A 57671-nucleotide genomic window follows, 5' to 3' on the forward strand; every position below is an offset into this window, starting at 1 on the left:
GCGAGGAACTCGCAGGATTTTTTGACACCGGGTTTGATCTGGGCTAAGCAGGCGAAAACATTGCTCGTCGCCGACAAATAGCATCCCGTCAAAAAATGACGCGAACACGATCCATGACAGTCGGATAATACTCAACAGACTCTTTCCACTCACTCGTGAATTCCCATACACCTCGTACCGAATGGAACGGCATCTATTATGATGGCGTCTCGGCCACACCTCACCGCGTGACAATCCAGATTCGACCGACCGGCCTGCAGATCATCGCACGCTCTGGCAGTCAGTTATCGTGGCACTATCAAGACATCCGGCAAACGCAAGGGAAATATTCAGGGGAAGAAGTCCGATTGGAGCGTGGTAACGGGATTTGTGAAACACTCGTGATCTCAGACACGGCAATCCTCGACAGTCTTCATCAGATTGCCCATACCCACGTGACACACTTTCATAATCCGGCGCGTCGCCGACAACGCGTCCTGCTCACGATATTCGCCGGTCTGGCCAGCATCCCTCTGTTTTGGCTTGCGTTCTCCTGGGGCATCCCATGGCTTTCCGGTCCAATCACCACGCTCATTCCGGTTTCCTGGGAAGAAGAGCTCGGGAAATTCATGACGACGAAACTCGCTCCACCCGGGAAACGATGTACGGATGCGCAAGTCATCGACTCACTGCAAAGTATCGTTAACACGCTCAGCCGGTCACTAGAGGACAATCCATATGCTTTCACTCTTACTGTCGTCGACGACACGACCAAAAGAAAACCATCTTCTGTGAATGCGTTGGCTGCGCCAGGAGGTCAAATCCTCGTCTTTCGTGGACTGCTTGAGAAGACTCAGACTGCGGAAGAGATGGCGGGCGTGTTGGCGCATGAAATGCAGCATATCTTCCTCCGCCATAGTATGCGACTCTTGGTGCAACAAGCCTCCATCGGAATCGTGGTGGGAGCCTTAAGCGGCGACGTCAGCGGCCTTACGACATTCGGACTTCAGGCTACACAATTGTTGCAAACCTTATCGTACAATCGTGAAGTGGAGGAAGAAGCAGACAGGGGGGGAATGCGGTTGTTACTTCGCGCCGGAATCGATCCCCAAGGCATGCTGAATTTCTTTGATACAATCGATGGCGTACTCAGAGAAAAAGAACATTCTCGAAACATCCCAGAATATCTGTCGACGCACCCTTCATCGCAAGAACGTCTTACGCGATTGAAGGCTCACATTCCGTCGATCTTTCAACCAACAATCTCTTTTCCGTCTCAAATGAAATGGAAAGACATTCGAGAACGTTGCAATCCTCAGAAAACACAGCAACAGGGTACCTAGCCGCTGAACCTCTTACATCTTCACAAAAGTAATATGCGACCGATATTCCTCGATAGCGGCGCCAAGCGCCTTACTCCCCAATGGGATATTGGCGTCTAGGGTGTCTTCGATGTCCTCATCATCGATGATCACTTCATAGCGTTCATGCTGATTCGTCAGGATGACGCCTTGTCCTGGAGTCACTTGTCGCGGCATATAAATTTCTTTCCATACTTCCTTCTCTACTAAACAGACATCCCTAAATCGCTCGTACAATAGTGCAAGCTGTTCGGGATCGGTGATTTTTTTCTTCTCTTCAGCCATTCAACATTCTCCTTCTTCATTTCTTTCCGCTTTTTCCGTTGAGCTAGATCTTGTTGACTTTCCTGCTCTCGGGTTCCAATCTTGCGGCTCACGTCTTCTCCCCATACCCTCCGCCTCCTGGGGTTTCAATCGTGAGACTATCACCGACTTCCACGTCGAGGCGACATTTGCCTGGCAATTCCCGCGTCACGCCATGATGACGCAGTTGATTCCGTCCGGACTTCCCTGGTTTGCCACCTGCAAGACCGTAGGGTTGCCTTTGACGCCGCTCGGAAAGAATCGTGACATGCGCATCTTGCAAAAACTCATACTCACGACACAAGCCATCGCCACCCTGATGGACTCCGAGCCCGCCTGACTCTTTTCGCACTTCATACCGGTTCACCCGGAACGGATAGGCATACTCCAATGCTTCCACCGGAGTATTCAAGGTATTGGTCATGTGAGAATGGATCGCGCTGGCACCGTCACTCGATACGCTCGCACCCATGCCACCTCCAATCGTCTCATAATAGGCAAAGGGTTGGCGCCGTTCAGCATGCCATCCTCCGATCGCGATATTATTCATGGTACCTTGGCTGGCGGCTGGAATACGTGCCGGAATTGCTTGCGCCAATGCCCCGAGCACCACATCGACGATTCGTTGCGATGTTTCGACATTCCCCCCAGCCACTGCGGCTGGCGGGCGGGCATTCACGACGGTGCCTTCCGGCGCCACGACGTGAACGGGTTTCATACATCCACTGTTTGCGGGAATATCCAGTCCTAACAGACAGCGAAAGACATACATGGTCGCCGAAAGCGTAATAGGATACACAGCGTTCACGCCGCCTTTTCGTTGAGAATCCGATCCCGTAAAATCGACGGTCACTTCGTCGCCTACAATCGTGACTGCGGCCCTAATGGCAACGGGGTCAGTAGTCAGACCATCATCATCCAAGTGATCCTCGAATTGATAGTGACCGTCTGGAAGGTCGGCGATGAGTTGCCGGGTCATGCGCTCTCCGTATTCGATCAACCCCTCCATGTCCTGTCCAATGGACTCTGCTCCATAACGTTCTATGAACATTCCAAGTCGCTGAATCCCGATACGATTGGCGGCAAGTTGCGCATGAAGATCTCCGGCTCGCTCAACCGGCGTACGGACATTGGCCAAGAACAAATCCCATACGTCCTGATTGATCACGCCCGCGTGAAGCAGTTTGATCGGAGGAATGATCACGCCTTCCTGGTAGAGTTCTTCAGACAATGGCATTGACCCGGCCGACATCCCTCCTACATCGGCGTGATGGGCACGGTTGGCGACGAATCCCACGAGTGTTTCACGCCCATCGGTCTGAGCATAAACGGGCGAGACCATCGTGATGTCCGGAAGATGCGTCCCCCCCTGGTAGGGATCATTGACGATGGCCACATCGCCGGGAGCCAGCTTGAGCTTTTGCGTACATGCCTGAACGGAAAGGGGCATGGCGCCCAGATGGACAGGAATGTGTGCAGCCTGGGCCACCAATTGCCCCTTCGCATCGAAGACCGCACACGAGAAATCACGGCGCTCTTTGATATTAGGAGAATACGCCGCACGTTGGAGGCAAACGCCCATCTCTTCCGCGACCGACACGAACAGGTGTTTCATGATTTCTATTCGAATCGGATCATGCACCTTTACGTCCCCACATGAATAATCAGATTTCGGTAGCCGTCCACGGTCGCCACATCCGTCGACCCAAGGTAGATGGTGGTGTCTTCCTGCACAATGAGGGCCGGACCCTGAATCTGACAACCTGTGTTCAACAACACACCATGATAATGCGGAATCATTTCAACCGTTCCTTGCAAGACCACAGGCCGCTCACACCACAGCGCATCATCAGCCTTTGAAGAGCCCACAGGAAATGACGGTAGGACCGGGGGTTGGACAAGACTGAAGGCACGCACTCGAATATTCACGAGTTCAATTCGGTCATCCGGATGGGAAACGCCATATCGTGCATGATGAAGCCGATCGAACTGCGTTCTGAAATCCCTGGTCAACGGAACCGACAACTCAAACGACTGCCCCAGGTATCGGATATCGAGTTCCCGGATTATCTCAATCTGACGACCCTCGAGATCCTGACTCGACAGATCCTCCATCCCCTGCTCCACAAGGGGTCGGGAACAGTCTTCCAGTAGATCGTACGCTATATCTTCAGACAACATGATTGTTTGCACATAATCTCTTTGAACGTCAGCCGTCAGCATGCCTAAGGCCGACAACGTCGACGCCTGAGGAGCCACCAGGATTCGCGGTATGGCTAATTGTCTCGCCAAATCACAGGCGTGCAATCCTCCCGCACCGCCGAATGAAACGAGCGTGTAATCACGCGGATCATACCCTCGCTCGACAGATATCACCCGTATGGCCCTTTCCATATGGGCATTGACGACTTGTACGATCCCGAGAGCAAGCGCTTGCCGTGGGGAGAGGCCCATAGGGAGAGGCAATACCAACTCATTCGCGAGTTTATCCATACATTTGACCGAGGCATCGCATGCCAACTTCATGGTTCCGTTCAGGAGGCCGCCATCGGGAAGACGGCCAAGCATCACATTGGCATCGGTCACGGTAACCGCTCGCCCGCCCCGCCCGTAACACACCGGACCCGGGTCGGCCCCGGCACTACGCGGGCCGACTCGGAGTCCTCCACCCGCGTCTCGATGGGCGATCGACCCGCCGCCTGAACCGACTGAGTGAATATCCAGGACGGGGATCCGAATCGGGAGCCCGTCCACTTTCGCTTCGTGCGTCACTTGAGGATGCCCATTGACCAACGAGACATCCGTCGATGTTCCTCCCATGTCGAACGTAATAAGATTCTCATAGCCAGCCAGTCGAGCCACGTATCGGGCTCCGACGACTCCGCCGGCCGGACCAGATAGGATTGAACGGACTCCCTGTCCGCGTGCCTGTAGAACCGACAGTCTTCCGCCATTGGACTGAAGAATATGAAAAGCCGGCAATCCCGCGTCCCGTTCCAGCTTGGCCAGATACCGATCGAGAACGGGAGAAACATAGGAATTCAGCGTCGTCGTGCTTGTCCGCTCATATTCACGGAATTCCGGGACGAGCTCATGAGATGCCGTGACAAAAAACCCCGAATCCCTGAGACACGCGGCCACTTTTTGTTCGTGTTCGGGAAGGAGGAATGAGAAGAGAAAACTCACGGCGACCGACTCAATCTGATTTTCACGTAAAAGTGGGATGAGGTCCCGCACTTCATCCATGTTCAACGGAATCAGGACCTTCCCGCGATGATCCACTCGTTCCGTGACTTCAAAACAGCGTTCCGGAGGAACAAGAGGCACGGGAGGCTGAGGGGAAAGATCATACAATCGCTCTCGTGATTGCCGTCCGATCTGTAATAGATCGCGAAATCCCTTGGTCGTGAGCAAAGCCGTCGTCGCTCCGTTTCGTTCCAACAAGGCATTGGTTGCCACCGTTGAGCCATGTACGACAAGAGAAGATTCAAGGTCGTGAATGGTCCTCAAGCCTTCAAGGACCGTGCGTTCAGGAGCTGATGGACTCGACAATCGCTTAAAGCTGGTAACAGATCCATCGAGATCGTCCGCGACGACAAAATCCGTAAACGTCCCCCCGATATCAATACCGATTCTTTTCACGCTAGGGTACCTAAGAATAAGACATTGGGCGTCGTGTGGGACTCTTCAGTGAAGGACAAGTAGCCTATGCAGACCTAACAATCACCGGCCATGCTCTAGGCCATTTTCACCGAACGAGCATAGGATTTCGCGTTCAAGTGTAAAGGATACGGCTGGAAATTTGAAAGGCAGGGAAAAGCGAGAAAAGACTGACAAAGAAGGAGGGGACAGGCATCTATACTGTTCGGGATACCATCAACCCTTGAACGTGCCTTTTAGCATCACAACTCTAGGGCTCCCACTGCTATTGTCCAAGACACGTATCATCGCCGTATGAATACCGATTTCTTTCGGAGTAAACAGGATGTGCATCGCGCAAGAATTCCCGGTCTTGAGCGTCGCTTTCGTACACTGATTCTTCGTCAACGAAAAGGCTTCTGGGTTTTTTCCGACGACCTCGACATTCAAGACTTCAAGCGGACCAAGTCCGATGTTGGAGAGAAGAACCGACCGCTCAGGTGAATCAGTATGTTCCCGGTTTACTTCAAATTCGACCAACTCCGCGCTGACGCTCGCGAGGGGAATATCTCCCTCTCCACTTAACAAAACAGAAACCGCATCCGAATCACTGTCAGCCGTGGCCAAGTCCGGCAATTCGTCAAGATCGAAATCTTCTACGACCAACGCCGATGGCGTCGTTCCCACACTAAAATGGCCCGCCTTCTGGTACGTGGCTTCTCCCCGGTTGAGAAGAACCGAGACACTATTCGAATCACGATTGGTAACGATGAGATCCAATTGTCCGTCTCCGTCAAGGTCACGAACGGCGACGGAGACCGGGCTGAACCCGACCTTCATCGGCCCCCTATTCACGAATTCTCCCTCCTCATCCTGCAGGAGGACAGTCACGCTATCAGTGAAGAGACTCGTCGTCACGAGATCCCCTCTCCCATCCCCATTCAAATCCATTCCCGTAATCGCACTCAATGTCAATCCTGCATCGATTTCCTTTTCGAGTGAGAGTTTTCCCTTTCCCTGGTTGACCAACAATGAAATCAACCCGTTTGGCGTGCGCCAACTCGGCTGACTCCAAGTCACGGCGACATCGGGAAGCCCGTCACCCGTCAGATCCCCGGCGTATACACCCGTCGGAAACATACCGTCGCGTCCCTCGGTCTCGTAGAAGGTCGGCTCACTAAAAATTCCCTTGCCCTTGTTTAACAGGACCGAGACATTGAACGGAGGATAATAGCCAAACCGCCCGCTATTAGCCGTAATGACATCGACACTCCCGTTTTCATCAATATCGTGTAACAGGACAAACGTGGTGCCCTTACCAGAGGGATAGCGCTTCAACGAACCAAACGACCCGTCACCCAGCCCTTTGAGGACCACGATTTGATCCGTTCCACTCGTCGCCACGACCAAATCCAAAATATCATCCTGATCGATGTCCTTGGTTGCCACGGCCATCGGAATTTTTCCGACGCCAAATGACACGGCAGACCGAAACGTTCCGTTTCCATTACTCAGCAAAATCGAGACATCATCCGATGTGCTATTAACCGTCGCAAGATCGAGAAACCCGTCACGATTAAAATCCCCTGCCGTCATCGCTTGTGGTGTTCGCCCTACAGGCGAACTGGCGATCGGCGTGTATACGAGGTTTTGCGCAAAAACTGGCAGACACCATCCGAATATCCCAAACCCCAAGACTCCTAATCTCATGAAAAATCTGACACCAGAACCCATGCGGACATCAATCCTTATGCAAATCGGTAAAGTCCTTTAACAGGGCAATTTCAATGGCTTCAGTCGGAGCCATACCTCGATTTCGTACATGTGCGGACCAGGAAGGATATTTTCTCAAGGTCGAAAAAATCGACTTCACGACATCAGGCAATACGCGAGCATCCCAATCATGGAGCCAGGCTTGTTCGTCATCATCTCCCTCGTAGTCATCTGGAAATTGCGCTTCCAGGGAAAATGAAATGGTGAACGTCTTTTCTTCATGGTACATAACGGAACCCTCTCTCAGCGAATTCTGCCTGACTCACGCGTCCAATAATGTCATTGCCAGATGAGAAAATGCTTTTCTATAATATCATGATCGGTTGGATTAAGGAGAATAGCGCATGCCAATTTTTTCGTACATCTGCCAGGAATGTTCCCATCATTTTGATCAGATTGTCCAGGGATCAACGATCCCTCAATGCCCTCAGTGCCAGGCTACAACCCTGGAGAAACAATTGTCAGCCTTTGCGGTTGGCGGGAATGACGAAGGAACCGTCATGGGGGGCGGACCCGGCGCCTGTGGTTCTTGCGGTGACCCGCGAGGTCCCGGAGCTTGCTCGCTGAACTAAGAAGCCCTCGTTTGTCGCGCTTCTATTCACTCTTGTCCGGGAATCATATGCCCGAGTCCATGGAGGAGAAGGAACGCCATCTTATTCGAAAGGAGCCGCCTCGATCGTCCTCTTTAAATTGGGCGTCACGCCCAGTCACATAGGCCAATGAAGTGGCGAAGGGGAAAGCGGGCTTCTACTCCTTGAGGACGGAAGAATCGTCAGAGAAGAGTTTTGTATTGAACTGGCGACAGCTCTGGATTCCTCAGCCTTCATCCAGACATTGCCGCCAAGTGTTCGTTCCCGTTTAGCCCGTCTTCATTGGGATCTATCCAGGATTTCTTCGGAAATCCTAACGAGTCCGCCCCCTCTCCATAGTAGAGCGCATGCGCCTTAAGAAGATACGTGATCGGGCCGATCGTTCCGTCGGTTTCCAGCACTTTTATCTGTGGATCGCGTAACTCCGGCAAGGACGGATGACGACCAGGCAAGATGCTCAGCACTCGATGGATGGTGATATGCGTACGCTGTTCGCCGGTTAGGTCACGATACATGACCACCATCATCCCATTCGGCAACAGCTTGCTCTCCTCCGGAAGATCGACTTCAAATTCCTTGGGATCAGGAAAATCCAGGCAGGCCAGAGAGACAAGCGGGACGATCGTCAGGAGGGAAACTATGCCCAAACATATAACGGACCTTTTGGAAATAGGAAGGAAGCCTTTCACGAGGCACCTCCTCTGCTAAAGGGTGGTCCTATCTTTTACGCCTACTCTTCTTTTCGGTTCATGAGCGAAGAAACTTTAGAGACGTGTACTATCAATGGGGAATTTCAAGAAACGGATAAGGGCAAAGCTCAGGATTGGAGGATTCGATACGGACGCTCAAGGTGTACCCCTGAGCCTGGAAACCATGAATAAGGGCGATATTGTGAGGAGGAAAGACCAGAAGAAAGAAGAAGGGCTATTCGGAACTGCCAAGCATGTCGTCGACTAACGGACGATTGATATCTTCGCACCCTGGACAAATCGTATCGAAGAGCGCTTCATGGTCTTCGACGTAGTTTTTCCCATCAACCAAATTCTCTTCATGAACTGAATCAAAGCAGGTCGGACACAACATCATGAGCCCACGCATGACTCTCACGGTTTTTCGTCCAACGCTACCAGCCATTTCAACCGGCCTTTCGTATCTTCTTCTTGCTCGCAGCCTGAATTTCGCGGGAGGCTTCTTCGGCGTGTCCGCTATTTCCCTGTTCCCGAATAACGTTTCAATCGGTACATACGGAGAATTCAGGACCACCCACGCCGTTGAGCTAACAAAAAATCTTCTTGTTCGAGGTCAATTCCGCAATCCGGACATTCGTAGGGCTCGTCAGGAGGTGGAACGAACAACTCCTTTTCCTGGACCCTTCCCTGACAGACATGGTAAAAATGTCCACCAGATTTTTCTTCATCCAAGATGTCGTTTTCGTATTTCAGGATCATGGGCTTCTGGTCCTAATGGTCTTTGACAGTAATGCCTACTTTTTATAACAAGGAAAACTTTCGGTACGCAATCCTGGGATTTTCCACATGAAACGCCTTGGTCTACACACTCCAAAACCTCTGAAAATCCTGGTTTTCCTGCTGCTTGCTCAACCATTCTTGGGAACACAAGCGTTCGGACTTTCCGTGCCACCCAACGTCTCGAATGCGTTTCTTGAGCTCACGCCGGTGACCAAGGGCATTTTACAGAAGCCAATTTTCTTGACCTTTGCTGATGCGAGCGGACAATTATACGTGGTCGAGCAGAAGGGAACCATCCGCATCCTGAAAGATGGAAGACTCTTATCGGAACCTTTTCTGAATATTTCTTCGATGGTGGCCACTGGTGGAGAACAAGGCTTGCTGGGATTAGCCTTTCACCCGAAATATGAACAAAATGGGAGATTGTTCATCAACTACAGCCGCAAACAGGATGGGGCCACCATCATCGCCGAGTATCAACGCTCAACGAACCCACTTCTCGCGAAGCCGGAAGGAAGAATTTTACTGGTAATCCCTCAACCCTACAGCAATCATAACGGTGGCATGTTGGCCTTCGGCCCCGATGGTTTTCTGTATACCGGCATGGGTGATGGCGGCGCCGGCGGTGATCCTGAGAATCGAGGGCAGAACACCGAAGAGTTACTCGGGAAGTTTCTTCGAATAGATGTTGACCATGGGGATCCGTACGGAATTCCCTCAGACAATCCATTCGTGAAAAAGGGAGGAAAACCTGAAATCTTCGCATCAGGCTTTCGTAACCCCTGGCGATTCTCCTTCGATCGAGAAACCGGAGAACTCTGGGCCGGAGACGTCGGGCAAAAATCGTGGGAAGAGATTACCATCGTCAAACGAGGGCAGAATCACGGCTGGCGACTGATGGAAGGAACGCATTGCTTTATGCCTAAAAAAAATTGCCAAAACAATTCCCGTCTCACCCTCCCTGTTTTGGAATACAAAAATGGGAATGGACGCTGCGCAGTCACGGGGGGCTATGTATACCGAGGTCAGCAGATGCCTCAATTGCGGGGAACCTACGTGTTCGCGGATTTTTGCAGTGGTGAAATTTTTGGTTACCTGAAGGGGTCATACCGGGTGCTACTTGACACCGATCTACAAATTTCATCGTTTGGCGAAGATCGTTCCGGCGAGCTGTATGTGCTCGATCATGGCGGGTCAGTACACAAACTGACATCTCTCACGACATCAGGTAGGCTTCAGCAGTGAGACTTTTTTGAAGAGGTCTCCTTCATCTAAGACTTTTCCGACACCGAGGACCACAGAAGTCAATGGATCTTCCACCGTGATGATCGGAAGGTTCGTTTCCTCCTGAAAACGCGTCGCCAAACCCGGCAGCATCGACCCGCCTCCGGTGATCACCACACCGCGATCAATGATATCCCCTGCCAATTCCGGCGGCGTATTCTCTAACGAGGTTCGAAGCGCATTGACGATCGCATGAATCGGCTCTTCTAACGCCTCACGAATTTCCGCATCGTTAACCACCACGGTACGAGGGATTCCTGAAATCATGTCCCGCCCCTTGACCATCATCGTTTTTTGTTGTTCGAGGGGATACGCAGACCCCACTTCCATCTTGATTTTTTCCGCCATATGCTCCCCGATGAGCAAATTATACCGACGCTTGATATAGCTCATGATCGCATCATCCATCTGATCGCCAGCCACTTTCACGGATTCGCTACAGACGATGCCACCCAACGAGATGACGGCGATATCAGTCGTCCCCCCGCCAATATCGACGACCATATTGCCTGATGGCTCCGTAATCGGAAGTCCAGCTCCGATCGCAGCGGCGACAGGCTCTTCGATCAAGTAGACTTCCCGGGCTCCGGCATGAGTGGCCGATTCACGCACCGCTCGTTGTTCCACTTCCGTAATGCGCGAGGGAACTCCAATGATACATCGAGGGCGGACGAACGAATTTCGGTTATGCGCTTTCGTGATAAAATAGTGAAGCATTCGCTCTGTCATCGCAAAGTCAGCAATAACCCCCTCTTTAATGGGACGGATCGCAACGATATTGCCTGGCGTCCGACCCACCATTTTCTTGGCTTCGGCTCCAACAGCCAACACGGAGTTGCTCTGTTTCTCGATGGCCACGACAGACGGCTCACTGAGCATGATGCCCTTCCCCCGTACATAGACCAAGGAAGTCGCGGTCCCTAAATCAATGGCCAGATCGCTCGAAAACCAACCGAGAAAGTCTCCTGCTAGTCCCACGGCATCTCCTTCCTGAGAATGTCAAACGACTGCGTACGATACTCGCAGTTGCTTCTTTAATCTGAATGTCTCTCACCTGAGGCAATATACATCCTTCACTATTCATCATCGGTAGGAAATAAAAAATAATGAAGAAGAATAGAGATAAAAGCACGCGTACGACGAGAAATAGAGCAGATCAGCTCATCCACCTGTGTCTAGTAACGGTCACTCGTCCATGAAGTTGGCGAGACAATGACTTGGATTGATGCTCTCTATTCTATGATGGTCTCGTCGGTGAGTCCAGTTCGAACATGACTATGAGCGGGCACAGGCTATGCGATCACTTCTCGAGTGTCAAGAGGACAATAGACAAAATCGCGTTGAAGCCCACAGCATCTGTCATACTCAGGAGAATTTCTCATGAGCAACTTGCTCTCTTCCCTTCATATGGTATAAGTGTAAGGAAAGACGATACGTGCCGTTCCACTCAATTTCCAACGTTTTGGGATCTGCCCCGGCGCATGGTATTCTTAGATAAGACATGGCAATGGCCCTTAGTTTCGCGATAGATCTTCACGTCCTCCTTCCAACATATTCATAACAACACAGGAATTACTGGTTTCGCGTGTCGAAAAAAATTCTCGTTATCCTCGCCGCCCTCGTCCTTATGACGACCTACGTGGTCGTTGTCGGCCTGACACGTTGGGGGGATGTGACCCCGCCCGAAATCGTCATCACGACACCGTTCGACGAGGTCGGCCCCACAACGCCCCTTTCCCTGCGCATCACGGACCCCGGCACGGGATTGCGCTCGATTTCGGTTCAGATCGTCCATAATCTCAAAACGTACGTCATTACCGAACAGGCCTTCGCATCCCAAGGTCTTCTATCAGCCGAAGGGGGCACCCGCCACGAGTTTGAGTTAACGGTCACTCCTTATGAAGAAGAGACAATCCCGCGGAAACCAGGGGAAGCCAAACTGATCATCACGGCCCGCGATCATTCGTGGCGGAATCTACTCGAAGGCAACAGAAAACGTGTCACCCATGAATTTACCCCCAAATTCACTCCCCCGCGTCTGGAACTCCTTTCTTCGCCCGCCTCGATCACTCAAGGTGGTTCTGGCATCGTTCTCTATCGCGTCTCTCCGGATGCCGTGATCCATGGGGTCAAAATCAATTCGGCCTTTTTCCCCGGCTATCTCATGCCTGAAGATGACGGCATGTTTGCGTTGATCGCCGTCCCGTATAATGCGCGCGCCAATACCCCCATTCACCTGACTGCCAGTGATTCCGTCGGCAACAGCGCCATCCTGGACGTCGACCTGCACGTCAGGAAGAAGAGCTGGAGAACCCGGCGTATCGGAATTTCCGACCGCTTCATTCAGAAAACCGTTCTCCCGATTATTGCGCAAACTCCGGAAATTTCGGAGCAGGAGTCGAATCTCGACAATTTCGTCACGGTCAATAACCAATTACGGAAATCGAACAATCAAACCATTCGAGAATTCTCGAAGCAGACGGCAGAGCGTTTTCTATGGGATAAAGCATTCCAACAACTTCCTGGCTCCCAAGTGGAAGCCGCCTTTGCCGACCATCGCAATTACGTGTACAAGAACAAAATCGTCGACACCCAGGATCATTTAGGGTTCGATCTTGCGGTCACCAAACACTATCCGATTCAAGCTTCGAACGCCGGCATCGTACTCTTTGCCGGGTACCTGGGCATCTACGGCAACACGGTGATCATCGACCATGGCTATGGCTTGCAATCGCTCTACGCTCATCTGTCTTCCTTCTCTGTTCAAACGGGTCAATCGGTCGAATTAGGACAGGAGATCGGGCGTTCCGGAACAACTGGCTTAGCGGCCGGAGATCATCTACATTTTAGCTTGGTTCTCCACGGAGAACAGGTGAACCCAACCGAATGGTGGGACGCCAATTGGGTGCAAACCCGTATCCGTAACAAACTTCATCTCCCGAAATTACAAATGGAAAATCCGGACACTGAGCCAGCAGAAGAAGAGGAGTCTCTCGGACCTGTACCGCCAGCCATCCTCCCCTAATGCCACTCTCCGTACCAGATAACGCAACCCATGTCAGAGGCGCTTAAGGAACGACTCGTTCTGCTCACATTTTTCATGATCACCGGGACCGCCGACGGCGGCGTTCGCCCCGGCGGCTAATCCGGAATCCATGTCAAAAACAAAATACAAGAAATCCAAAGCGATCACTCGAGGACAAGAAACGATCACATCCGTTCCATTGGATCAAACGACCCGTCAGCGGTACCTGAACTACGCCCTCTCGGTCATCACGTCGCGAGCCCTGCCGGATGTTCGCGATGGGTTGAAGCCGGTCCAACGACGGATTTTGTTCTCGATGTACCATAATCATCGGTTAACCCCGGACCGCCCGCCGATCAAGAGCGCGAAGGTCGTGGGGTCCGTCATCGGAGAATGGCATCCACATGGGGATTCGGCGGTCTATGACGCGATGGCCCGCATGGCCCAACCCTGGTCGTTACGTCTGCCATTAGTCGATGGACACGGGAACTTCGGAAGCCTGGATGGTGATCCTCCGGCGGCCTATCGCTACACTGAAGCCAGACTCGCGCCTGCTGCATTGGATCTTCTCTCCGAACTGAACAAGGACACCGTCGATGTCCAACCCAATTATGATGGAAAGGGAGAAGAACCTCTCGTCCTTCCATCACGCTTCCCGAATCTGCTGGTGAATGGGTCTACCGGCATCGCGGTCGGCATGGCGACCAACATTCCCCCGCATAATCTCGGAGAAGTCATCGACGCGGCCACCGCACTCATCAATGATCGGGCTTGTTCGATTTCCGATCTCATGAAACATGTCAAAGGCCCGGACTTTCCGACGGGAGCAGAAATTCTCAACAGCCGGTCAGAGATTCGCCATGTTTACGAGAACGGGCAGGGATCCATTCGACTTCGTGGCGAGTATCAGGTCGAGCAGCGCGCTCAGGGCCGTGCCGAGATCGTCATAACCTCAATTCCGTTTGCTGTCGACAAATCGACGATCGTGGAACGTGTTGGCGAACTCATCGCCGCTAGAAAAATCCCACAACTGCTGGATGTTCGGGACGAATCCACCACTGACGTTCGCATCGTGCTGGAGGTCCAAAAAGGCGCTGATCCAGATATCGCGATGGCCTATCTGTTCAAGAATACGCCTCTCCAGAATAATTTTTCCGTGAATTTGACGTGCCTGGTCCCTCTGCCGGGCAGCACGGGTTCCCGTCCTGATTGCCTCAACCTCAAACAGATTTTGGAGCTATTCATCGATTTTCGGTTCGCAACCGTGAAACGGCGGTATGAGTATGACTTGCGTGTCCTGGAACGGCGAATTCATATCCTCGACGGGTTCAAGATTATCTTCGATGCCCTCGACCAAATCCTCAAGCTGATCAGGCAAAGCGACGGGAAGGCAGATTCCGCGCAAAAACTCCAGCAGCGTTTTGACCTTGATGCGATCCAAACAGACGCCATCCTTGAAACAGCGATTTATAAATTGTCCCGCACTGAGATCAAGAAAATGCTGGACGAACTGAATGACAAAAAACAACAAGCCAAAGAGATCAAAGCTTTGCTTGGCTCGACCCCACGACTCTGGACGGTCGTCAAACAGGAACTGGCCGAGGTCTCCAAAACCTACGCCGATAAACGGCGGACCAAAATCGGCAGACGGCAAACGGAAGAAGTCCAGTTCGACCCGGAAGCGTACATGGTGAAAGAAGACGCGATTCTCACCGTCTCGATCGACGGATGGATCAGACGGGTGGGGCTCATCAAAGACCTGTCCAAAGCCCGGCTCCGGGAAGGCGATCGCTTGGTGGCGGCTCTGGGCGGCAGCACCGTCGACAACGTGATCTTTTTCTCAAACTACGGCAGCGCCTACACGATACGCATCGGAGACATCCCTCCCGCCAGGAGCGGCTATGGGGATCCCGCGCAAAAATTATTTAAATTCAAGGACGGAGAACGGCTGATCGCGGCATACAGTCTAGATCCTCGTATGCGGCATGCTGAGCCTGAACGATCACAAAGGACCAAGACCAAATCCCTTCCGCTGTTTGATTCGCAGGCACAAGAAGGAGCCGCTCTCATTGGGCAAGCTATGGCCGTAAGCTCAACCGGAATGGGGATTCGCTTTGAATTGGGCGCCTTTCAAGAACCTTCGACAAGATTGGGCCGGAAGTTCATGAAAGTAAAAGATGGCGAAGAAGTGGTGAACATAGGATTTCTCCGAGGTTCCCTGAAATCGGCCCTCGTCGCGGTGGCGTCCCAACGCGGCCGCATGCTGCTCTGCCCTGCCGAGGACGTGAACCTGCTTTCAGGACCTGGCCGAGGCGTAACCGTGATCAAACTCGATCCACAGGACCGCTTGATCGCCTTTCGCCTATTGGAAGAGAAAAACGATCAAATGCAGTTGCTGAAACAGGATGGCTCGAAGCTTCCGGTCACGGCAAAAAAATATCAAACCGTCAGCCGCGGAGGAAAAGGCCATCCGCTCATTCGACGAGGCAGCTTCACAGGGGATGTCCTTCCGGACGTCACGCTCCCGGAATTTCCAACGGAATCCGACGACTAAAATGACTGGCCCAAAGATGTTTCTCAGATCACTTTCATGTCAAGAGTATAGCCATGGCTAAAAAATACGATGCGAGCGATATCGTGGTCCTCGAAGGCATTGAACCGGTCCGACGCAGACCTGCGATGTATATCGGAGGCACGGACAAAACAGGGTTGCACCATCTCGTGTGGGAAATTCTGGACAATGCCATTGACGAAGTGATCAATGGTCATGCCACCACCATCGTCGTGGACCTCGACAAAACCCCAAATGGCATCCAAATCACGGATAACGGACGCGGCATTCCTGTCGAAAAACATCCCAAGTTCAAAAAGTCCGCCCTGGAAATCATCATGACGACCCTGCATGCCGGCGGCAAGTTCGAAACAGGCAGCTACATTCATTCAGGCGGGCTTCATGGCGTTGGTGCCTCTGTCGTGAACGCGCTCTCCCGGCATCTGGAAGTCAAAGTCAAACGCGATGGGTATGAATGGACGCAGACCTACCAGGCCGGCGCGGCTCAAGGCCCCGTCAAACGCCTGGAGAAAGCCCGCGGCACGGGCACATCGGTCTATTTCAAACCCGATCCATCCATATTCGGAAAGACCACGCTGTTTGACCCGGTCTTATTGCGGGATACGTTGGAAGCCAAAGCCTACCTGCATAAAGGCCTCAAACTGACCTTTAAAGACGGGACTTCAGGAAAGACGCACCACTTCGTTCACGAACAAGGCATTCAGGAATACCTGGTCAAGCTCGTGACCGACCGCGGCCGCAAACCCACGGCTGACTTCGTATTTTATCTCGATCGCAAGCTGAAGAACACAGGAGACCAGACGGGAAACGGCTTTGGAATGGAAGTGGCCCTTCAATGGACGGACGAGCCAGCCGAATTCATCCGCAGTTACGTGAACGGCGTCCAAACCCCCAACGGCGGCACGCATGAAATCGGACTCCGTGGCGGCATCGTCAAGGCGGTGAGAAATTATATTGAAACCCACAATCTCACACCCAAAGGAGTCAGCCTCCAGGCCGAGGACATCCGTGAAGGGCTGGCTGTCGTATTAAGCGTGCTGACCTTGAATCCGCAGTTTCAGGGGCAAACCAAAGAACGCCTCAATAATCCGGAAGTCCAAGGCATGACCGACAATGCGATTCGTCCGGCCCTGGAGACCTTTCTGAATGAAAACCAATCGATCGCTGAATCATTAGTTGGCCGCATGGTTCTCGCGGCACGAGCCCGTGAGGCCTCACGAGAAGCCTCCAAAGCCGTGATGCGTAAAAGCGCCGTGAGCCACAGGCTGAACCTTCCGGGAAAGCTGGCGGATTGCCAGAGCACAGACCCGACGATCAGCGAACTCTTCATCGTCGAAGGCGACTCGGCGGGTGGAACCGCAAAGCAGGGGCGAGACCTCAAAACGCAGGCCATCCTACCCATTCGAGGAAAAGTGTTGAACACCGAAGACCTCACACTCGCCAAAGTCGTCGAAAACAAAGAACTGGCGGATCTCGTCAAAGCCTTAGGATGCAGTATCGGCAAAGACTTCGACTTGAAAAAACTACGCTATCACAAAATCATCCTGCTCATGGACGCCGACATCGACGGCTATCACATCAGCACCTTGCTCTTAACATTCTTTTTCCGGCACTTGCCCGAGCTCATCAAACAGGGACACGTCTACATCGGCCAACCACCACTCTATCGCATCGAGATCGGCAAAGAAGTCCACTGGGCCGGAACGGATGAGGAAAAAGCACGTATCTTGGGCGAAGCCCGAAGCAACGCCAAACCGACGATCAGCCGCTTCAAAGGACTTGGAGAAATGTTTCCTCAGCAGCTTCGTGAAACCACCCTTCAAACCTCCACACGACGGCTCTTAAAAGTCGAACTACTCGATGAGCTGAACACCGACCGCATCTTCCACGACCTCATGGGGAAAAAAACCGAAGCCCGCTACGAATTCCTCATGGCCAACGCCGGTCAAGCCGAGAATTTAGATGTGTAGGAAGTGATTGGCCGCTCCATTCCGTAAGCAACTGGCCATCCTCTAGCTGCCTACTGTTTTGCTCAGAATTCACCCCCCTCCACTTCCTGTTCTTGCGATCAGCGTCCAAGATTTGTTGTGTTAAAGCTCGTGACAGCGCAGCCACATGGATGCGACCCTGGATTCCTCGCTTTGATTTCACGAAACTGTACTTTCTGTGGGGGGGTTGGGTAGCATATCTAACATCAGGCAATGGATAATACCCCAAACATTAAGACGCTGCTACCACGCGCACGTGAAATGTTGCAGCACGTCTACGGTAGTCGCCTCCAAGGTGTCGTGCTATATGGGTCTGCTGCACGAGGCGCTATGTCTTCCACCAGCGACATTGATCTTCTCATTCTCCTACAACCTCCAGTCTACCTAGGCCGTGAACTTCGAACGATCATCAAGACTCTGTACCCTCTGCAATTAGAAATAGACTGTCCGATTCATGCCATGCCTGTCGATGTGAATGTGTATGAAGCCGGTGAATTCAGTTGGTATCGAAATGCCAAAGAAGAAGGTATGCTGGTGTGAACCAAGAAGCGACGGACTTCTGGCAGCGAGCATTGCAAGCCTTGGCAACGGGTAAACACATCGCATCTTCTGATCCAGACGCAGCAGCTTCCCGTGCCTATTATTCAGCCTTCTATGCCGTTTCAGCTCTCTTCTCGGTCGAAGGCAAAACCTTTATTCGACATTCAGGTATAGAGACCGCCGTACATCGCGAATTAGTAAAAACAAATCGCTGGCCACGTGAACTCGGTGAAGACTATGCCTTTTTGCTCCGACTTCGCTCCACCGGGGACTACGGCGGTCAAATGCATGTGACGCGAGAAGAGGCCTTAGATGCGATTCATGCAACTGAGCGAATACTCTCTGCTGTCCATCAAGAAAGCCCCAAACAGTTTCCACGCCCGGCACTGTAGGCGCTCGCTGTCGAAATACAGACCGAACCATGATGTACATGTTGCCTCAGAATTGATTCTCTTTCGTTATTCCGGTGATACTGAAATGATACAGCGCTCCCTTAGTACGCCTTTGCCCTTCAGGACGTGAGAAAAACATCAATGTTTGTCAGGACATCCAAGCGTGTATCACCTTCCGTATCGTTCAACGATGTACATGGTCGTACGGCGCGGGGTGTGTCGTATTTGTCGATTGAAACGTATTCAATTGGGCACTTCAACCTGCGCCAACGACTCGGGCACCTGTAATAGGCATATCGGTGTTGTCTCTGCGCATTCAAGAAAGAAACGACACCATAGTTCGAATGGTGCTTACCGAGACCGTATCCTAACTAAGCATCAGGCAAATTTTGCCCGTCTTCACGAAACTATACTTTCATTATAGCGAATCCAATTACGTTCCAGACGACAATACGACACACCCCGCGCGGTACGACGTTGAGCCATACGGAAATTATTTGAAACGGCTATAAGGGTTGCAGTAGCATGGCGACCGGGTTTGGATTACACGGAGCAGACTTCATGGTTGCTGTTCCTGAATTACCTGGATGGCCTGGAGCAGGAGAGAGTCACGAGAAACCAGGCATGCGATACGAGGGAGTTTCGAGAAAGGCGGTAACCATCAGTGACCACGATCGCTCACTTTACGAAAGCCCATGAATCCACCCTGATTCACTTTCTGTCGTCGTCTCGACGCCCCAAAGAGACCTTTTCCTTTCCGCAATCGTCGGGGTTTCTATTCAGCATCGCGAATGCGCCGGAAATGATTCTGCCTTCGGAGTGGATGCCGATAATCTTCAATAACGAAGATGGCCAGTACGAGTCTCAAGAGGAAGCCTCACGTGTCCTTCAGGCCATGATGGCGCTGTTTAATGAGTGCGGGCGGGAACGAGTGAAAGGGAAGGAGCCCCTTCCGCCGGGATGTGCCATCCGACCTCAGCCACTGGATAATTTGGATGCCGACGCGCCACTCAGTCAGTGGGCCCGTGGATTTATGATCGGACACGACTACCTTCATGAAATCTGGGATGATTGTCTTCCCGAGTCAATCGATGAAGAAGTCGGCGCTATCCTCATGGCGCTGACCTTCTTTGCCACACCGACACTCGCCGAGTCTTACCACAAACTGGCCAAGGAGCCAGGAAGCTTTGAGCACCTTGCCCAAACCATTCTCAAGATTTTTCCTGATGCGATACACGAGTACGCGCTGTTGGGACGAACCATCTTTCAAGCGCGATGTGAAGAGGGTAATTTTCCTCAAGGACCGGTGGGAAGCTCTAAAATCGGCCGGAACGATCCCTGCCCATGCGGAAGCGGGAAAAAATATAAAAGATGCTGCGGGTTCAATTGAAGCACTCCGTTGCCCATTCTTGTAGACCGCTAGAATGAGTGCAACGGTCTGCGCGACGACGACTTGTCCTCCAATCTACTGCATATTTATTGTGAAATTCTCTACACTCTAGCCGTTCAGACTTCGATGAGGCCGGTCAATTGACATTCAATAATCTCGAACGTGCGAGAAGGTACCACGAGCACACCAAGCATAACTTTAATCAATATGCCCGGTCATTGGGTTATATGGATTGGGCGAATCAACCTGATCCATTTCGACGATACGAGGGCGCCCCTCTCGTTAGCCTGCCTCTTCTGAATCCCGATGAAGAACCTACTTCTCCAAGCTACGATAATCTCTTTCGTCCTCATGTCATTTCGCCACAGCCTCTGACGATCAACAGTCTGTCGCGGTTCTTTGAATATGCGCTCTCCATCACCGCATGGAAGGAATATGGCGGCAATCGCTGGGCCTTACGCAGCAACCCGTCCAGTGGCAACCTTCATCCCACGGAAGGATATTTAATCGTTGGAGAAATACCAGAAGTTGGACTTGCCCCTGGGCTGTACCACTATGCACCCAAGGAACATGCGCTCGAGCAGCGACTGCGATGTTCTTCAGAAGCGATCCATCGACTCACCGCACCGTTTCCCTCTCAAACGTGTTTTGTTGGCCTCAGCTCCATTCATTGGCGAGAAGCCTGGAAATATGGGGAACGGGCGTTTCGTTATTGCCAGCATGATATCGGTCATGCCATCGGGACGCTTCGCATCGCCGCCGCGACCTTGGGATGGAAAATGCTGGTACTCAGCGAAACATCCGATGATACTCTGTCAACACTGCTTGGACTCGATCGCCATGATGATTTTGTGGATTCAGAAAAGGAATACCCGGAACTCGTGGCCGCCCTTTGGCCCGAGCCCTCTTGCCCGCCGACGGAACTTCCTCTGGGACTCGATCAGATAGCTGTCAACAATCTCGCGCAAGGAACCTGGCAGGGTAAAGCCAATCGACTGAGTCGCGACAATCCCGTTCCGTGGGAAATCATCGATGAAGTGGCTGAGGCCACATGGAGATCGATAGGAAAGCCTGCCCTGGTCACTTTTTCCTCGTCGCCCCTTTCTTCTCACGTGCAAGCCGAGAAGAAATCATCTCACGAGGTCTCTGCGGGCCAAATGATCCATCAACGCCGAAGCGCCGTGGAGTTCGACGGGCGTACGGGCATTTCCGCTCAACGTTTTTTTCACATGTTGACCCGTATCATGCCCCACGGAATGCTCCCGATCGAACAAAGACCTATGCCGTGGGACTGCGTTCTCTGGAACCCGGCGATCCATCTGGCCCTGTTTGTCCATCGAGTAGACGGCATTTCCCCAGGCCTGTACTTTTTGATCCGGGATTCCTCTCCTGAAAAATTCGCAGAATTGAAGGCGGCGATGCAGGAACAGTTTCTGTGGACGAAACCCGAATCCTGTCCGACCGATCTCCCTTTGTACCTGTTAGAAGAGGGGAACGCCCAAAAGATCGCCATACAAGTCAGTTGCTGGCAGGAAATCGCCGGAGCCAGCGCATTTTCTTCGGGCATGATTGCCGAGTTTGATCAGACCCTCGCAACACATGGTTCATGGGCTTACCGCCGGCTCTTCTGGGAAACAGGCCTCATCGGGCAGATTTTATACCTCGAAGCCGAGGCCGGCGGCGTTCGAGCGACAGGCATTGGGTGCTTTTTTGATGATCCGGTCCATAAAGTGTTTGGATTTTATCCTCAGACAACCTATCAATCGCTGTACCACTTTACCGTCGGCGGCCCAATCGAGGATACACGTCTCACAACACTTCCTCCCTACGGTGACCGTGTGAAGGAAAGGTCTGACATTGAAACAGCCTAGCCCTCTGCCTCAATCATTTTTTAATCGGCCCACGCTAACCGTCGCGAAGGACCTTTTGGGAAAGTTTTTGATGCGTCAAACGGCTTCGGGAATCGTCGTGGCGAGAATCGTGGATGTCGAAGCCTATATCGGCCAAGAGGACAAAGCCTGCCATGCCTCCAAAGGCCGGACCAAACGATCAGAGGTGTTATTCGGCCCAGCAGGGTACACCTATGTCTATTTGATTTATGGAATGTACGACCTTCTCAACTTCGTGACCGAGCGACTCGATTTTCCCGCGGCCATTCTGATCCGGGGCGTGGAAATCGTCGAACAAGACACGGAAATACTCTCTCAACCCATCCGCATCGATGGCCCGGGACGGGTATGCCGGCGATTAGCCATAGACCGGACACTCAACCGCATCGATGCTACAACCGGACAATCGATCTGGGTCGAAGACCGCGGGGAGAAAATTTCCAGAAAGCAAATACACGCGTCCCCTCGTATCGGCGTGGATTACGCTGGTGAATGGGCTCTCAAACCCTGGCGATTTTTCCTGCCCCCGGCCAAACGGACTGTAAAACTCTGAACAGCCTGAACAGATTGAACGCGCGTCTTCAAGCAAACTTCTGCCTTCATCTTGAACAACCCCTCATGAATGCGTTAGGGTCTATAGCGAAACGAGACTAGGCTTGGCCGTACCCTTGGACATGATAGCGCCTAGAGTCGTAAACCATTTAGAATCTATCATTTAGTCAAGCTCTCACCCCTTTTGATGTTTCGATTGCACGTGTCCAAGTCACTAGCTCAACGCGACAACCTACTTTAAATTTAGAGAAATTTATGGTACGGCTATAGCAATCGAACGCAACAAAATTTTCCAAACAACACGTACGTGATTTTCACATAGCATAGAAGGAGGACACCGATGGGAAATCCCCTCGATACGATTAGTGGGACGATTACAGCCGGGTTTGTTTTGACGATCGTCTTGTACGGATTCGTAAAAATGCTCGTCTAGTGACGTAAGCCTAAGAATCTTTGCGAATTAAGTGGAAATATTCAGCGGCCAACCAATCGAACACAACACAAGATATTGTCCGGTATCGATGACGAACATCCTGAACACGATGCTGATTCTTGAAAGTCAGGGCCGCTCGAACGACATCCATGAACTATCTCGGACCATTCAACTAAAGAGGAAACCAATATGGAAAGCTTGCTCGCGTGGGGACATTATTTAGCCGGTATCACTTGGATCGGCATTCTCTACTATTTCAATTTCATTCAGGTGCCATTCTTGAAAGTCGTGAAACCTGAAACCAAAGCCGAAGCGTTTCAGCATCTGGTGCCAAACGCCTTATGGTGGTTCCGGTGGGGAGCGCTGTTTACCTGGTTATTCGGTGCAAGCTTGCTCATGCATCAGGGACGTCTCGGCAGCGCATTCATGCTACAGGGGGAGCATGCCGTGATCGGTATGGGTGCATGGCTGGGAACGATCATGTTGTTGAATGTGTGGGGCATCATATGGCCCAATCAAAAGCTTGTGTTAGGCATGAAAGAAGCCACGGCTGACCAGAAGGCCAAGGCCGCCCGCACGGCACTCTTGGCGTCACGTACCAACACCATGCTTTCGATCCCCATGTTGTTCTTCATGGCCAACTCAGGTCATGCGTCAGGACTGTTTTAAGAAACTCCGTTCCAATTCACGCGATAGACGAAGGGCTGGCAGAAACATGCCGGCCCTTTGTGTTTCTACAATAATGTATTGCCTCATCGGCACGTACGTCCTCTGCATAGTATGGACTACATATCAATGCAGTACGAGAGTCCGGCCCTGACAAAACCTTGGCCATTGAGGTTTTGATTCTTCATGTTTTTACCTCGAACGACCCAGGTAAAGATCTTTCCCGTCTTGGGGTTTACCTTCAATTCAACACGAGAGCCAAGGGGGTCATGGGCATCAACACCGTACCATTCGCTCTGATAGGTGATAGCAAACACTCGATAACGTTGCATCCGAAGATTTTTCAGGACTTCTTGAGGCGTACACCATTTCTGATGCGTCGATTGCTGAGATTGCTGAAATACCACGTTCATGATTACCTCCTTAACGAGAATGTTATGACGACTTCTACAGCAGCATACGACATGACACCTAAAGGCACACTGAAACTTCATTTAAGCTCTGATTCAGGTTCGCTCTGGTAGGATTGCGGCCATGAGACACGTCACAATCGACACGGGATCTTCTGAAATGCAGACACAGGGTGAAACCCATAACGGGAAGGACTCTAGAGGAACACTGAGGAGGCCAGGGCTATGGGCTCTGATGTGTGCACTCGTCTTTTTTGGATGGACTATCCCGTTGTATGCAGCCGAGGAGCTCTTGCCATATGATCAATTGAAGACGAAATTTGTTCCCATTGAGCAAGTTCTCAGTCACGTCAATCGATCATTTGAAGGCATCATCCTTGAAGTGGAGTTGGAAGAGGACGATGAGACATGGATCTATGAAGTGAAATTGCTGACGCCTCAAGGAAATGTGCTAGAAGTAGAATATGATGCCCAGAACATGGATCTTTTAACGGTGAAAGGAAAGCGAGATAGCGCCGCGCAACGCTAAACCGCGTCACCGCCAATGAGATTACTAGTCGTCGAAGATGATCCCCTCCTCTCAAAACAATTGGCCAAGGCCTTGAGCAAGGCCGCCTATGCCGTCGACATTGCACAGAATGGCGAAGATGGAGAATACTTTGGGCAAACCGAGTCCTATGATGCGGTGATTCTCGACCTGGGTCTCCCGAAGCGGGAAGGATTATCGATCTTACAGAGCTGGCGGCAAGAAGGGCGGATGATGCCTGTCCTGATATTGACCGCACGGGATACCTGGCGCGAAAAAGTGACCGGGCTGAGAGCGGGGGCGGATGATTATTTGACCAAGCCCTTTGAGATGGAGGAAGTGATCGCAAGAGTCGAGGCCTTGATCCGCCGGGCCACAGGACATGCCAGTTCCGTCATTGAATGGGGACCGGTCAGACTTGATACCAGTAGCCAAGAGGTCATGCTTGGCGAGACGGTGCTAGAATTGACCGCATTGGAATTTCGGACCTTATCCTACTTCCTTCATCATCCACGTTCGGTCATTTCCAAGACTCGACTGACGGAACATATATACAACCAAGAATTCGACCTCGACTCCAATGTGATTGAAGTCCTCGTGAACCGGTTACGAAAAAAGCTTGGTCACTCCTTTATCGTCACACACCGCGGCAAAGGGTATCAGCTCTCCAAGTTCGATGAGAACGCCTAACACCCTGACGCTCCGTCTCCTCCTTACTTCGAGTATTTGGGTCGTCCTGACGCTGATCGCAACCGGCATGCTTCTGGTACACCTCTTCCGATCCCATCTCGAACAGCATTTCGACGCCTTTCTCTTTGATCAGCTGCAGGGCAATATCGCCGCAAGCGATATTTCTCCGACGGACGGGACATTGAGGATGACATGGAGCCCGTCCAATCTTCGTTTTCACCGGCCGCTGTCGGGATGGTATTGGCAAATTAAAAAGAATGATCGTTTGGTGGCCAGATCCAGATCGCTCTGGAATAAGTCGATGACCATCAATGACCCGGTCATGGGAACCGGCTTGCAACATCAGACTCTTATTGGCCCCGCGGGCCGAACATTACGGGCCTTGGTCGAGAAGGTCACGCTTCCAGACTTCAACGCGTACTTTACCTTCGCCGTCGCAGGCCCGCTTCTGGAAGTTGAGCAGGATGTTCAACAATTTTCGACAATGCTGATGATCGCATTGGCAGCATTGGGTGCTGGCCTGCTGGGGGCGATCTTTCTCCAAATTCACTATGGGCTTCAACCGCTTCGTCAATTGCGTCAGGCCCTGGCCGAGACACGAGCCGGACGAATCTCCCGTCTGCCCGGGAATTTTCCCGTCGAGATACAACCAGTGGTCTCCGAACTCAATGCCCTTCTTGATCACAATACGGCGCTCTTGGATCGGGCGCGAACGCAAACAGCGAATTTAGCCCATGCACTGAAGAATCCGTTGACCGCCATGAAGAATGAAGCGCAAGAGATGGAAGGGGACCAGGGGCAGATCATGAAGGATCAGCTCAAGGATATGACTCACTCCATCAATCGCTACTTGTCAAAAGCCCGGACATCGGGGGCGGTCGGCCTACTGCGAAATCGGATCAACGTTGGTCCAATCGCTCAAGACCTGCGTTTTTCCATGGATCATCTCTACAAAGAGAAAGCATTGAGCATCGACATTCACGGTTTGGACGATTGCTACTTTCAAGGCGATGCTCATGACTTGGAAGAAATGCTCGGAAATCTACTGGACAATGCATGCAAATGGGCTAAAAGACACGTTCGGATCAATGGAGAACGGCAAAAGGGTGGATGGAGCATGTGCGTAGAGGATGACGGGCTCGGTATCTCCCAAGGGCAAATGGCCGAAGTCCTTAAACGGGGCCGTCGCCTTGATGAAGCCACGCCCGGTCATGGCTTAGGCTTGAGCATTGTCCATGACATCATCGTGTTGTACGGGGGATCTCTCTCGCTGTCCCATTCATCTTTGGGAGGGGCTCGTGCCTGCCTTCAATGGCCAGAGCCTGACCGAGCCAGAATCTGACGAGAGGGTACGCAACTTCACTCGTCGAGTTCGATATCTCTGCAAAACATCCGTGTTCTCATGCAGAGCCGCATACGTCCTCCATCGCTATAATGGAGGACGTTGTATTGCTCAGGGCTCTGCCCGTTTCACTTCAACTGTCCAATGTCGATAGTTGAATCGGAGGCATCGACCACTTCTATCATTTCCACCTCCATCTCATTCGTACCCCACTCCCGGTCAATTTCTCCTGATATCCGAACGATCATTCGTGGATCGACCTTCATGTTTCGCCAATCCTTGTGATCGATTTCGACGATCATCGTCCCGGTTTTATCCTCAAAAAGATACTGCTCTCCAGCAACCCGGCGAAGAATCTTACCCGTGAGGGAAAACCACGAGTCATCGACCGCGTTTTTAGCAACAGACACCGTTGTTACACTACCCTCTTCCCCGGCTCCCTGAAATTGCGCCCAAGCGGTCAATACGCTTGATAGAAGAAGCCCAACAACGATCGCGATTGTACCTTTAGTCATGATTAATCTCCTTTATTGGTGATGAGTAAAAGAAACCCGTTGCCGATGATCCCTGCTAGTGCACCTGACGCACACAGCCGAATCCATGCAACGACGGATACCGGAACAGAAAAGCCCTCGCCCTGCTTGAATGATTCATAGGACCTCCTTTTGGTGAAAGATTTCACGATCTCTGGGTTGAATCGTACAGCATGTACCCTGAGGGCACGCTGAAAATGCATTTCAGGTTGCCGTAAGGTAAGTTAGGGCATGAGGGCGAGAACGAAGCTGGCGACTTTATTCAACAGCCCCTAAATGTAATTGTATGGTTGGAAAGGAAACGAAGAATTCCGTCATGTAGGACCGACGGTGGAGAGGCAAAACTTTACGATTTCTCGTAGGTTGTTCGACGAGTGGAGGGCGCGTAGAATCCCCAAGCCATTCCCGGAGTGTTGAACGCTATTCTTCTTAAGAGGCCCGATCTACCTCTTATTTGTGTTGAAAAGACCGCAAGACCTCGAATGGCTCTTTCTCCCATGGGCTAATCCGTGGGGATTTGTTTTGGACAGCATAGAGCTAAGCCTGCATGCGGAATCTTCCATGAGTTGTGAGGCAACTCCATAATCTCATGCAATCAAGGAAAGCAGGAGAAAAGACCACGTTATTCCTGTACGACAATATGCGTATCCGTTTCCTCGACACCAGGGATGGTGTGAATTTTGGTCATGATGACATCCGATAGCGCACGGTCATCCGGAGCATTAATCAACCCAAAGATATCCGGTTGACCAAAACACGCATGAGCTTGTTCCACCCCCGGCATAGACTTTAAAGTAGCAAGCACTTCTTGTGATTTACCGGCTTTGACTTTCATCAGAATGTAGGCTTTAGTGGCCATGGAATACCCTCCTTGGTTGAAGCAAACGAGTCGGGAATGATGGCCTCTTTTTACCATATTGTGAATTCATCCACCAACCTCACGATTGACGAACGGTGTCTGGACCATCAGGTTGTGTTGATGATCCCTGATCAGGGTATCATTTGAGAATGCCTCCGATGGACATGTCCTGTATGCCGATGCTCTCTAAAGACCACACCATTCTTGAAAAGGGGGCTATGGAGTTTCGGCCCTTTGGAAAGAATGAGCAAGGTGAAAAAATCCGGGATGTGACGGGCATCAAAGTCCATGCGTATGTGACACATCTGGAAGAAAGCCTCGCGAAGAAAGAAGGGACTCAAGCTGGCAAACAGGCTTCCGAAAGGCTCTGCTCACTCCTGAATGATCGCATTCCAGACCCCACTTATCACGTTACCCCCACATTCCTGAAGAATATTTGGAACAGCTATTCGTATGAATTCGTGTGCTACTTGACCGAATTTTGTCTGCTGATTTCCCAAGATCCTCAATTTCAGGTTCAGGTCGGGAAGACCAAATATATTTCTCCCATTATTCAAACGTTGGGCCGGCCATTCTCAGTGCCTCAAATCTATAAAATGTTCCCCCATTTTGGCCAAAAATTTGCCAGAGGCTCTATTCTCTTCGAAGTGGGGGAGGTGACGGAATCATCCGCGATTTTACGGATGAAATATACGGAACATGTCTATCGGCAATTCGGCGCCTACCGAAAACGATGCGCCGATCAAATTTGCGAAGTTTCGAAAACGGCCCTGTCTGTCGTTCCAGAACATGTCCACCAACTCGGCCATGCAACCGTGAAAGATCTCCGATGTATCGCGAATGGTGACGAATGGTGTGAATGGGAGTTTCGTTGGTCTCCTCCGATTCAGCTTCCTTTCGGATGGGCCCTTGGAGGTATTCTGGCGGGCCTCCTCGCCTTTGGGTACCTGCAATGGCGCTATCCCACTGTCACCGTGGCTGAATCGTTGGCCATCGCCCTGTTCCCCCCTGTGATTGCCTGGTTCTGCACCCAACGTAAAGAACAGGTACATTCACGGCAACGTGAAGCCTTAATCGTAGAACAGCTGGACACCGTCGAAACTCGTCATGAAGAACTGAGAGAGGCCTTTCTTGAACAGGAACAAGGAACGGTGGAACTCCGTCGCAAAGTAATTCAGCTCACTACCCTGCATCGTGCGGGTTTGCTCTTTAGCGCAACGCTGGATCGTGAAACGCTGATCCAGAATGTCTTAAAGACCATCGTGGAAGAGCTCCATTATGATCGTGCGCTGATGTCCTTTTTTGACCCTGTCAATAAGATCGTACATGATGCGCGCGTTCTCGGCCTCTCAAAGGAAGCCGCCGAATTTGCCCGGGCTCGCGAATTCCCCGTGACAGATCCCACCACTATTGAGGGGAAAGTACTTCTGAAAGGTGAACCGGTCCTCTTGGAGAATATTCATGAACAGGATGTATGGGAACGACTACATGATTTGAACCGAGAAATGGCCAAAATTTCAAAGGCGACTTCATTGATTGTCGTGCCGTTAAAAGTGAAAGATAAAATCATCGGCTCGCTGATGGTCGATCGCGTACAGGGCCATTCACTCACGCAAGACGACCTGGATGTCATGTCTACAGTCGCGACTCAAGTCGCGATTTCCCTCGACAATACTGACGCATATCATCAAATCGAGGAACTGAACCTTGGCCTGGAACGACGCGTCGAGGAGCGTACGGCAGAACTCCAACAGGCCTACGAAGAGCTCAAGGAACTGGATCGTTTGAAATCACAATTTCTCGCGCATGTGTCCCATGAACTGCGAAGCCCCCTGACCAGCATCAAGGGGTTTGCGGAAAACATTCTGGCCGGAGTGACAGGAGCCATTACAGACAAGCAGGAACGCTGCCTTGAACGTATTCGATCCAACAGCAACCGGCTCGCTCGAATGATTTCCGACTTGCTTGACCGCGCTCGCCTCGAGGCCGGGAAAATGGAAGTGATCCTCGGTGAAGTGCCCATCGCCTTATTGACAAGGGAATGCATCGAAGAACTGACGCCCCAAGCGACCGAAAAACAGCAGACCCTACGGGTTGACTGTCAAGACGATACGCTAACCGTCCATGCGGATGCGGATAAGATCAGCCAGATTCTCATCAATCTCATTGTCAACGCGATAAAATACACTCCACATGACGGCTCGATTCGCGTGAATCTTTCACGGCTCGATGCTCATCATGCCAGACTGACGGTCGAGGATACTGGCGAGGGAATCCCTGAGAAAGATCTGCAGAGTTTATTTCAGCCGTTTTTTCGGGTGAATCGGCGGCACAAATCCAACGTCAAAGGATTGGGGTTGGGGCTCTCGATCGTCAAGCAACTCGTGGACCTTCACCATGGCTCTATCTCTGTGGAGAGCGAGCTCGGGAAGGGCACAACGTTTCATGTGGATCTTCCTCTAGAGCCTATCGTCAGACCTGAGAACCCGGCTTATACCGAAGGCGCAAGGCGCATTCTGGTCGTCGATGATGACCAGGATATTCTGGAGCTCGTTGTGGACCGCTTAGAAGGTGAAGGTTATCAAGTCCAATCCGCCAGGACGGGACAAGATGCCTTGGCTGCGCTTCAACAAACCGTGTATGACGGGGTCATCCTCGATATAGGACTACCCGATATGGATGGGGGGCAGATTCTTGAAGCTATACGGCAACAATACCCCAAACTCCCTGTTGTCATGGTAACGGCGTCTGAAGCCAAGGATCGGGCCATGGCGGCGATGAAATATGGCGCGAACGCGTATCTCTTAAAGCCTTTTGATTCAGCGCAATTCAAGTATGTGACCACTCAGTGGTTTAGCAAAAACCCGGATCAAGACAGGACCGGACTAAAGAGCTAACGCTTCTACCTCATAATGTCTAAAAACTTCCCCAGCATCTGACCATAATGTGCCTCTTTCCAATGAATTCCCCGCATACCGCTTACGATGCTTCTTCCAGTCCTTCGGTCCAGACGCAATTGAACGAAATTTATATGGCACAAGCATTGCTTGAAATCATTTTTGTTGTGAAATTTCACATGAAATCAACAGGAAAACGAGTTATTTTTGCAACACTGAAGAAAATACAACACATACAGTACGATGCCTCACTATGAAGAAAAAGCTCCCGAGCAACAGAGTGACCACAACCATGAAGACCCTCTGCCATCTCAAACAAGAAAGGATTCAGGCATGAAAAGATCTAGCATGAAAAACCCATTGGTACTTTCTTGCTGGTGGTCCCGTGGACCGTCAGGGCAAGTACAAGAATGGGAATCCCGACCGACAGCTTCTGATAATCCGTCCTCTACACAGATTGAGCAATCAACCCATTCATCCCTTCACTGGAAAGGAAACGTGCGGAACGCCAAAAAGAACTGAAACGAACTTTCCCCACCCCAAGCCTCATCTCCCTCACTATCATCTCCGCTCTGCATTTTCGACTGGGTCTCTCCATCTTTATGATTTTTTCTTCATCAAAATCCCCATGCTCTCTCTAGAGTAATCGGAAATGCCCCTAACGTAGCTCGCTTCCATCACCATCGTTCCCATCTACAATTTCTTCCCTAGAGATCTCCTTCTACGATCACAGCTTCGCTCTTTCCCAATATCTGTAAGACGCAGAACCAATGGCACTCAAGATTTTGGCGTCCTGTCAAAATCTCGGCTAATGTTGGCCCTGACGAACACGCTTCCTTTCATGTTCAATCCATCAAATTCCTTAAAATTATCAATAAATCAAGGAGATAGAATTCACATCCCTAACAAGGAAACTGGCATTGTGATTGCTCTGTTAAGCTTCTATGAGACAAAAATTATCTGAGAGCCGAGAGCATGTCTGCTGAAGCCATAGCCAAGCCTTTCCTCCTGACTCACGATTTCCGTCAAACATTTGACAGCCTCATTGGAGAAGGGGCGCTCTTTCAAAAGCTCATATCGGAAGCGCGCTTAACGGCACGAACAGATTGTCGAGTCCTACTCATAGGGGAGAAGGGGAGCGGTAAAGCAACTTTTGCCAGAAGCATCCATAACGAGAGCAGTCGAAGGCATTCCCCATTCCGTGTTCTACAGTGCGCCACATTCCAACCTACAGCTTCACGACATCCACTACGCCTCTCGAATCAGGAAGGCTCGGCACTCCAGAACGATTTCCATTTCGACCTGCCATTGGGTGGAACACTCTATCTTGACGGAGTTGAATCCCTCAGCCGTGACGCTCAAACCTGGCTTCTACGTTTACTTGAGGCGAGTGAAGTGGAATCGTTACATCAATGTCATGGGATAAGGGACAGACAGCTTCGCATCATTGCGGGTTCAACCAAAAATTTGAAGGAAGACCTGACAGCTGGCCGATTTCGCGCTGAACTGTTTTACCGCTTGAATGTTGTCTCCCTGCACATTCCTCCTCTTCGCTATCGACGTGAAGATATTGGCGCCCTGACGGCCCATTTCGTCTCTATGTATGCTGAAAAATACGGAAAAACAATCCAGTACATGAGTGAAAAAACATTTGAAGTCCTCAGAACCTACCTTTGGCCAAAAAATATCGAAGAAATGAAAAAAGTCCTAGAACAGGCCATCATCTTTGCCAAGGACAACACACTCCACATCGAACACATTGCACAAGATCACACCGACCTGCCGTTGCAGTCCCAAATTCACGTCTAAAGCACGGGCTATCTTGCTAAAACCCCGAACGGCTCTCTCAACCTCTACCCGAATCCCCCCACACTCTTCATGGAGAAATTGCGTTTGAGGTCAGCCATCACGTTAAGTTATGCTTGATCGTTTAGAAATAGACTCTTCCGGACAGACATTCCGCCCCATTCACCCAGAACAACGATGTATCCGATAGTCTCCATCAAATCCATCACGAAGAAAGTTATGGCCTAACGACCATCGAAGACTCCCCGCACCGCCTTTCGATGTCGATCTTCTTACGTCAAACTTCATGGGTATTCTTACTTGTACTCGTCCTCAGCCTAGGAAATATTCCTGCACTCTTGGCGGACGAAGTACGATTGACGAATGGCGATCGCATAACGGGCACCATAATCCGTATGGAGCAGGATTCCCTCGTTCTCAAAACGTTTTACGGAGGAGAAATCCGGCTCGATTGGAACGTCATTGAAGGCTTCCAGTCGACCGAACCAGTGACCATTGAATTGCATGATGGCTCACAATTACGAGGTATCGTGGATGCTTCTGACCCCGAAGAAATCATCATGATTGACCCGGAGGAAGTCATTACGCCCCCTGAAAAAGAAAAGACAATCCGAAAAATTTCATTAGCGACCATTTCGGCGATCAATCCGCTTCCGGCTTTTCAATATGAAGGAAACACCTCGTTTGGAGGGAACCGAACGGCAGGCAATTCATCGACTCAAGCCGTGAACGCTTCTGCGGATTGGACCTTTCGTTTCCTGAAGAAACATCGCGCGGGAATTGGAGGCCGGTATAATTATGGTGAGTCACACGATACCGTGACGGCCAGAAACTCGAGAGCCTCTCTCAGTTACGACTACTTCGTCTCGGAAAAAATCTTTTTGAATTTTGACGAACTCTTCGAACAGGACTCATTCCAAGACTTGACGGTGAGAAGTTCAACGACGATCGGACTGGGCTACCAATTTTTTGACAGTGAAGAACATACGTTGGCCATTTCCGCAGGACCCGGCTTTGTGCTCCAGGATTTTCAGTCCAGGGCCACGATACGAAATCCCACGGGATTGTGGTCCATCGATTGGAAATACTGGCTCATTCCCAATGGAGTCGAGGTCTTTGTCGATCACCAAGGCTTCCAAGACTTTGGGGGTAATAGTTCAGCCCTTCGCGTCAATTCGCGACAGGGGTTTCGCCTTAAACTGAACCGGTATATGTTTGTGACATTTCAATACGACCTCCGTTTTAACAGTCGCCCCCTGTTCAACAACAAAAAACTAGACGAAGCATTGATCTTCGGCATTGGATTTGACCTAAAAAACTGATGGAGACACGATTGTTCGCTCTGATGATTATACTTCTGTACCTGTGGGTGGCTCCGCCTTCTGCCTTGTGCAACAGCGAAACGATCACAGATGAAGACCCTCGACTTCCGTTAGCGATGAAAGTCTTCCTCAAAAAACCCCATACCCGCCAATACGTTCTTCATATCCATCTGGCGAACATCAGCGGGGAAACCGTGAAGGTCGATGTTCACGACTTGCCGTGGAGTCCTCCTAACGATTCCCGCTGGCTTGTCGTGTCGCGCCTTGATCGCGACAAGAGCCCCCTTCAACAACTTGCCCCAAAATGGGATATCGGCTCTCAGAAAGTCCCACTCCTTCCCGGCGAGTCAATCCAGGGCGAGCTAGCTTTAAATCCCAGGATTCCTTCTCTATTACAGGAGATTGAGAAATACGGGATCCTCCTGCACTGGGACTGCCCTCCACCGTCATTAAAGTTTGTCTGTGCGCAAGATGCCCCTCAATCGATTACGATTCCCAAGGGAGACCCTGGTACTCCCGATCTCAACCGGACGGATGCGGATGCCTGTCATCAACTCGAAAAAACCATCGGATTAATCGATGTCTCTGAGGATCATCAAGCCCTCTTTCTTCACACGCAAGAACATGTCATTGCTGATCTGCCAAAAGTCCAATCGCTTCTGTACCAAGTCGACGACTACGTTCGACAATGTCAGCCTTCCTGGACCAACAGCTGGGCTGTGAATTTCTTTTCGGATGCGAAGTTTGCCGGATTTTTAAGCGACATGAAAAACGAACGGTACTTCGAGGAAGGGTTGTGGCAAAAAGCAAATATTGGACAATATTCCAGTCAGATACGGACCCTGTACCGATTTCCTTGGAGCAAGAAAAGGTCCGACACTGTCTATCTATCGGTATACCGATGAATAACCCGTTCCCAGGACATAGGAAAAACGAAGGGCCCTTTGATTCTCTCAAAGGGCCCCTCATCAAAAACCACGCATGACCACACTCAAAACATTGCTATTCAGCTCCGGCTTTTAATTCATTGACCTTGCCTTTAACGCGTTCAAAAGCCCCTTTCGTTTTTCCTTTTGCCCGCTCCATTGCGGCATTCATCTTATTGCCTTTGGCCTCCTCAATCTGGGCATTGATTTCTCCTTTGGCTTCGGCAGCACTAGCCTTGGTTTCAGCCTTCATCGACTCTACCTTTGCGGCCGTATCTCCAGCGAACGACACCGAATACAGGCTCACACACGAAACCATCACGGCAATAGCGATAACACCGACTATCTTCATTGGATCTCCTACGTTCCGAGGGGGTGTACGAATGGTTAAGGAATAAAGGCTTATACTCAAGCTGAAACGTTACCAGATGAGTACCAACATTGACAAACCGACTGAAAGCCAGGAGCGATACAGGAGAGAACCGCCGATAGGCCTCAAAAACCAATTAACGGGGACGAAAGATGGTGAAACTTAGACGGCTATTTTTTCGGAGTCACGGTTTTTCTTGGCCTGATTTAAAGACGTCTGCTCTAACGCCCAACGTGGAACCGGACGAATGTCCCAGATAAGTCCACACCATTGAAATCCGCGAAGGAGATAGTAGGTGATGTCGAGTTCCCACCATCGAAACCCTTGCCTGGTCGAACTCGGGTAATGATGGTGATTATTATGCCACCCTTCTCCCAGGGTCAGGAGAGCAAGAAGGAAATTGTTGCGACTGTTGTCGGAAGTCGCGTACGGTCTGGTCCCAAACAAATGAGACAATGAATTAATCGTAAAGGTTCCGTGATATAAAGCCACGGTAGAAATCACAAATCCCCAGACGAGCATTTGTAACCCGTTGGTTTCCAGTTGAGGATACATGTTCGCCAGCCATTCGCCGAACACGAACAGACTCACGGCCAGGACAAACGGGACCAACACATCGAACCGATCCAAAAAACGCAACTCAGGGAAGCGGGCAAAGTCCCGAATTTTCTTGAGATTCGTCGTGCCTTGCTGGTGTGACAGCACCCAACCTAAATGGCTCCACCAAAATCCGTGATGGACGGGCGAATGCACGTCTGTTGGTTGATCGGAACAGGCATGATGCGTTCGATGATTAGATGCCCACCATAATGGACCGCGCTGCACAGCGCTGGCACCAAAAACAGCAAACACAAACTGCATGACTCGCGAAGTCCGGAAAGTCTTATGTGAAAAATATCGATGATAAAACCCTGTGATCGCGAACATCCTTGTGGCGTACAACAGCACCGCCATCCCCACAGCGACCCAACTCCAACCGACCCAAAAAACCGTTAACACTAATGCATGAAGAACCAAAAACGGCAGGGTACGAATTAAATCCATCGCGCGGCTGTCTTGCTCGGAAGACAGATTCGTTTCGGCATGTGAGTCAAACCATCGCCGTATTCCATTCCAGACCTTTACGGTAATTTGCCAGATTTCAGACATCCATCATCAACCTTTCTCGTTTAACGCAAGAAACTAAAAGGAATTGAACGACTCAACTTCACACAAGTTTTTATTGAGTTTTCACGAATGCATTTTAGCCATCAAACCAACGTAGATTGTATTGGGGAGGATAAAAAACCCCATAATTTAAACCAGATAGGATACAAGTTGCAAATGAAAAATGAAATAAATTAAAAAAATGATAGGTTCTCAGCTGGGCAAATTAACAAGTTAAGGAGAATCGAATTCGTCTGAGAATTGATCTCCCCGAAATCAATTTCGGCTTCCCCCTCCACAACGCTGCCAGGATTCATACGGGTTTCTTCTTTATTTTCGAGCCAAAAACCAAATTATAGGTAGAGTACAAGTAACCATACCAGACTAGTTGATAAGAACATGAGTTTTGGAAGTGGTCAACTGAAGCAATCTTTAAAAATAGAAAAAATAAAGAAGAGGGATTTCTGATTTTTACGAAACTCAGAATTAGAGCGATTTCGCACGCATCAATGTGAGCGAAAATGCAAAAATCTCACTACCAAAAAATGCTCAAAGATACGGTAAAGTTGAAAAACCCTTCAATTATCAACAAGTCATATTTTAAATGAAAACTTTATTTCCTAGAATGATTTTTGCATATATAAGTACCTATGCTTGCAGGGAAAATGTAAATCATCATATTTCTATGTGAGGCCTGGTGATGAATCTCCTAAATGAAATCATTGTCGTTGTCGTCGTCATTGTGATGGGAATCGGACAATATTTATTTTTCCATTGAAATTTTTCTAGATTTTCATTTGCAAGTCATGCATTAAAACTGGCAAGAGTTTTTAAAGTCGTTTCCCCTGATTTTACGTGCCTACCTGGTTTGTGTCTTCCGTTAGTTTTCTCATTGTCACGACCGCTCCAATCACGATTCCATCCTTTACAATCGGGTGAGACCAACATTCCACAGGGAAAAATTTCTTATTCGCATCAACAAAAATTTCCTCTGTACTGTGGCGATGCTCTCCTCGGAGAGTTGACTGGCAAAACGTACATGTTTCAAAAGAATTGGGTTGGCCATTCGGTTCGGTGGGATGCAGTATGTCATGAGCATTTTTCCCAAGAAGAAAAGAGCTATCTTTGTACCCTAACAGACGAAGGCATGCCGCATTGCAAAGTGTGAAGTTGCCATCTTGATCTAATCCAAAAATCGCTTCAGTTGTAGAATTCAGGACGAGTCGTTCGCGTTCTTCGGTCGCTCGAAGGGTTTCTTCAGTTTCGCGGTGACCAATAAAATGTCCAATTTGAATGCCGATAGCTGTAAACATGTTGAGCAATTCTTCGTCCGGCTCCACGTGATCGGAACTGAAAAATTCCATGACGCTGCGCACCTGACCGCCGAGAAGAATCGGAAAAGCCAATGCCCCTTGGAGCCCTTCTCTCTTTGCGGCTGCTGCTAAGGGATGGTTTGGCTTCTGAGCAATGTCAATGATGCCTAGGGGTTCTCCTTTTTTCCAAACTTGTCCGGCCAATCCCTCTCCCAATGCGAGTTTGAGGCGACGGCTAGCGTCGATAACCCCTTCAAAATAGTGAGAAGGAGCGTGCCACGTTTCAATACACTCCAGCGCGTTGGTCATCGGATTTACCTGCCAGAGCAAACCGACTTTCCAATGTAATTCCCAACAAATCGATTGAAGAATTTGTCCATAGGTTTTTTCAAGCGTTTCCGATTCAACCAGGACACTAGCCACGGCGTTGTAGACTGCCAGCCGGCGTTCTTTGTGCTTTCGCTCGACAAATTGTCCTAATTGTCGTCCGAAGGCGCTGAACATATTGAGAAGTTCCGTATCGGGAGCCATGACTTCCTGACTGAAAAATTCCATCACGCTCAACACGTGATCTCCTGCTTGGATAGGAAAGGCAAATCCTCCATGTAGCCCTTCTTGATCGGCAGCTGAGGCACGTGGGAAGTTCGTATCTTTGGCCACGTCCTCGATCCATGCCGGTTCTCCTTGCTTCCAGACCCGTCCGGGAAAGCCGACTCCACGAGCAAAAGTCAATCCACGGGTTTGTGAAACGAACGTGTCCAGATTCAGCGATGGATGCTGCCAAATATCCACGCAATGAAGAACTTGCGCTTGATGGTCGATTTCCCAAATGGCTCCGATGTTCCAATTCAAACTCTGACAAATGGCTTGAAGGATTTGTTTGTGGGCGTCGGTAATCGATTCAACCTGAACCAGAATGGATGTCACGGCATGGTGTGTGGCTAGCCGCCGCTCTGTCTGCTTCAAATGTGTGATATCCAGGGCAAAACCCAAAAGATTTTTCCCATGGGCCTCCTCGGGAATTAAGCAGTTCATAAACCACCAGGGTTGTCCGCGATACATTCCAGAACTTTCATAAAAAATCGGGTCCCGCGTTTCAGATGAAAGGATTTTTTCACGCATTTCAACTGGAGGTTCGAGGGCATTGCGCCCATAGGATCCCAATCCAGAAATACCGATTCTGTTCAGTCCTTTTCCCACGGATTCTTTTAAATATCCATCTTCTCCTAAGTGAAAGGCCACGGTCGGCATGTTCCGGAGAATACCGGCCAACATTTGGCTCTTGCCCCGAATGTCGGCATCCGCGGATTTAATTTGCCTCGCCAGGATGGCTGTGACCCATATGGCAAACAAGGCCATCACTCGGTTGATTTCGGCTAACCACAATTCTGAGCCTTGGGGCGAGAGTAAAAATCCGAAAAAGGTCAAAGCCGAACAGCCGATTGCTGCATACAACGGATCGCGTGGGTCGGGTGAACGGAGAATGACTAAGACCACGGCGACATAGGGGACGGCTTCCGCCACACCTAATGGCATCACTAAATCCACGCCAAAGATGATCGCGGCCAAGAACACGGCTAAGGCAATAATACGTGGACGGTCCTTTGATAGATCAGGTTCTTCTTCGGGAAGTGAGAAGGGTCGATCCATGGTCAAGTCAAACTCCTTTTACAGATGATGGCAAACGAAAGGATCTTCCAGGATGAGAGGAAACCGATCGGTAGAGTCAATGGCCGTTTTCCCGCAGGCTCTTTAAGATGAATAAGCGGATGCCGCGTGTCCGACTGCCCGCACACCGGGTGGGCGGTCATCTGGATGGCTTGACCCGGCTTCATAGGCTGCCTGCCGGAGAGCATCCACCCGCAGGGCGAATTCGTGTCCCGGCCGTATTTTGGCGGTCACACCCATACCCTCCAATACCTTACGAACGCCGGGATGCATACCCGTGAAAAACAGATGTTGTCCATGATCTTGGATCATAGACAACATGTCTTCAACGGCTAATGCCGCGGTACCATCGATGGCTGGGACATCGGCAAGGTCTAACACGACGCTGGAAAAGTTATTAAACCCCTTCACGTTTTCAAGGCGGCGCACCATGTTTTTGGCGGAGCCGAAACTCATGGGCCCATCCACATGAATCAGCACAATTTTACCACGATTCCGTTCCAGGATCGCGGTTTCTTCGAGATCAAGAGAGACGTGTTTGGATGGTGCTGTAATGAACCGGAGGTTAGCCAGCTCAAGGTCCGCCATTCTCTTCACGAACAACAGGCTCGCGAGCACCAGCCCAATCCCAACGGCAGTGATCAAGTCAATGACAACCGTGATCAATAGAACGACGGCCATGATAAACACGTCGGCGCGTGGCGCATCGGCAAGGTGACGAAGGAATCGCCAATCAACAATATCAAGCCCGACTTTGAATAAGATGCCGGCCAATACGGCTAAGGGTATTTGTTCAGCCAACGGGCCCAACTCCAAGAGGGTGGCCAACAGCACGACCGCCATGAGGGCTCCAGAAATGGGTGTGCGTCCTCCTGTTCGAATGTTTGCCACAGACCGCATCGTGGCTCCGGCTCCAGGTAATCCTCCAAAGAACCCCGCGACCATGTTTCCGATACCTTGGCCGACCAACTCGCGATTAGAGTCATGTTGCGTTCGTGTCATGTTGTCGCAGACGAGAGACGTGAGCAGACTATCAATGCTTCCCAGTAGGGCGAGGACCAGGGCAGATTCCACGATGAGAGTTAAGGAATCTTGATGTAACACCGGGGTAATGATGGACGGAAATCCAGCGGGCACCTCCCCGATCAACGGCACGCCGGGAAAAAAGAAGTACGCGGTGAGGGTGCCCACTAATAGCGCTAAGAGTTGTGGCGGAATAAAGCGGCTAATCTGAGCAGGAGTCAAATACATGAGAGCCACGGTAATGAAACCGAGAAATGTCGCTTCCGTGGAAATTCCGGCAAAGAATTCAGGAATGGCTTCTAGGTTGGCCACGACACCTCCCGTTTTCGCAGCATGGCCAACCAACGGTCCAATTTGTAGGATAAGGATGATGCACCCGATTCCGCTCATGAATCCAGAAATGACTGGATAGGGTACAAAGGCAATGTACTGCCCAACTCCAAACAGTCCAAACATGATCTGGAGGCCACCCCCTAAAATGACGGCGGTAAATGCCAATGCAGGCTCATCGGGGAATTGCGCAATGATGCTGGCCATGACCACGGTCAAGGGACCGGTTGGGCCCGAACATTGGGCTGGCGTGCCGCCAAACAACGCAGCAAAAAACCCGACAAAGATTGCGCCATAGAGACCTGCGATGGCGCCGATTCCTGACGCGACGCCAAAGGCCAACGCCAACGGCAACGCGACGATTGCCGCAACAAGGCCTCCGTAGATATCGCCGCGAAGATTATTGAAACGGAGCCCATAAACCAAGGTCATAGGACGATTCCATCATAATCGAGTCTATAGAGGGACAAAAAAAACGAGAAAACAGAAGAGTGAAGGACGAGGTTCTTCTCTCCCTGGCGGCAAAGAAGCTTGAAACCTTTAAAACAACTTTTCTGCCATGAGCTATCAAAACAATTGTCAGGCGGTCGGTTGGTTGACAATCCGAAAAACTGGATACCAAACCAGAATGTCATGTTCTCCTCCACTAAGGTCCAGCGAGGTGAGCTTATACGTTTATGATATGTTGTTCCGTAGGCTTGTCTCCATTACTCGTAGCCACGACTATTGTATTCCTGGTATATGCGGGTCATGATTTACGAGCGGTTTACTCGTGACATTGTGGCATTGCTTGGCGCAACGGTGGTGATTGGCACAGGCGCTTTGACACAACAACAAGCGGTCGCAGACATTGAATGTACTACCATTGGCTTACTCACGGGCATGATGGTATTTGCTGACATTACCAAAGATAGCGGAAAGTTCAAGTTATTGGCAATGAAGCTGCGAAAACCGCTAACATTGTTGATTACCGACGAATTGGGTATCAATCCATATCCATTGTTATTTGCTAAAAGGGTCTATTGAAAAATAGCGAGAACGAAAGATGTCCATCCGATCTGATTCCGCAATCTTCCAATCAACTGCACTCTCATCCGTAGAACGTGATCAGCTTCGCGAGGCGATTCGCGAAGCCAGCGAGCCCATCGCTCCCTTCTGGCCGATGCGAACGATGGTTGCGCAAAACCCCATCCACGGACTGGAGTACCTTCCCTTCGATCAAGCCGTTCGACAAGGCAAACACCTTTTAAGTGGCAACGGATACTTACCCAATGAAGTGTATCGCCAATTTTTCCGTGAAGGACGAATCACGCATGACAGTGTCACAGAATCATTGAGAAGAGCCGGGAGAATCTCAACAGACCGGGATGCCGTTCAGGTAGGAACCCGGCGAATTACCGCTCAAGAAGTGTGGCATTTGCACTTTCTCTTCGGATTTGGCCCTCTACAGCCATCCTTATTGGAGTGGACATTCAATAAAGAAGGCGCAGGGAAGCGATTCCATCCATATCTCCCCCAGAAATCTCTAGCGCGCATCATCGAACACACGGTCAAAGATTGCGAGTTGTGCCGAGACCACCCCGAGGAGGCTTATCTCACAAACCTCTGGAAAAGCACGTTGACAGCGTTGCAGTTGTCAGAGTCTACATCTCATGATCACCAGACGAACCACGGAAAGGAAAAGGATTCAGAAACCCGGCCAGCCTCCTTGTCCATAAACCTGCCGATTCATCGAACCCTGAGCGATTGGATAGACGACTTGGCTGGAGCCGGTCTCGTCGAACAGATCAATCAACAACTCATTAAATGGGTCACCGCATTCCTTGATGAAGGGCTCGCGGGCTGGGAAATGCCGCAGCGGGAGAAAGGGTTCTACCACGCGTGGCGACATCTGGCTCAGCAGGATCATTCTGGAAAATTCCTTGGGATTCAGGACTACACGCCAAAGATCCAAGCGCTGCCAGAGGAGCCAGAAGACGCAATCATCGCAAGTGTATCTCGGCTGGGAATCTCGACCGAACGGCGCAAAGAATACCTGTCAAGGATGTTATCTCAATTGCCAGGCTGGACGAGATATATACGGTGGCTTGGCGAACATCCCGCGTACCATGCGCAACGACAACACCCTATCGATACCACGCAATATCTGGCCGTTCGGCTATTCTACGAAACCGAATTAGCTCAAATGACCTGTAAACAGGAATGGGACATCGAGGGAACGGTCGATTCCCTCGTCACGTATTGGAAAGAGCACCCCGATGAATATCGACACAGAGCAGGAGACGGCTCTCATACTGTCGATCCGACCGAGCAGACCATCTGCCGCGATGCCTGGAGGCTGTTTAATCTCTTACAGTTCCTAGAAGTCTCGCATGTGGACATGCACGAGCTTTCCGATTCAGAAGCTCGAACACTCCTTCACTGGTTGGATGATTTTCCGTTCGATCAACATAGTCCGGTATGGCTTGAAGCATATGAAGATTCTTTTCGAGCAGACATTCTAAACAAGATTGCATCCCACAGGGGAACCGTTCCAGTCCTCAATAGCCGCCCACAGGCTCAATTGGTTTTCTGCATCGATGTCCGTTCAGAATCATTTCGCCGTCACATCGAAGCGCAAGGTCCCTATGAGACCTTGGGGTTTGCGGGGTTCTTTGGCATTCCTCTAAGCCATCAAACGTTTGATAGTGCAGAACGGGCGTTTTTATGTCCAGTGCTCCTCACCCCCAATCACGCCGTGACGGAAATACCTCGGGCTGGAGAAACCTCGTCACTCGAGCAATACTCTTCTGGCACGCGCTGGCATCAGTTGGGGCATCATCTGTTCCACGATTTGAAACATCATCCCATCGGGTCGATGATGACGATTGATGTGCTGGGCGTCTTTTTTAGTCTCGGCCTGGCAGGCAAAACCTTTCTGCAAAGAACGTTTCATACCTGTACGTCAACGATAGGAGCCTGGTTCGCGCACCGTGTTCACACCGAAATATCAGTTTCGACACCGGCAGACCCTCGCAACCCCAGAATCGGAGAGGTCAACAAGGAAGGAATTCCTGAAGGGCTTTCACAAGGATTTTCTCTGGAGGAACGGGCGACGATGATCGAAAACGGATTGCGCGCCATGGGACTCACGCGAAATTATGCGCGGCTCGTGTGTCTCTGTGGTCATGGCAGTGAGACCGATAACAATCCTTATTATGGAGCGTTGGATTGCGGGGCCTGTGGCGGCGCGCCGGGAGATGCGAATGCCCGGGTCTTTGCCAAGATGGCGAACGACCCTCACGTGCGCCGCAGACTCAAAGAGCACGGATTGCCGATTCCCGATGACACCTGGTTCCTGCCGGGGAAGCATAACACCACGACGGACCGGGTTGAATTTTACGACTTGGAGGAATTGCCAGATACGCACGAGGAAGATGTGCGGTCGTTACATCACGACCTCCAAGAAGCTGGCGCGAATCAGGCTCTTGAGCGATGCCATCGCCTTCCGAGCGCGCCAAGAGAGATCTCTCCACGACAAGCCTTTGCTCATGTCGTCGAGCGCAGTTGTGATTGGGCGAACACTCGGCCGGAGTGGGGACTGGCTGGCAACGGGGCATTTCTCATCGGAAGACGGACACTCACGAACGGCCTGGATTTAGGCGGCCGTGTGTTCCTGCATTCCTACGATCCGAACGCCGATCCGGATGGAACCATCCTTGAGAAAATCATGACGGCGCCCTTAATCGTCGGTGAGTGGATTAATACAGGCTATTATTTCTCTGCGGTCGATCCGTGGGTCTTTGGCAGCGGAAGTAAGGTGTTGCACAATGTCGTGGGTGGGGTCGGCATGATGTTGGGAAGCCAGAGCGATTTACAGATGGGATTTCCCCTGCAAACCGTCAATAATGGAGAGAGGCACTACCACGAGCCCATGCGGCTCCTCGCCATCATTGAACATACGCCCGACGTGATTTCGGCCATTATTCAAAAGCATGGTATTCTTCAACGGTTATTTCATAATCAATGGTTGAATCTCGTCTCGCTCAACCCCGATACATTCGAATTTTCCCGGTACCAGCTCGATGCGAGCTGGGAGACCATGTCCATCTGACTCTCCGTCTATCTTCTCGTTTCGCCGCACCTTACGATTCTGATGATTCAAAGTGATCTTTTCGCAGTACGCAGGCATCGAGTACAAACACGCTGCCAGAGTGACGTTCTAAGAATGGCTTGAGCCCAGACAGAATGGGTTCAACCTTTTCTTCCGGGACCACCGTCAGCACCATTTGCAAACTACTCGTGTCATTAAACATCAAGTGTCCTTCATGGAATCCGCTATGGCCTTTCCCCGAGAGATTACTCACGATCGTATAGCCACTGGCTTTAATCCGATCGAGTACTTCCGTGACAAAATTCAGGTACTCCCCGTCAATGATGACTTTGATCTCTTTCATTGGGTGAAGTTTGATGGTACTCATGATGTGCTAGGCCTCCTCAACCTCATACATTACTGAATGACCTGCCACTCTTCCGATGAGTGACGCAGAAAGAATTCCATGCTGACCGGATCTAACGCCACAAGATTAATCCATTGATTGCCGATGAGCCGTTTAAGAATGTCGTGCCGGGAAATGATCATGGCGATTCGCTCCAGAGGCGCCTCAATGATAACAAATAACCGCATGGGTTCGTGATAAGGCGTCCCGCCATCGAGAACCGTCTGCACCGGCAAGCCGACACACAGATCGCTTTGGGACCCGTACATCACCCCCACGCGACTGACCACATTATGATACACCTTACTTCCGGCGCCATACACCGATGGATCAACGGTGGAAAAATAATGTTCCATGTTAATCCAATTTCCCACGATCATCGGAGCGGTCATGATAATTTCCAGGTATTTTCCCGTTGGATCCTGCAGGTAGTCGTACGAATGCAAAAACGTTCGTCCCTCAAGATTGAGGCCTTGCGTGAAGAGACGCCTCCCTACGATAAACGCCGAATGTCGAGAAAGCCCCCATTCCGGTCGAACTTGCGACCAATCGATACTGCGCCGTTTCGTCCGTTCAGCCGCCTCGCTGAGGGTTTGACACCTCATCTCGTCGGGAAAACGGGCTAACCGCTCCATGCTATTTCGCCGGTTTGCTTCTTCCAGGTCATGTTGCAGCCTGATCAAGTCCTTCCGGTGAGTCGCCGGAACATCCTCCAAATCAAAGAGTTCCACTGCATCTGTCGTAGTGTCGTGTTGACCAGGGAGGAAATGGGTATCAAGCGGAATATAGACCCCCTTTTGCGCCAATAATTGCCGGACTTGCGCTTTGTTGGCCATCGCGGCAAAGGCCCGGGCATTTGAAACCCCATGATTACCACCGCAAGCCCCGCAATCCAAGGCTGATTCATAAGGATTATTGTCAGACATGCTGCCATGAGCACAGATCAAGACCAGCCTGGAAAACGTTTTCGTGAATCCGAGCGTCCGAAGCGCTGTTTCCACAAAATGAGCTTGCTCGGTCGTGGTGAAGCCGGTCTGCGTGATGCGATGCAAACGATGAGTCACGGCACGCTCATGCACATCATGTTCACGCCTTAGGTCTCGAATAAACTGCTTATGGTCGGCCTCCGTCCAGTGGAGCCGAGTGTGTAACTCTTCGTCTTCAGTCGGGTCGAACGTCAGTTGATTCAATGCCTGCTTGCGGAGACGTTCGACTTGATCATGCGACACCTCGTTGCCTTTCCGTCCGAATTGTTCGATGAGCATGCGGTAGATGGTTGCCCGATGCTCTGAAGCCACCATCTCCTTTGCTTCCTCGTTCGTGAGCTTTTCAACGGTCAATGTCGTCCCGATGGGAACGGCAAACCGATCTTTTACCCAGGACGTGATCCGATGGAACCACAGAGGGCTCAGGGTTTGGCCAAAGAGCCTGAAGCCAAAAAACCAGCCTATGGCCTCGACCATGACATAGGGAGAGATGATGTTCTCTTTTAAGTCATGAAGCAGGGTGTGCCCGGTTTTCGCTAACTGTTGCCGTTCCAGCAACCGCTCTGCCGCCTTGCCTTGGTAGGCCCGGGGAATTTCCTTGACCACATGTTTGGGTTTAAGAAGCACGGGACATTGGTCGGTCTCTTGCTCGCTGCCAAATCCTTGATAACAAAGAGGCACGCCAAAAAATCCGGCAAACCCGAAGGTTTCATTCCCTCCCACGTCTTCGAAATGCCGACGAAACCCCTCCGAGCGCACGTCAATACAGAAAATGCCTTGAGCCAACGGACGTGATTCAGCCGGCTGGGCCTCAGCTTCATCATTCTTCACGAGCTTTAGAAGGTTCGGAGACAACTGCTTGACAAAACTTTTGATATAGCTGAGTTCAAAGGCCTTGAGCCAAATCGGACCATGTAATGACTCAGGAAATTGAGACACCCATTCCAGCAATACGTCTATATTTTCTCGGGGACCGTTGACGATCTCTTTGACTGGACAGTCAAATGCCTTGGCGAGGTGTAAGAGGATTAATGTCTTTTGGTGAATATCCTGCTCTCGACGAATCGATCGCCAGGTTTCGTCGATCCGTACCGCATGATCGTCCAGTGCATCCATAGGCAAAGGCTGGCTCAAGAATAAGGAAGGATCAAGATCCTCAGTGATCTGCCGAGGGAACCCCGCCAGTTTCCATTCTTTATACAGTCCGTATCCCCCGGGGTGGGCATTCATGAAGGATGAGATGGAGGTGAAATCCCCGTCGATGCCAAAATGGGTTTGACAAGCCAGGGCAACCAGTTCTCTTTCATAGAACAAACGAACCGCAAGGTATTTGACGAGATCTATGCGATAAGCATTCTGCCATTCATAATCCGATTGTTCCGATCTCCATTTGATGAACCCGGCCCACCCTGATAGCTGAGCTAAATGGATCGTGAAATAATCAATCCACAGATCGTGGGGAATGGCCATGGCCTCCAGGCTTTCCACGATGGCATCTTCTGAGCGGTTTGGCAGGTTTTGAACCTTTGAGGACCATCCTGAAACGCCCAACAATGGCCAAGACCGATCATCCTGGGCCAATATTTTCCATCCACCATAAAAGGTTTTGTCCCGCAGCGGCATGGGCCAGGGCGCATGTCCTTCATCCAGAAACCCTCCGCACCATCTGATGAGCTCCTGGTTGATGTGGTCTTGAAGAGTGGTTCCAAACGTTTGATCGCACCAGGCGGAAAGGGTGTACGTTGACGCCAGGTCCTTTTGCTCGATCGCGGCGTGATCATGCAAAGAAAAGTCATGAGGTTTGGCCTCGGCGTGGGTTAGAAGGATATCGATCAGCTCCCGGACGTCATCATCGATCAGCGATGCTCGGACATTCGCTGAAGCCACGTCTGGCGCGATGTAACCGGTTCCATTGATGAGAATCGTGCGCAAGGCCTCGATATGGGAAACCTTCCGATCGCCGACGGCAATCAGTTGATCGTGCGTCCGGTCCTTCAAGGCCTCATGAATGGCATCGAGAGAAATACGGCCTTGCCGGTAGTAATTCCGGTATTGTGCATTGGAGAGATACCCTTCACCACCAAGAAACTTCCTGCCTTGCTCGACGGCCTTGCTAAAGGGCAAATGCTCCAGCCCATGAAGCGGGTTATGATGGATAAAGGTTTGCATCGGCCAAAAATGAGAAATCGGTTCACTCGCCAATTTCACGAGCGAACGAATTTCCATTCGCTGAGCGTCTATAGATGGAGAATTTTCTTTGACGACAACCATCATCGATACTCTCTAATAAAACAGCCCGCTATAACTCGCCCCGGCGATGAGTAACGCCAGAGAACAGATTTCCGCAGGCTTTAAATCCACGTACGGGATATTCGGCCTGGCCTTTCCAAAGGCGGTTTGGTGAAGGATACGTGAAAAATACCAGCTCCCCAACATCCACACGATCAGGATGATGAAGGAAATGACGATCAAGGAAACATCCTGCGGGTCTGCCGCCGAGAGAGTGACCAGACCCGTAAAAAACGGGATAACCGGTAGGAGCATCGCTATGCTGAGCAGAATTACCAACATAATCCCGAGTCGCGGCATGGGAGCAGCTAAACCGGGGAGTATTCCGATCCTATGAAATCCCAACCGCTCCTGAACGCAGTCGTACATGAAAAATAGACCGCTCATGACCAGAGCAATGGTGACACCAAACGCGATTTCCCACTCCGAAAACGATGGAAAAACCGTAGTCAGCCCCCACAACATGGACACATGCGCGATAGTCGCATACGTGAGTAACGGCCGAATGTGGGCCTCCCCGAGAGACTTGAGTGAACCATACAGGGCGCCGCCCAATGCCAACACGGAAACGGCGGCTGGCAGCCCTTTAAATTGGAACGTAGAAACCTCAGAAAGTTCGGCCAGGCCGAGGGAAAGGAAGACGGTCGTCCAAAGACCGGAGAGCGTCCCCTGAGCCGAAGCCACGAGGGATGCAAAAGGCAGATGAAACGGAGGGAGTGGGACGAACGTCACGGCAAGCACAAGTCCGGCGAACATGGTCAACGAATCGCCAGAAAAGGAAGAAACGAGCGCAAGAAATATGGCAAACGCGATTTGCCCAAAACTCATCGTTTTGCGCGTGGCGGCACAACGGGATTGAAGGATGGCATAGGCCGCATAGCCGAGAACCCCGATGAGACAATATCGATTCAGGGGCGAAGGAGTCAGCAGTCCTCCCAGGCCAAGTCCAGATATGATAAAAATTTCCGCATAGGTCGCTGACGATCGATTTGAATGGAGCTGCCCAACCACCGCGCACCCTGCGGAGAGAATCATCGCACAAGCGAGTGTGGCTGTCGCATCGATATTCATGACGATTTCAACCCCATGTCGATCCCGCGCCTAAAACCTTGCCCCGATTCGTTGCGCCCATTGAAACAGCGCGTTTCCCCACCGCATGTAGAGAAGATCCACATACAGCCGGTTGATAAGAAACAGGTACATTTTTTGTTGAATGGTTTGACTCCACTCCACATTCAGAATCTTTTGTCCTTTGGCATCGGTGTACCCATAGATCCACCCCAAGAGAATCAAGACCGTCGACGCCAATATGAGCACATCAAACACGGTGGGATTCAAAGCGGCCGCGACAAAAAAGCCATCCGCCACTCCGGGCTCAGGGTACAGAAAATGGGTGAACGCTTCGCCAGCCCACAAGTACGTGAATCCAATCAGAAACAACGCCACAATCATCGCGCTCGCGACTTTCCATGAATCCACCGCATGGAGCCGGTATAAACTGAAAATTGCTTGCGAGGCGGTGACCCAGCTAAAAAACAGAAAAATCACAGCCCCATGGGCATCCTCAAGGGGAACCTCTAGTAAATCGTGCGCAACCATCAAGATGATAAGCGGCATGATCAACGTCACCACTAATCCCGTCACCCAAGTTGTTTGGGCTGGTAGCCTCGTGGGTTCATGACTGGAAGAAGCAGGAAACTTGGGCTCATGGCGAGCGTTATGAATCACGTTTCCTGCGCTGAGGAAAAGAGAAGCTTTAAATAACCCATGGGCAATAAGATGAAAGATAGCCAGGGCAAACGCACCAAGACCGCATTCCATGATCATATAGCCCATTTGCCCCATGGTCGAGTAACCAAGCGTTTTCTTGATGTCACTTTGCACGAGCATCATGGACGCGCCAAACAGCACAGTCATCATCCCGACGACAAACACGATATGCAGCGTGTTGGGTGAAAGAGCGTACAGCGGAGCCAGACGATTGAGGAGGAAGCCTCCGGCATTAATGATCCCCGCATGCATGAGGGCGGAAACCGGAGTTGGAGAATCCATGGTATCCGGCAGCCACACATGCAGAGGAAATTGGGAAGATTTGGCTACGGCTCCGACAAAGATCAGTAACGTCATGACCGTGACCACGTTGACGTCGAAGAGATTTCCCGGCAAGAGCGAAATGATATGGGCTTGTTGGGACGCGCGTTCGAAGAGTTCGCCAAACTCGAGCGTGCCGAAATATTTGTACGCCACAATAATCCCGCACAGAAAGGCGACGTCTCCAACGCGATGAACCATCAAGGTCTTAAACGCATTCTGGTAGGCAGGAGCATGCGTATAATTAAATGCGAGGATCAGATAGAGGGTCCAGCTCAATAGCTGCCAAAACACGAATAACATCAAAAGATTTGGACTGGAAACAAGTGAGAGAATGACAAACGTCATGAGGCCAAGTAGGGCAAAAAACCTGGCATACCCCGGGTCGCCGTAAAGATACCGCACGGAGTACACATGGATGACGGTGCTGACACTCGTGATCAAGACCATCATGACGGCTGTGAGCCGGTCGACCCAAATGCCGAACTTCAAAAAGTTTGAGCCGTTATCCTCGAAAGGCCAGAGCGTGATGTGAATGGGGTCTCCTGCGCTGACCGAGAACAGCGTGAATATGGACAAGAAGCAGGCGCTGACCGTGGCGGCGATCCCGACCCTGGAAGCATGTGTCCCCAGCCGTTTCCCCAAAGCGCCAATCACGATAGCCGCCAACAGGGGAAGGAGTGGAATGAGAAGTGCGATACTCATGGTAGATAGTTCATCGATCGGGCGCACGTGGCCAGCATGTATGACTCATTGCTTGGGTTATTTTCACTGGACATGAATCGACGAATAAGTCCTTTTCTACAATAGAAATAATGTTATCAACCATTCGGCAACAGTTTGGCAAGATTTTTTTAGCCCTAGAGATAGGGCTTGAAGGGTAGAGCCAATAGGACGATGAGGTCTGTGGCTTCACATTCGGAGAATGAAGTTGATGAGCAAGAAAATTCTTACTTTCCTGTTCTGCTGCTTAAATTTCCCCACCTTCCTGCATGTTGTATCCACGGCATGACGCTGGTATAAAGATTTAAATATCAATCGACTTGATGGCTCATGCCGGATCACATCAGACCGATTGACTATGCCTTGGCCGGAAAGGCAACTGCCTCCTGACAGGATGACACAGGAACAGGACAAGCCAACCAGAAGCTACTCGAATAATCGTTTCGAAGCCTCCGGTTGGTTTTTTTTTGAGGAAGAGAGACGACGCGTGAACAGCCGAAGTCTCGACTGATACAGATTATGACAACCAGATCACGACCGATTTCTTCGAAATTTTTAGCCCTCAAAACTACCGCCTTATTTGTCTTGTGGATCATGTTGTCAGCCCGCTTCGACTGGATCCATCTCACGCTGGGACTGGCTCTGTCCTTTTCGGTGGCCTGGATCAATTCCGGCCATTCCCCCTTTGTCCCCAAATTTCGATTGTGGGGCAACGTTGTCATGTACCTGCCGTGGCTCTTTTGGAAGATTGTCCAAAGCAGTCTTCATGTCTCAAAGCTGATTCTTCACCCATCGCTTCCCATTAAACCTCAGTTAATCCACGTTGAGACGAAACTTGGACATCACGCCGCGATGGTGCTTCTTGGCAATTCAATCACGTTGACCCCTGGAACGATTACCGCAGAAGTCGATAGAAACACACTCATCGTTCACGCGTTGGATCATGCGTCAGGAGAGGATGTGACCAAAAAGAGAATCGAAGCCAAAATTGCTGAAATCTTTAAGGACGAAGAACCGGATTTATGAAAATTTTCCTTCTCGGTGTGTTGGGGATTTTGGCTGTTCTCATCGGAGCCTACCTGTATCGTGTGCTTCAAGGCCCCACGATTTTCGATCGTGTATTAGGTCTCAACGGGATCTCCACGAAAGCGATTATTCTACTCGTGCTTATCGGAGCGTACTTCGAACGTGTCGATATGTTCGTGGACATTTCAACGGGATATGCGTTGCTCAACTTGGTCGGAGCTCTGGCCGTCGCCAAGTACTTGGAACAGAAAGGACTTCCCTAGCATGGACGTGTTGTCCATCATCTTTATCCTGGCCGGCCTGTTTTTCTTGATCGTCGCCGCGATCGGCGTGATCAGGTTACCGGATGTGTTCAGCCGTTCTCATGCCGTGTCCCTGACGGACAGCTTGGGCGCCTTTCTGATGTTGGTGGGTATCGCGCTCCATGAAGGGCTCAGTACAAACATGCTCAAAATCATCGCCGTCTTGGCCTTGCTCTATATTCAAAATCCAGTCATCGCGCATGCCACGGTGCGTGCGGCTCTTCGCGCGGGATTGAAACCCTGGAAACAAGGAACTCCATGACGTTTTCGTACGAAATCCCCCTGCTCATTTTGCTCCTCGTCACGGCCGCCGGTGCGATATTAGTCAAAGATCTGATGAGCGCGATCTTGCTTCTCGGCTCCTACAGTTTTTTCCTATCGTTGGTGTGGGGATGGCTGGGAGCGGTAGATGTGGCGTTCGTGGAAGCGGTCGTAGGAGCGGGATTGGCCACGGTGCTGTTCTTGCTCACCCTGTTCGGGACCGCGCCGAAAGACAGTCGACTTCGCCGGCCACCGCCCCCGATGGCAGCCCTGGTGGCGCTCCCCCTGTTGGGCGTGCTTTTACTGTATGCGGCAAAGGACCTCCCTCAATTCGGTGACCCCCATTCACCGCCAAGTGTCCATATTTCGCCAACTTACCTCGAACAGAGTTATCAGGATACGCACACCCCAAATGTCGTGACGGCCGTCCTGATGGACTACCGCTCACTCGATACCATGGTCGAAACCGTGGTGATTTTCACGGCTGGAATTGCGTGCGCGCTCCTGCTCCGGAGGCAAAGCTCATGATTAAACCTCATGACAGCATCATCGTTCAGACTCTTGGACGGTTTGTGATTCCGGTCATTCAAATCTTTGGGCTGTACGTCTTGTTCTTCGGGCAATATGGCCCCGGTGGCGGGTTTGTCGGAGGCGTAATCCTCGGGACCGGTATGATCTTATCCGTGTTGATCTTCGGTCATGATGCATCCCGGAGTCAGATTGCGAGACACGTATTGCATGGAGACGGAGTGGGCATGTTGATCTACGCGGGGGTCGGCGGCCTGTGCATGATAGGCGGCGGGGAATTTCTCAACTATGCGAATCTTGAAATTCCCGGTCTTGAAACAGCCTCAAGACGATCATTAGGAATTGTGTTGACTCAAATCGGCGTGGCCGTGGATGTGGCGGTCACCGCTGTCTCCATCGTCTTCAGCCTTTCTGCTGAAGAGATTATCGAGGATTCATTGAATGACTGATCTTTTTTCAGCGGTCTTTCAGCGCCCGAATTTTTTGACCTTTGTCATCATTTTCTTGTGGGGGTTCTACATCATGGTGACGAGGTACAATCTCGTCAAAAAACTGGTCGGCATGTATCTGCTCCAAACCAGCGTGATCTTTTTTCTGGTGTCCATTAGCGCGAAGAAGAACTCAACGGCTCCCATCCTTCTCTCGACGACCGAACCCGTGCAAGCCATAAACTACGCCAATCCCTTGCCGCACGTGCTGACCCTGACGGCGATTGTGGTGGGCGTGGCCACGCTGGGAGTCGCACTGGCCCTGTGCGCCGCGATCTATCGCCGGTACGGCAGTCTTGATGAAGAAGAAATCCTGAAAAAGCTAGAATGAGTTATCACCTGCCAGCCCTTCTCTTTCTTCTTCCCTTATTGGCGGCGATTTCCATGCCGGTCGTCTGCCTGAAGCATCGTCAGTGGAGCCGGCCTCTTTCTCTGGCCGTGCTTGCCGCCATGGTGGCAGTTTCACTCGTAAACGTCATCAGCATCGTCAAACATGGAGAAGTCCGGTACGCCTTTAGCGGATGGGCCGCGCCATTGGGCATCGAGTGGGTCGCTGATGCCTTGGCGAGTATCATCATGGTGCTCTTGAGCGTCCTGGGGTTTTTGGCGATCGTGTTCATCGGTCCCACTTCGCCCAAAGACCTGGGGCCCCGGATTGTCCACTTTTATATCCTGATCCTGCTCCTGATTTCGTCGCTCACAGGAATCGTCTTTGCGGGTGATTTATTCAATCTGTTCGTGTTTTTAGAAGTGGCGGCCATCTCCAGCTATGCGCTCATCGGCGTGGCGGGGGGACGCGCGCTCTTCGCTGCATTCCGGTACCTCGTCCTGGGGACGCTCGGCGCGTCTCTCTATTTACTGGGTGTCAGCTATTTCTACGCTGCCAGTGGGACCCTCAATATGGCTGACATGGCCGAAAAACTTCCTCAATTATTAACCTCCAAAGCCGTGATAGGCGGTCTGCTTTTCATGTTCATTGGCTTGGGCATCAAGATGGCCATGGTCCCGTTCCATGCCTGGCTGCCTGACGCCTATACCTATGCCCCGGAATCCATTTCCCCCATCTTGGCCGCACTCGTCACGAAAGTGGCTCTTCTAGGATGGGTTCGCATCATCTATTGGGTGCTCGGCGCTAAAGCCATTGTCCATGATATTCCAGTGCTCCTGCTCGTCGGCGTGCTTGGCACGCTGGCGACGATCATCGGAGCCGTCCTGGCTCTCGCCCAGCGCGACATCAAGATGATGTTTGCGTATGGCGGCATTTCTCATATCGGCATCATCCTGATCGGCATCAGCCAGGGCAATCAAACAGGATTTGTCGGCGGCGTCTTTTATTTACTCAATGACGCCGTCATGCAAGCCGCGTTGTTCTTTCTGGCAGGCATAGCTATTTCCCAATACGGTATCCGGACGGTGGATGAAATGGGGAAACTGGGAAAACGTGCGCCCCTGTTCACCGGTGCGTTGATCGTGGTGGCGTTGGGCATGATCGGACTCCCTCCAACCGGAGGATTTTTTGGAAAATGGTACATTATTCTTGGCGCCCTCGAAGCGGATAACTATGTCGCTGTGATCGCGGTCCTGCTCTCCACGCTTCTGACCTTAGCGTATTTCGTGAAACTCTTTGAAGGCATTTTTCGCGCGACAACGGCCTCACCGGACATCCCCGAGGACGACATGCCCTTTGCTTGTCGATTGAGTGTGGGCGCGACGTCCGCGGCAGTGATCATCCTTGGCCTTTTTAGCGATCCGATCGTCCAATTGTTATTGAGCCAGGCTCTTCCTCCGGGGTTGTAAGGAAACTCATGATTCTCTTCGCGCTCATCCCCCTGCTCCCGCTTCTCGCCTCTCTCATCCTTGCGCTCGGAGGACGACGATGGGGTGAACGGAGTCATCGAGTCGGCATTCCCGCCATCGGTCTCTCCTTTGGGTTATCGGTCCTCGCGTTCATCGAGGTGATGAGGAACGGCGCTTTTATGATTTCTCTCTATCGTCTCTTTCAGTCGGGGTCCTTGACGATCGACCTCAACTTCTATGTCGATCAACTCACTGTCCTGTTGTTGCTGTTGGTCACGGGAGTCAGCACGATCGTGCACGTGTACTCGTCCCGCTACATGATCGGCGATCCCCGATACAATCGGTTTTTTTCAGTCATCGCGTTGTTTACGTCTTCGATGATCGTGCTGGTGATGAGCGGTAACCTCTTGATGTTGCTCGTCAGCTGGGAAGTCATGGGCCTCTGTTCCTATCTGTTGATCTCTCATGCCTCCCAAAGACCATCGGCCTGTCGCGCGGCAACCAAGGCCTTTTTAGTCAATGCGGTAGCGGATGTGGGCTTGAGCTTCGGCATTATCCTCACGTTTTTGACCTTTCATACGTTGGATATCCAGACCATTCTCTCTCAAGCTGGAACCATGGAAGACCAGACGATCAATATCCTGGGATGGGTGGGACTCGATCTTTACGTCAACCCTCTCCATTTGATTCCCTTCTTGTTGTTTTTGGGGGCCATGGGGAAATCCGCTCAGATTCCGTTCCATGTCTGGTTGCCATTCGCCATGGAAGCGCCCACGCCTGTCTCGGCCCTCATTCACGCGGCCACCATGGTGAACGCCGGCCCCTTCCTGTTGGTACGATTGAGTCCGCTGATCATGCTCTCACCATTTGCCATGACGTTCATGGCGGTCATTGGCGCCGCGACAGCCGTGTTTGCGGGCATTGTGTCCTTAACCCAATCGGACATCAAGAAAATTTTGGCCTACTCGACGATCAGTCAAATCGGGTTCATGATTATGACCTGTGGCTTGGGCGCGTTTGCTGTGGCGATTTTTCACTTGCTCTCCCATGGGTGCTATAAAGCATTTTTCTTTCTTTCCACCGGCAATGCGCTCCGGTCCGTGGACCCAAGCCATATGCACGGTTCGAATACGCATCCAGTGCCGCAACGCGGGTTCGGAGTTCTGCACGGTGGCGCGCTCTTACTGTCATTGATTCCACCATTTGTGTTGTTCTCCGGGTCCTATGGATATTTGTGGGAAATCACCGGCTTTGCCGCTGCCTCGGTCGGGTTCAAGCTCATTGGCCTCATTACGGTGTTCGTGGCCTCGGTGTCAATTTTTCGCGGTGTGTTTTCGTTATTTACGCACGGGCCCAAGACCTATTGGCCGACGATCGGCATCCATGCCTCAGCCATCTCATCCATTACACCAAAATTTGTCAATGGTTCCGTATTGACGGGACTCCTCGTGACCATACTTGTCATGGGTGGTGTCATGACGTGGTTTTGGAGTTGGTTCGCATACTTTCTTTCGCCGGCACTGCCCATCCCTGAACTTTCCCTCAATGAGGGAAATCCCGTTAGCGGTGTTTACATTTGGCTGCTTATCGCGCTAGGAATTGCCGTGGCGGGATGGAGCTATGCGTACATGATGCAGAGTCGACCTTCACGACCCATCATGGCTCCGGCAGGCCTGAAGACTCGGCTGTATCTCTT

50 protein-coding genes (2 of these 50 cut by a window edge) are annotated in these 57671 nt (G+C 51.1%); 30 read left to right on the forward strand and 20 right to left on the reverse strand.

Translation table 11 applies throughout. The annotated features are described in order from the left end of the window. A protein-coding gene (locus MRJ96_04055; protein ID MDR4500613.1) for a DUF898 family protein crosses the window boundary here: on the forward strand, window positions 1-47 show its end. The gene continues 1576 nt to the left of window position 1, outside the view; the window shows 47 of its 1623 coding nt (coding positions 1577-1623); its start codon lies off the left edge, out of view; it ends in the stop codon at window positions 45-47. A gap of 108 nt (window positions 48-155) precedes the next feature. Beyond that, window positions 156-1322 (forward strand): M48 family metallopeptidase, encoded by a 1167-nt coding sequence (locus MRJ96_04060; protein MDR4500614.1) that lies wholly within the window; start codon window positions 156-158, stop codon window positions 1320-1322. Window positions 1323-1334: 12 nt separating this feature from the next. Here MRJ96_04060 and MRJ96_04065 read toward each other — a convergent pair whose 3' ends face one another. From MRJ96_04065 to MRJ96_04085, 5 genes are all read right to left on the reverse strand, one after another. After that, window positions 1335-1625, reverse strand: coding sequence for a hypothetical protein (locus tag MRJ96_04065; GenBank protein ID MDR4500615.1), 291 nt, complete (start codon window positions 1623-1625; stop codon window positions 1335-1337). A gap of 88 nt (window positions 1626-1713) precedes the next feature. After that, window positions 1714-3258 (reverse strand): hydantoinase B/oxoprolinase family protein, encoded by a 1545-nt coding sequence (locus MRJ96_04070; protein ID MDR4500616.1) that lies wholly within the window; start codon window positions 3256-3258, stop codon window positions 1714-1716. 29 nt (window positions 3259-3287) lie between these two features. Then, a complete protein-coding gene (locus tag MRJ96_04075) occupies window positions 3288-5285 on the reverse strand; it encodes a hydantoinase/oxoprolinase family protein (protein ID MDR4500617.1) in 1998 nt (665 codons plus the stop codon). 234 nt (window positions 5286-5519) lie between these two features. Further along, on the reverse strand, window positions 5520-7016 hold the full coding sequence (locus tag MRJ96_04080) for an FG-GAP-like repeat-containing protein (protein MDR4500618.1): 1497 nt from the start codon (window positions 7014-7016) through the stop codon (window positions 5520-5522). 7 nt (window positions 7017-7023) lie between these two features. Further along, on the reverse strand, window positions 7024-7284 hold the full coding sequence (locus MRJ96_04085; protein MDR4500619.1) for a hypothetical protein: 261 nt from the start codon (window positions 7282-7284) through the stop codon (window positions 7024-7026). A gap of 115 nt (window positions 7285-7399) precedes the next feature. Here MRJ96_04085 and MRJ96_04090 point away from each other — a divergent pair, with 115 nt between their 5' ends. Beyond that, on the forward strand, window positions 7400-7627 hold the full coding sequence (locus MRJ96_04090; GenBank protein ID MDR4500620.1) for a zinc ribbon domain-containing protein: 228 nt from the start codon (window positions 7400-7402) through the stop codon (window positions 7625-7627). A 251-nt stretch (window positions 7628-7878) separates the two neighbouring features. On the opposite strand, the gene MRJ96_04095 is transcribed toward MRJ96_04090, so the two are convergent. The 3 genes from MRJ96_04095 to MRJ96_04105 form a co-directional block, all read right to left on the reverse strand. Further along, window positions 7879-8292, reverse strand: coding sequence for a hypothetical protein (locus MRJ96_04095; GenBank protein ID MDR4500621.1), 414 nt, complete (start codon window positions 8290-8292; stop codon window positions 7879-7881). 277 nt (window positions 8293-8569) lie between these two features. Then, on the reverse strand, window positions 8570-8779 hold the full coding sequence (locus MRJ96_04100) for a hypothetical protein (protein ID MDR4500622.1): 210 nt from the start codon (window positions 8777-8779) through the stop codon (window positions 8570-8572). 119 nt (window positions 8780-8898) lie between these two features. Next, a complete protein-coding gene (locus tag MRJ96_04105; GenBank protein ID MDR4500623.1) occupies window positions 8899-9093 on the reverse strand; it encodes a hypothetical protein in 195 nt (64 codons plus the stop codon). Between the two features lie 87 nt (window positions 9094-9180). Between MRJ96_04105 and MRJ96_04110 the strand changes: the two genes are divergently transcribed. Next, complete coding sequence (locus MRJ96_04110; GenBank protein ID MDR4500624.1) at window positions 9181-10359, forward strand: PQQ-dependent sugar dehydrogenase; 1179 nt, start codon at window positions 9181-9183, stop codon at window positions 10357-10359. On the opposite strand, the gene MRJ96_04115 is transcribed toward MRJ96_04110, so the two are convergent. Continuing rightward, the gene (locus MRJ96_04115; GenBank protein ID MDR4500625.1) at window positions 10339-11376 is read right to left on the reverse strand and encodes a rod shape-determining protein; all 1038 of its coding nucleotides are present in this window, start codon (window positions 11374-11376) and stop codon (window positions 10339-10341) included. The two genes, MRJ96_04110 and MRJ96_04115, sit on opposite strands and share 21 nt — an antisense overlap. Window positions 11377-11983: 607 nt before the next feature. Between MRJ96_04115 and MRJ96_04120 the strand changes: the two genes are divergently transcribed. From MRJ96_04120 to MRJ96_04160, 9 genes are all read left to right on the forward strand, one after another. Further along, window positions 11984-13423 (forward strand): M23 family metallopeptidase, encoded by a 1440-nt coding sequence (locus tag MRJ96_04120; GenBank protein MDR4500626.1) that lies wholly within the window; start codon window positions 11984-11986, stop codon window positions 13421-13423. A 130-nt stretch (window positions 13424-13553) separates the two neighbouring features. Next, a complete protein-coding gene (locus MRJ96_04125; protein ID MDR4500627.1) occupies window positions 13554-15977 on the forward strand; it encodes a DNA topoisomerase IV subunit A in 2424 nt (807 codons plus the stop codon). Window positions 15978-16030: 53 nt separating this feature from the next. Beyond that, on the forward strand, window positions 16031-17965 hold the full coding sequence (locus MRJ96_04130) for a type IIA DNA topoisomerase subunit B (GenBank protein MDR4500628.1): 1935 nt from the start codon (window positions 16031-16033) through the stop codon (window positions 17963-17965). Between the two features lie 348 nt (window positions 17966-18313). Continuing rightward, entirely contained in the window at window positions 18314-18523 is a 210-nt protein-coding gene (locus MRJ96_04135; protein MDR4500629.1) for a hypothetical protein, read from the forward strand. Then, window positions 18520-18915 (forward strand): HEPN domain-containing protein, encoded by a 396-nt coding sequence (locus tag MRJ96_04140; GenBank protein MDR4500630.1) that lies wholly within the window; start codon window positions 18520-18522, stop codon window positions 18913-18915. The genes MRJ96_04135 and MRJ96_04140 overlap by 4 nt, the downstream gene beginning before the upstream one ends. A gap of 664 nt (window positions 18916-19579) precedes the next feature. After that, window positions 19580-20305, forward strand: coding sequence for a UPF0149 family protein (locus MRJ96_04145; protein ID MDR4500631.1), 726 nt, complete (start codon window positions 19580-19582; stop codon window positions 20303-20305). Window positions 20306-20445: 140 nt separating this feature from the next. Beyond that, on the forward strand, window positions 20446-22176 hold the full coding sequence (locus tag MRJ96_04150; protein ID MDR4500632.1) for a SagB/ThcOx family dehydrogenase: 1731 nt from the start codon (window positions 20446-20448) through the stop codon (window positions 22174-22176). Continuing rightward, window positions 22163-22747 carry a DNA-3-methyladenine glycosylase gene (locus MRJ96_04155; GenBank protein MDR4500633.1) on the forward strand — a complete coding sequence of 195 codons (585 nt, stop codon included), beginning with the start codon at window positions 22163-22165 and terminating at the stop codon, window positions 22745-22747. Before MRJ96_04150 ends, MRJ96_04155 begins: the two co-directional genes overlap by 14 nt. Before the next feature lie 621 nt (window positions 22748-23368). Further along, entirely contained in the window at window positions 23369-23848 is a 480-nt protein-coding gene (locus tag MRJ96_04160; protein ID MDR4500634.1) for a urate hydroxylase PuuD, read from the forward strand. Window positions 23849-23964: 116 nt separating this feature from the next. On the opposite strand, the gene MRJ96_04165 is transcribed toward MRJ96_04160, so the two are convergent. Next, a complete protein-coding gene (locus MRJ96_04165) occupies window positions 23965-24258 on the reverse strand; it encodes a PepSY domain-containing protein (GenBank protein MDR4500635.1) in 294 nt (97 codons plus the stop codon). 121 nt (window positions 24259-24379) lie between these two features. Here MRJ96_04165 and MRJ96_04170 point away from each other — a divergent pair, with 121 nt between their 5' ends. Genes MRJ96_04170 through MRJ96_04180 form a run of 3 tightly spaced genes read left to right on the forward strand, consistent with a single transcriptional unit; the run spans window position 24380 to window position 26813 of the window. Continuing rightward, window positions 24380-24784 (forward strand): PepSY domain-containing protein, encoded by a 405-nt coding sequence (locus tag MRJ96_04170; GenBank protein MDR4500636.1) that lies wholly within the window; start codon window positions 24380-24382, stop codon window positions 24782-24784. A gap of 15 nt (window positions 24785-24799) precedes the next feature. Next, complete coding sequence (locus tag MRJ96_04175; protein ID MDR4500637.1) at window positions 24800-25471, forward strand: response regulator transcription factor; 672 nt, start codon at window positions 24800-24802, stop codon at window positions 25469-25471. Further along, window positions 25458-26813: a HAMP domain-containing histidine kinase gene (locus MRJ96_04180; GenBank protein MDR4500638.1), complete on the forward strand. Its 1356-nt coding sequence runs from the start codon at window positions 25458-25460 to the stop codon at window positions 26811-26813. Before MRJ96_04175 ends, MRJ96_04180 begins: the two co-directional genes overlap by 14 nt. A 128-nt stretch (window positions 26814-26941) precedes the next feature. On the opposite strand, the gene MRJ96_04185 is transcribed toward MRJ96_04180, so the two are convergent. Both MRJ96_04185 and MRJ96_04190 read right to left on the reverse strand, forming a co-directional pair. Continuing rightward, complete coding sequence (locus MRJ96_04185; protein MDR4500639.1) at window positions 26942-27328, reverse strand: NirD/YgiW/YdeI family stress tolerance protein; 387 nt, start codon at window positions 27326-27328, stop codon at window positions 26942-26944. 640 nt (window positions 27329-27968) lie between these two features. Beyond that, on the reverse strand, window positions 27969-28205 hold the full coding sequence (locus MRJ96_04190; GenBank protein MDR4500640.1) for an Lrp/AsnC ligand binding domain-containing protein: 237 nt from the start codon (window positions 28203-28205) through the stop codon (window positions 27969-27971). A 173-nt stretch (window positions 28206-28378) separates the two neighbouring features. On the opposite strand from MRJ96_04190, the gene MRJ96_04195 reads away from it, so the two are divergent. The 4 genes from MRJ96_04195 (at window position 28379) to MRJ96_04210 (ending at window position 35135) form a co-directional block, all read left to right on the forward strand. Next, a complete protein-coding gene (locus MRJ96_04195; protein ID MDR4500641.1) occupies window positions 28379-31102 on the forward strand; it encodes an ATP-binding protein in 2724 nt (907 codons plus the stop codon). A gap of 975 nt (window positions 31103-32077) precedes the next feature. After that, complete coding sequence (locus tag MRJ96_04200; protein MDR4500642.1) at window positions 32078-32911, forward strand: sigma 54-interacting transcriptional regulator; 834 nt, start codon at window positions 32078-32080, stop codon at window positions 32909-32911. 335 nt (window positions 32912-33246) lie between these two features. Continuing rightward, complete coding sequence (locus tag MRJ96_04205; GenBank protein MDR4500643.1) at window positions 33247-34230, forward strand: DUF481 domain-containing protein; 984 nt, start codon at window positions 33247-33249, stop codon at window positions 34228-34230. Window positions 34231-34253: 23 nt separating this feature from the next. Further along, window positions 34254-35135, forward strand: coding sequence for a hypothetical protein (locus MRJ96_04210; protein ID MDR4500644.1), 882 nt, complete (start codon window positions 34254-34256; stop codon window positions 35133-35135). A 97-nt stretch (window positions 35136-35232) separates the two neighbouring features. Here the strand turns inward: MRJ96_04210 and MRJ96_04215 are convergent, their stop codons facing one another. The 4 genes from MRJ96_04215 to MRJ96_04230 all read right to left on the reverse strand — a co-directional run bounded on the left by MRJ96_04215 (window position 35233) and on the right by MRJ96_04230 (window position 41438). Beyond that, window positions 35233-35508: a hypothetical protein gene (locus tag MRJ96_04215; GenBank protein ID MDR4500645.1), complete on the reverse strand. Its 276-nt coding sequence runs from the start codon at window positions 35506-35508 to the stop codon at window positions 35233-35235. A gap of 180 nt (window positions 35509-35688) precedes the next feature. After that, the gene (locus MRJ96_04220; protein MDR4500646.1) at window positions 35689-36675 is read right to left on the reverse strand and encodes an acyl-CoA desaturase; all 987 of its coding nucleotides are present in this window, start codon (window positions 36673-36675) and stop codon (window positions 35689-35691) included. Window positions 36676-37523: 848 nt separating this feature from the next. Further along, window positions 37524-39635, reverse strand: a complete 2112-nt coding sequence (locus MRJ96_04225; GenBank protein ID MDR4500647.1) for a GAF domain-containing protein — start codon at window positions 39633-39635, stop codon at window positions 37524-37526. A gap of 102 nt (window positions 39636-39737) precedes the next feature. Then, on the reverse strand, window positions 39738-41438 hold the full coding sequence (locus tag MRJ96_04230; GenBank protein ID MDR4500648.1) for a SulP family inorganic anion transporter: 1701 nt from the start codon (window positions 41436-41438) through the stop codon (window positions 39738-39740). Between the two features lie 318 nt (window positions 41439-41756). On the opposite strand from MRJ96_04230, the gene MRJ96_04235 reads away from it, so the two are divergent. Both MRJ96_04235 and MRJ96_04240 read left to right on the forward strand, forming a co-directional pair. Next, the gene (locus MRJ96_04235) at window positions 41757-42032 is read left to right on the forward strand and encodes a hypothetical protein (protein MDR4500649.1); all 276 of its coding nucleotides are present in this window, start codon (window positions 41757-41759) and stop codon (window positions 42030-42032) included. Window positions 42033-42051: 19 nt separating this feature from the next. Then, complete coding sequence (locus tag MRJ96_04240) at window positions 42052-45099, forward strand: DUF2309 domain-containing protein (protein ID MDR4500650.1); 3048 nt, start codon at window positions 42052-42054, stop codon at window positions 45097-45099. 31 nt (window positions 45100-45130) lie between these two features. Here the strand turns inward: MRJ96_04240 and MRJ96_04245 are convergent, their stop codons facing one another. The 4 genes from MRJ96_04245 to MRJ96_04260 are packed head-to-tail and all read right to left on the reverse strand — an operon-like array spanning window position 45131 to window position 51555. Continuing rightward, a complete protein-coding gene (locus MRJ96_04245; GenBank protein ID MDR4500651.1) occupies window positions 45131-45466 on the reverse strand; it encodes a P-II family nitrogen regulator in 336 nt (111 codons plus the stop codon). Between the two features lie 29 nt (window positions 45467-45495). Continuing rightward, entirely contained in the window at window positions 45496-48744 is a 3249-nt protein-coding gene (locus MRJ96_04250) for a DUF2309 domain-containing protein (GenBank protein ID MDR4500652.1), read from the reverse strand. 9 nt (window positions 48745-48753) lie between these two features. After that, complete coding sequence (locus MRJ96_04255; protein MDR4500653.1) at window positions 48754-49830, reverse strand: hypothetical protein; 1077 nt, start codon at window positions 49828-49830, stop codon at window positions 48754-48756. Window positions 49831-49860: 30 nt separating this feature from the next. Then, entirely contained in the window at window positions 49861-51555 is a 1695-nt protein-coding gene (locus tag MRJ96_04260; GenBank protein ID MDR4500654.1) for an NADH-quinone oxidoreductase subunit L, read from the reverse strand. Window positions 51556-52092: 537 nt separating this feature from the next. Here MRJ96_04260 and MRJ96_04265 point away from each other — a divergent pair. The 8 genes in view from MRJ96_04265 to MRJ96_04300 are tightly spaced (at most 8 nt apart) and all read left to right on the forward strand, a layout consistent with a single transcriptional unit that may run on beyond the window. Then, window positions 52093-52599, forward strand: coding sequence for a Na+/H+ antiporter subunit E (locus tag MRJ96_04265; protein ID MDR4500655.1), 507 nt, complete (start codon window positions 52093-52095; stop codon window positions 52597-52599). After that, entirely contained in the window at window positions 52596-52862 is a 267-nt protein-coding gene (locus tag MRJ96_04270; protein ID MDR4500656.1) for a monovalent cation/H+ antiporter complex subunit F, read from the forward strand. Before MRJ96_04265 ends, MRJ96_04270 begins: the two co-directional genes overlap by 4 nt. A gap of 1 nt (window position 52863) precedes the next feature. Continuing rightward, the gene (gene mnhG / locus MRJ96_04275) at window positions 52864-53163 is read left to right on the forward strand and encodes a monovalent cation/H(+) antiporter subunit G (GenBank protein MDR4500657.1); all 300 of its coding nucleotides are present in this window, start codon (window positions 52864-52866) and stop codon (window positions 53161-53163) included. Next, window positions 53160-53690, forward strand: a complete 531-nt coding sequence (locus MRJ96_04280) for a DUF4040 domain-containing protein (GenBank protein MDR4500658.1) — start codon at window positions 53160-53162, stop codon at window positions 53688-53690. Before mnhG ends, MRJ96_04280 begins: the two co-directional genes overlap by 4 nt. Next, window positions 53687-54139, forward strand: coding sequence for a hypothetical protein (locus MRJ96_04285; GenBank protein MDR4500659.1), 453 nt, complete (start codon window positions 53687-53689; stop codon window positions 54137-54139). Before MRJ96_04280 ends, MRJ96_04285 begins: the two co-directional genes overlap by 4 nt. Further along, window positions 54132-54509, forward strand: coding sequence for a cation:proton antiporter subunit C (locus MRJ96_04290; protein ID MDR4500660.1), 378 nt, complete (start codon window positions 54132-54134; stop codon window positions 54507-54509). Before MRJ96_04285 ends, MRJ96_04290 begins: the two co-directional genes overlap by 8 nt. After that, window positions 54506-55975: a hypothetical protein gene (locus MRJ96_04295; protein ID MDR4500661.1), complete on the forward strand. Its 1470-nt coding sequence runs from the start codon at window positions 54506-54508 to the stop codon at window positions 55973-55975. Before MRJ96_04290 ends, MRJ96_04295 begins: the two co-directional genes overlap by 4 nt. 8 nt (window positions 55976-55983) lie before the next feature. Continuing rightward, window positions 55984-57671: the 5' portion of an NADH-quinone oxidoreductase subunit L gene (locus tag MRJ96_04300; GenBank protein ID MDR4500662.1), read on the forward strand. The gene runs 415 nt beyond the window's last position; the window shows 1688 of its 2103 coding nt (coding positions 1-1688); its start codon is at window positions 55984-55986; the stop codon falls past the right edge of the window.

Source organism: Nitrospirales bacterium (genome assembly GCA_031315865.1).
GTDB lineage: Bacteria > Nitrospirota > Nitrospiria > Nitrospirales > UBA8639 > JAGQKC01.

Coding starts and splice junctions, on each gene's coding strand:
- MRJ96_04065 (MDR4500615.1), bottom strand. CDS start 1,625: ATGGCTGAAGAGAAGAAAAAAATCACCGATCCCGAACAGCTTGCACTA.
- MRJ96_04070 (MDR4500616.1), bottom strand. CDS start 3,258: ATGAAACACCTGTTCGTGTCGGTCGCGGAAGAGATGGGCGTTTGCCTC.
- MRJ96_04080 (MDR4500618.1), bottom strand. CDS start 7,016: ATGGGTTCTGGTGTCAGATTTTTCATGAGATTAGGAGTCTTGGGGTTT.
- MRJ96_04085 (MDR4500619.1), bottom strand. CDS start 7,284: ATGTACCATGAAGAAAAGACGTTCACCATTTCATTTTCCCTGGAAGCG.
- MRJ96_04090 (MDR4500620.1), top strand. CDS start 7,400: ATGCCAATTTTTTCGTACATCTGCCAGGAATGTTCCCATCATTTTGAT.
- MRJ96_04100 (MDR4500622.1), bottom strand. CDS start 8,779: ATGGCTGGTAGCGTTGGACGAAAAACCGTGAGAGTCATGCGTGGGCTC.
- MRJ96_04105 (MDR4500623.1), bottom strand. CDS start 9,093: ATGATCCTGAAATACGAAAACGACATCTTGGATGAAGAAAAATCTGGT.
- MRJ96_04110 (MDR4500624.1), top strand. CDS start 9,181: ATGAAACGCCTTGGTCTACACACTCCAAAACCTCTGAAAATCCTGGTT.
- MRJ96_04125 (MDR4500627.1), top strand. CDS start 13,554: ATGTCAAAAACAAAATACAAGAAATCCAAAGCGATCACTCGAGGACAA.
- MRJ96_04130 (MDR4500628.1), top strand. CDS start 16,031: ATGGCTAAAAAATACGATGCGAGCGATATCGTGGTCCTCGAAGGCATT.
- MRJ96_04135 (MDR4500629.1), top strand. CDS start 18,314: ATGTCTTCCACCAGCGACATTGATCTTCTCATTCTCCTACAACCTCCA.
- MRJ96_04160 (MDR4500634.1), top strand. CDS start 23,369: ATGGAAAGCTTGCTCGCGTGGGGACATTATTTAGCCGGTATCACTTGG.
- MRJ96_04165 (MDR4500635.1), bottom strand. CDS start 24,258: ATGAACGTGGTATTTCAGCAATCTCAGCAATCGACGCATCAGAAATGG.
- MRJ96_04170 (MDR4500636.1), top strand. CDS start 24,380: ATGAGACACGTCACAATCGACACGGGATCTTCTGAAATGCAGACACAG.
- MRJ96_04175 (MDR4500637.1), top strand. CDS start 24,800: ATGAGATTACTAGTCGTCGAAGATGATCCCCTCCTCTCAAAACAATTG.
- MRJ96_04180 (MDR4500638.1), top strand. CDS start 25,458: ATGAGAACGCCTAACACCCTGACGCTCCGTCTCCTCCTTACTTCGAGT.
- MRJ96_04185 (MDR4500639.1), bottom strand. CDS start 27,328: ATGACTAAAGGTACAATCGCGATCGTTGTTGGGCTTCTTCTATCAAGC.
- MRJ96_04190 (MDR4500640.1), bottom strand. CDS start 28,205: ATGGCCACTAAAGCCTACATTCTGATGAAAGTCAAAGCCGGTAAATCA.
- MRJ96_04195 (MDR4500641.1), top strand. CDS start 28,379: ATGCCGATGCTCTCTAAAGACCACACCATTCTTGAAAAGGGGGCTATG.
- MRJ96_04200 (MDR4500642.1), top strand. CDS start 32,078: ATGTCTGCTGAAGCCATAGCCAAGCCTTTCCTCCTGACTCACGATTTC.
- MRJ96_04210 (MDR4500644.1), top strand. CDS start 34,254: ATGATTATACTTCTGTACCTGTGGGTGGCTCCGCCTTCTGCCTTGTGC.
- MRJ96_04215 (MDR4500645.1), bottom strand. CDS start 35,508: ATGAAGATAGTCGGTGTTATCGCTATTGCCGTGATGGTTTCGTGTGTG.
- MRJ96_04220 (MDR4500646.1), bottom strand. CDS start 36,675: ATGTCTGAAATCTGGCAAATTACCGTAAAGGTCTGGAATGGAATACGG.
- MRJ96_04225 (MDR4500647.1), bottom strand. CDS start 39,635: ATGGATCGACCCTTCTCACTTCCCGAAGAAGAACCTGATCTATCAAAG.
- MRJ96_04230 (MDR4500648.1), bottom strand. CDS start 41,438: ATGACCTTGGTTTATGGGCTCCGTTTCAATAATCTTCGCGGCGATATC.
- MRJ96_04235 (MDR4500649.1), top strand. CDS start 41,757: ATGATTTACGAGCGGTTTACTCGTGACATTGTGGCATTGCTTGGCGCA.
- MRJ96_04240 (MDR4500650.1), top strand. CDS start 42,052: ATGTCCATCCGATCTGATTCCGCAATCTTCCAATCAACTGCACTCTCA.
- MRJ96_04245 (MDR4500651.1), bottom strand. CDS start 45,466: ATGAGTACCATCAAACTTCACCCAATGAAAGAGATCAAAGTCATCATT.
- MRJ96_04250 (MDR4500652.1), bottom strand. CDS start 48,744: ATGATGGTTGTCGTCAAAGAAAATTCTCCATCTATAGACGCTCAGCGA.
- MRJ96_04255 (MDR4500653.1), bottom strand. CDS start 49,830: ATGAATATCGATGCGACAGCCACACTCGCTTGTGCGATGATTCTCTCC.
- MRJ96_04260 (MDR4500654.1), bottom strand. CDS start 51,555: ATGAGTATCGCACTTCTCATTCCACTCCTTCCCCTGTTGGCGGCTATC.
- MRJ96_04265 (MDR4500655.1), top strand. CDS start 52,093: ATGACAACCAGATCACGACCGATTTCTTCGAAATTTTTAGCCCTCAAA.
- MRJ96_04270 (MDR4500656.1), top strand. CDS start 52,596: ATGAAAATTTTCCTTCTCGGTGTGTTGGGGATTTTGGCTGTTCTCATC.
- mnhG (MDR4500657.1), top strand. CDS start 52,864: ATGGACGTGTTGTCCATCATCTTTATCCTGGCCGGCCTGTTTTTCTTG.
- MRJ96_04280 (MDR4500658.1), top strand. CDS start 53,160: ATGACGTTTTCGTACGAAATCCCCCTGCTCATTTTGCTCCTCGTCACG.
- MRJ96_04285 (MDR4500659.1), top strand. CDS start 53,687: ATGATTAAACCTCATGACAGCATCATCGTTCAGACTCTTGGACGGTTT.
- MRJ96_04290 (MDR4500660.1), top strand. CDS start 54,132: ATGACTGATCTTTTTTCAGCGGTCTTTCAGCGCCCGAATTTTTTGACC.
- MRJ96_04295 (MDR4500661.1), top strand. CDS start 54,506: ATGAGTTATCACCTGCCAGCCCTTCTCTTTCTTCTTCCCTTATTGGCG.